58 protein-coding genes, 1 tRNA gene and 2 pseudogenes (2 of these 61 cut by a window edge) are annotated in these 54776 nt (G+C 64.5%); 44 read left to right on the top strand and 17 right to left on the bottom strand.

All coding sequences use genetic code 11. From position 1 onward, the window contains the following. Both ACFW0H_RS01090 and ACFW0H_RS01085 read right to left on the bottom strand, forming a co-directional pair. Positions 1-377, bottom strand: the 5' end (the start) of a protein-coding gene (locus tag ACFW0H_RS01090; RefSeq protein ID WP_422912058.1) for a LysM peptidoglycan-binding domain-containing protein. The gene continues 1684 nt to the left of window position 1, outside the view; the window shows 377 of its 2061 coding nt (coding positions 1-377); its start codon is at positions 375-377; the stop codon falls past the left edge of the window. A gap of 209 nt (positions 378-586) precedes the next feature. Beyond that, a pseudogene (locus tag ACFW0H_RS01085) lies at positions 587-688 on the bottom strand (nucleoid-associated protein YejK); the annotation flags it as partial. 293 nt (positions 689-981) lie between these two features. Between ACFW0H_RS01085 and ACFW0H_RS01080 the strand changes: the two are divergent. Next, positions 982-1188: a BPSL0761 family protein gene (locus ACFW0H_RS01080; protein ID WP_422912057.1), complete on the top strand. Its 207-nt coding sequence runs from the start codon at positions 982-984 to the stop codon at positions 1186-1188. A 356-nt stretch (positions 1189-1544) separates the two neighbouring features. On the opposite strand, the gene ACFW0H_RS01075 is transcribed toward ACFW0H_RS01080, so the two are convergent. Continuing rightward, entirely contained in the window at positions 1545-1976 is a 432-nt protein-coding gene (locus tag ACFW0H_RS01075) for a hypothetical protein (protein WP_422912056.1), read from the bottom strand. A gap of 964 nt (positions 1977-2940) precedes the next feature. Between ACFW0H_RS01075 and ACFW0H_RS01070 the strand changes: the two genes are divergently transcribed. Next, positions 2941-3363 (top strand): hypothetical protein, encoded by a 423-nt coding sequence (locus ACFW0H_RS01070; protein WP_422912055.1) that lies wholly within the window; start codon positions 2941-2943, stop codon positions 3361-3363. A gap of 326 nt (positions 3364-3689) precedes the next feature. On the opposite strand, the gene ACFW0H_RS01065 is transcribed toward ACFW0H_RS01070, so the two are convergent. Together ACFW0H_RS01065 and ACFW0H_RS01060 are read right to left on the bottom strand one after the other, a co-directional pair. Further along, positions 3690-3899: a cold-shock protein gene (locus tag ACFW0H_RS01065; RefSeq protein WP_422912054.1), complete on the bottom strand. Its 210-nt coding sequence runs from the start codon at positions 3897-3899 to the stop codon at positions 3690-3692. 362 nt (positions 3900-4261) lie between these two features. Then, positions 4262-4924 (bottom strand): hypothetical protein, encoded by a 663-nt coding sequence (locus tag ACFW0H_RS01060; RefSeq protein WP_422912053.1) that lies wholly within the window; start codon positions 4922-4924, stop codon positions 4262-4264. A 395-nt stretch (positions 4925-5319) separates the two neighbouring features. Here ACFW0H_RS01060 and ACFW0H_RS01055 point away from each other — a divergent pair, with 395 nt between their 5' ends. Next, positions 5320-5511 (top strand): BPSL0761 family protein, encoded by a 192-nt coding sequence (locus ACFW0H_RS01055; protein ID WP_422912052.1) that lies wholly within the window; start codon positions 5320-5322, stop codon positions 5509-5511. Between the two features lie 36 nt (positions 5512-5547). Here the strand turns inward: ACFW0H_RS01055 and ACFW0H_RS01050 are convergent, their stop codons facing one another. Continuing rightward, positions 5548-5904 carry a hypothetical protein gene (locus tag ACFW0H_RS01050; protein ID WP_422912051.1) on the bottom strand — a complete coding sequence of 119 codons (357 nt, stop codon included), beginning with the start codon at positions 5902-5904 and terminating at the stop codon, positions 5548-5550. 398 nt (positions 5905-6302) lie between these two features. Here ACFW0H_RS01050 and ACFW0H_RS01045 point away from each other — a divergent pair, with 398 nt between their 5' ends. The 5 genes from ACFW0H_RS01045 to galU all read left to right on the top strand — a co-directional run bounded on the left by ACFW0H_RS01045 (position 6303) and on the right by galU (position 10226). Continuing rightward, positions 6303-6620 carry a hypothetical protein gene (locus ACFW0H_RS01045; RefSeq protein WP_422912050.1) on the top strand — a complete coding sequence of 106 codons (318 nt, stop codon included), beginning with the start codon at positions 6303-6305 and terminating at the stop codon, positions 6618-6620. A 208-nt stretch (positions 6621-6828) separates the two neighbouring features. After that, positions 6829-6914, top strand: a tRNA-Leu gene (locus ACFW0H_RS01040). Between the two features lie 657 nt (positions 6915-7571). Next, positions 7572-7883: a hypothetical protein gene (locus tag ACFW0H_RS01035; protein WP_422912049.1), complete on the top strand. Its 312-nt coding sequence runs from the start codon at positions 7572-7574 to the stop codon at positions 7881-7883. A gap of 94 nt (positions 7884-7977) precedes the next feature. Beyond that, positions 7978-9339 (top strand): UDP-glucose dehydrogenase family protein, encoded by a 1362-nt coding sequence (locus ACFW0H_RS01030; RefSeq protein WP_422912048.1) that lies wholly within the window; start codon positions 7978-7980, stop codon positions 9337-9339. Positions 9340-9386: 47 nt separating this feature from the next. Further along, positions 9387-10226 carry a UTP--glucose-1-phosphate uridylyltransferase GalU gene (gene galU, locus ACFW0H_RS01025; protein ID WP_422912047.1) on the top strand — a complete coding sequence of 280 codons (840 nt, stop codon included), beginning with the start codon at positions 9387-9389 and terminating at the stop codon, positions 10224-10226. 193 nt (positions 10227-10419) lie between these two features. Here galU and ACFW0H_RS01020 read toward each other — a convergent pair whose 3' ends face one another. Then, complete coding sequence (locus ACFW0H_RS01020; RefSeq protein WP_422912046.1) at positions 10420-10842, bottom strand: VOC family protein; 423 nt, start codon at positions 10840-10842, stop codon at positions 10420-10422. A 94-nt stretch (positions 10843-10936) separates the two neighbouring features. Here ACFW0H_RS01020 and gorA point away from each other — a divergent pair, with 94 nt between their 5' ends. The 7 genes from gorA to ACFW0H_RS00985 all read left to right on the top strand — a co-directional run bounded on the left by gorA (position 10937) and on the right by ACFW0H_RS00985 (position 17449). Next, positions 10937-12295: a glutathione-disulfide reductase gene (gene gorA / locus ACFW0H_RS01015; protein WP_422912045.1), complete on the top strand. Its 1359-nt coding sequence runs from the start codon at positions 10937-10939 to the stop codon at positions 12293-12295. A gap of 6 nt (positions 12296-12301) precedes the next feature. Beyond that, positions 12302-12925, top strand: a complete 624-nt coding sequence (locus tag ACFW0H_RS01010) for a trimeric intracellular cation channel family protein (protein WP_422912044.1) — start codon at positions 12302-12304, stop codon at positions 12923-12925. Between the two features lie 4 nt (positions 12926-12929). Then, the gene (locus ACFW0H_RS01005; RefSeq protein WP_422912043.1) at positions 12930-13310 is read left to right on the top strand and encodes a VOC family protein; all 381 of its coding nucleotides are present in this window, start codon (positions 12930-12932) and stop codon (positions 13308-13310) included. Between the two features lie 90 nt (positions 13311-13400). Then, positions 13401-14207: a dienelactone hydrolase family protein gene (locus ACFW0H_RS01000; RefSeq protein ID WP_422912042.1), complete on the top strand. Its 807-nt coding sequence runs from the start codon at positions 13401-13403 to the stop codon at positions 14205-14207. Positions 14208-14254: 47 nt separating this feature from the next. Then, the gene (locus ACFW0H_RS00995) at positions 14255-15646 is read left to right on the top strand and encodes an aldehyde dehydrogenase family protein (protein WP_422912041.1); all 1392 of its coding nucleotides are present in this window, start codon (positions 14255-14257) and stop codon (positions 15644-15646) included. Positions 15647-15654: 8 nt separating this feature from the next. Beyond that, positions 15655-16824, top strand: coding sequence for an iron-containing alcohol dehydrogenase (locus ACFW0H_RS00990; RefSeq protein ID WP_422912040.1), 1170 nt, complete (start codon positions 15655-15657; stop codon positions 16822-16824). A 175-nt stretch (positions 16825-16999) separates the two neighbouring features. Continuing rightward, a complete protein-coding gene (locus tag ACFW0H_RS00985; protein WP_422912039.1) occupies positions 17000-17449 on the top strand; it encodes a GFA family protein in 450 nt (149 codons plus the stop codon). Positions 17450-17526: 77 nt separating this feature from the next. On the opposite strand, the gene ACFW0H_RS00980 is transcribed toward ACFW0H_RS00985, so the two are convergent. Further along, positions 17527-18402, bottom strand: a complete 876-nt coding sequence (locus ACFW0H_RS00980) for a LysR family transcriptional regulator (RefSeq protein ID WP_422912038.1) — start codon at positions 18400-18402, stop codon at positions 17527-17529. A 94-nt stretch (positions 18403-18496) separates the two neighbouring features. Between ACFW0H_RS00980 and ACFW0H_RS00975 the strand changes: the two genes are divergently transcribed. Continuing rightward, positions 18497-19546, top strand: a complete 1050-nt coding sequence (locus tag ACFW0H_RS00975) for an NAD(P)H-dependent flavin oxidoreductase (protein WP_422912037.1) — start codon at positions 18497-18499, stop codon at positions 19544-19546. A 197-nt stretch (positions 19547-19743) separates the two neighbouring features. On the opposite strand, the gene ACFW0H_RS00970 is transcribed toward ACFW0H_RS00975, so the two are convergent. Next, on the bottom strand, positions 19744-19950 hold the full coding sequence (locus tag ACFW0H_RS00970) for a tautomerase family protein (protein ID WP_422912036.1): 207 nt from the start codon (positions 19948-19950) through the stop codon (positions 19744-19746). A gap of 13 nt (positions 19951-19963) precedes the next feature. Then, positions 19964-20701 (bottom strand): SDR family NAD(P)-dependent oxidoreductase, encoded by a 738-nt coding sequence (locus ACFW0H_RS00965; protein WP_422912035.1) that lies wholly within the window; start codon positions 20699-20701, stop codon positions 19964-19966. A 171-nt stretch (positions 20702-20872) separates the two neighbouring features. On the opposite strand from ACFW0H_RS00965, the pseudogene ACFW0H_RS00960 reads away from it, so the two are divergent. Next, positions 20873-21160: pseudogene (locus tag ACFW0H_RS00960) on the top strand (VOC family protein); the annotation flags it as partial. A 126-nt stretch (positions 21161-21286) separates the two neighbouring features. Here the strand turns inward: ACFW0H_RS00960 and acuI are convergent. The 3 genes from acuI to ACFW0H_RS00945 all read right to left on the bottom strand — a co-directional run bounded on the left by acuI (position 21287) and on the right by ACFW0H_RS00945 (position 23763). Continuing rightward, positions 21287-22270, bottom strand: coding sequence for an acrylyl-CoA reductase (NADPH) (gene acuI, locus ACFW0H_RS00955; protein WP_422912034.1), 984 nt, complete (start codon positions 22268-22270; stop codon positions 21287-21289). A 48-nt stretch (positions 22271-22318) separates the two neighbouring features. Continuing rightward, complete coding sequence (gene acuR / locus ACFW0H_RS00950; protein ID WP_422912033.1) at positions 22319-22951, bottom strand: acrylate utilization transcriptional regulator AcuR; 633 nt, start codon at positions 22949-22951, stop codon at positions 22319-22321. Between the two features lie 278 nt (positions 22952-23229). Next, positions 23230-23763 (bottom strand): RrF2 family transcriptional regulator, encoded by a 534-nt coding sequence (locus ACFW0H_RS00945; protein WP_422912032.1) that lies wholly within the window; start codon positions 23761-23763, stop codon positions 23230-23232. Between the two features lie 327 nt (positions 23764-24090). Here ACFW0H_RS00945 and ACFW0H_RS00940 point away from each other — a divergent pair, with 327 nt between their 5' ends. Next, positions 24091-25293 carry an NAD(P)/FAD-dependent oxidoreductase gene (locus ACFW0H_RS00940; RefSeq protein ID WP_422912031.1) on the top strand — a complete coding sequence of 401 codons (1203 nt, stop codon included), beginning with the start codon at positions 24091-24093 and terminating at the stop codon, positions 25291-25293. An 81-nt stretch (positions 25294-25374) separates the two neighbouring features. Continuing rightward, entirely contained in the window at positions 25375-25617 is a 243-nt protein-coding gene (locus ACFW0H_RS00935) for a hypothetical protein (RefSeq protein ID WP_422912030.1), read from the top strand. Between the two features lie 383 nt (positions 25618-26000). Here ACFW0H_RS00935 and ACFW0H_RS00930 read toward each other — a convergent pair whose 3' ends face one another. Next, positions 26001-26435: a carboxymuconolactone decarboxylase family protein gene (locus tag ACFW0H_RS00930; protein ID WP_422912029.1), complete on the bottom strand. Its 435-nt coding sequence runs from the start codon at positions 26433-26435 to the stop codon at positions 26001-26003. Positions 26436-26701: 266 nt separating this feature from the next. On the opposite strand from ACFW0H_RS00930, the gene ACFW0H_RS00925 reads away from it, so the two are divergent. After that, positions 26702-26965, top strand: coding sequence for a hypothetical protein (locus ACFW0H_RS00925; RefSeq protein WP_422912028.1), 264 nt, complete (start codon positions 26702-26704; stop codon positions 26963-26965). Positions 26966-27101: 136 nt separating this feature from the next. On the opposite strand, the gene ACFW0H_RS00920 is transcribed toward ACFW0H_RS00925, so the two are convergent. Next, positions 27102-27671 (bottom strand): MarR family winged helix-turn-helix transcriptional regulator, encoded by a 570-nt coding sequence (locus ACFW0H_RS00920; RefSeq protein ID WP_422912027.1) that lies wholly within the window; start codon positions 27669-27671, stop codon positions 27102-27104. Positions 27672-27776: 105 nt separating this feature from the next. Between ACFW0H_RS00920 and ACFW0H_RS00915 the strand changes: the two genes are divergently transcribed. From ACFW0H_RS00915 to pcaC, 24 genes are all read left to right on the top strand, one after another. After that, positions 27777-28007 (top strand): glutaredoxin domain-containing protein, encoded by a 231-nt coding sequence (locus tag ACFW0H_RS00915; RefSeq protein WP_422912026.1) that lies wholly within the window; start codon positions 27777-27779, stop codon positions 28005-28007. A gap of 10 nt (positions 28008-28017) precedes the next feature. Further along, positions 28018-28290 (top strand): Rho-binding antiterminator, encoded by a 273-nt coding sequence (locus ACFW0H_RS00910; protein ID WP_422912025.1) that lies wholly within the window; start codon positions 28018-28020, stop codon positions 28288-28290. 176 nt (positions 28291-28466) lie between these two features. Then, entirely contained in the window at positions 28467-29396 is a 930-nt protein-coding gene (pcaQ, locus tag ACFW0H_RS00905) for a pca operon transcription factor PcaQ (RefSeq protein WP_422912024.1), read from the top strand. Between the two features lie 128 nt (positions 29397-29524). After that, on the top strand, positions 29525-30244 hold the full coding sequence (gene pcaH, locus ACFW0H_RS00900) for a protocatechuate 3,4-dioxygenase subunit beta (protein ID WP_422912023.1): 720 nt from the start codon (positions 29525-29527) through the stop codon (positions 30242-30244). A gap of 12 nt (positions 30245-30256) precedes the next feature. Then, a complete protein-coding gene (gene pcaG, locus ACFW0H_RS00895) occupies positions 30257-30862 on the top strand; it encodes a protocatechuate 3,4-dioxygenase subunit alpha (protein WP_422912022.1) in 606 nt (201 codons plus the stop codon). Next, positions 30852-31949 carry a cell division protein ZapE gene (gene zapE / locus ACFW0H_RS00890; RefSeq protein WP_422912021.1) on the top strand — a complete coding sequence of 366 codons (1098 nt, stop codon included), beginning with the start codon at positions 30852-30854 and terminating at the stop codon, positions 31947-31949. Before pcaG ends, zapE begins: the two co-directional genes overlap by 11 nt. A 17-nt stretch (positions 31950-31966) precedes the next feature. Then, on the top strand, positions 31967-32896 hold the full coding sequence (locus tag ACFW0H_RS00885) for an AEC family transporter (RefSeq protein WP_422912020.1): 930 nt from the start codon (positions 31967-31969) through the stop codon (positions 32894-32896). 83 nt (positions 32897-32979) lie between these two features. Further along, entirely contained in the window at positions 32980-33612 is a 633-nt protein-coding gene (locus ACFW0H_RS00880; protein WP_422912019.1) for a malonic semialdehyde reductase, read from the top strand. A 329-nt stretch (positions 33613-33941) separates the two neighbouring features. After that, on the top strand, positions 33942-34784 hold the full coding sequence (locus ACFW0H_RS00875; protein ID WP_422912018.1) for an IclR family transcriptional regulator domain-containing protein: 843 nt from the start codon (positions 33942-33944) through the stop codon (positions 34782-34784). Between the two features lie 397 nt (positions 34785-35181). Next, positions 35182-36531 carry an MFS transporter gene (locus ACFW0H_RS00870; RefSeq protein WP_422912017.1) on the top strand — a complete coding sequence of 450 codons (1350 nt, stop codon included), beginning with the start codon at positions 35182-35184 and terminating at the stop codon, positions 36529-36531. A gap of 140 nt (positions 36532-36671) precedes the next feature. Next, the gene (locus ACFW0H_RS00865) at positions 36672-37634 is read left to right on the top strand and encodes an AraC family transcriptional regulator (protein WP_422912016.1); all 963 of its coding nucleotides are present in this window, start codon (positions 36672-36674) and stop codon (positions 37632-37634) included. 273 nt (positions 37635-37907) lie between these two features. Beyond that, positions 37908-39266, top strand: coding sequence for a benzoate 1,2-dioxygenase large subunit (benA, locus tag ACFW0H_RS00860; protein WP_422912015.1), 1359 nt, complete (start codon positions 37908-37910; stop codon positions 39264-39266). Further along, positions 39263-39751 (top strand): benzoate 1,2-dioxygenase small subunit, encoded by a 489-nt coding sequence (gene benB / locus ACFW0H_RS00855; RefSeq protein WP_422912014.1) that lies wholly within the window; start codon positions 39263-39265, stop codon positions 39749-39751. The genes benA and benB overlap by 4 nt, the downstream gene beginning before the upstream one ends. 10 nt (positions 39752-39761) lie before the next feature. Beyond that, positions 39762-40775 (top strand): benzoate 1,2-dioxygenase electron transfer component BenC, encoded by a 1014-nt coding sequence (gene benC, locus ACFW0H_RS00850; protein WP_422912013.1) that lies wholly within the window; start codon positions 39762-39764, stop codon positions 40773-40775. Between the two features lie 119 nt (positions 40776-40894). Next, positions 40895-41671 (top strand): 1,6-dihydroxycyclohexa-2,4-diene-1-carboxylate dehydrogenase, encoded by a 777-nt coding sequence (locus ACFW0H_RS00845; RefSeq protein WP_422912012.1) that lies wholly within the window; start codon positions 40895-40897, stop codon positions 41669-41671. Between the two features lie 188 nt (positions 41672-41859). Next, a complete protein-coding gene (locus tag ACFW0H_RS00840; protein ID WP_422912011.1) occupies positions 41860-43191 on the top strand; it encodes an MFS transporter in 1332 nt (443 codons plus the stop codon). A gap of 30 nt (positions 43192-43221) precedes the next feature. Further along, positions 43222-44436 carry a benzoate/H(+) symporter BenE family transporter gene (locus ACFW0H_RS00835; RefSeq protein WP_422912010.1) on the top strand — a complete coding sequence of 405 codons (1215 nt, stop codon included), beginning with the start codon at positions 43222-43224 and terminating at the stop codon, positions 44434-44436. Positions 44437-44565: 129 nt separating this feature from the next. Beyond that, the gene (locus ACFW0H_RS00830; RefSeq protein WP_422912009.1) at positions 44566-45825 is read left to right on the top strand and encodes an OprD family porin; all 1260 of its coding nucleotides are present in this window, start codon (positions 44566-44568) and stop codon (positions 45823-45825) included. A gap of 294 nt (positions 45826-46119) precedes the next feature. Continuing rightward, the gene (locus ACFW0H_RS00825; protein ID WP_422912008.1) at positions 46120-46968 is read left to right on the top strand and encodes a CoA transferase subunit A; all 849 of its coding nucleotides are present in this window, start codon (positions 46120-46122) and stop codon (positions 46966-46968) included. Then, the gene (locus ACFW0H_RS00820; RefSeq protein ID WP_422912007.1) at positions 46968-47750 is read left to right on the top strand and encodes a CoA-transferase subunit beta; all 783 of its coding nucleotides are present in this window, start codon (positions 46968-46970) and stop codon (positions 47748-47750) included. The genes ACFW0H_RS00825 and ACFW0H_RS00820 overlap by 1 nt, the downstream gene beginning before the upstream one ends. Continuing rightward, positions 47747-48952, top strand: coding sequence for a 3-oxoadipyl-CoA thiolase (gene pcaF / locus ACFW0H_RS00815; RefSeq protein ID WP_422912006.1), 1206 nt, complete (start codon positions 47747-47749; stop codon positions 48950-48952). Before ACFW0H_RS00820 ends, pcaF begins: the two co-directional genes overlap by 4 nt. Positions 48953-49112: 160 nt before the next feature. Continuing rightward, a complete protein-coding gene (locus ACFW0H_RS00810) occupies positions 49113-50474 on the top strand; it encodes a 3-carboxy-cis,cis-muconate cycloisomerase (RefSeq protein ID WP_422912005.1) in 1362 nt (453 codons plus the stop codon). A gap of 9 nt (positions 50475-50483) precedes the next feature. After that, positions 50484-51272, top strand: a complete 789-nt coding sequence (pcaD, locus tag ACFW0H_RS00805) for a 3-oxoadipate enol-lactonase (RefSeq protein ID WP_422912004.1) — start codon at positions 50484-50486, stop codon at positions 51270-51272. Between the two features lie 77 nt (positions 51273-51349). After that, positions 51350-51745 carry a 4-carboxymuconolactone decarboxylase gene (gene pcaC / locus ACFW0H_RS00800; RefSeq protein ID WP_422912003.1) on the top strand — a complete coding sequence of 132 codons (396 nt, stop codon included), beginning with the start codon at positions 51350-51352 and terminating at the stop codon, positions 51743-51745. 202 nt (positions 51746-51947) lie between these two features. On the opposite strand, the gene ACFW0H_RS00795 is transcribed toward pcaC, so the two are convergent. Both ACFW0H_RS00795 and ACFW0H_RS00790 read right to left on the bottom strand, forming a co-directional pair. Further along, positions 51948-53663: an FAD-dependent oxidoreductase gene (locus ACFW0H_RS00795; RefSeq protein WP_422912002.1), complete on the bottom strand. Its 1716-nt coding sequence runs from the start codon at positions 53661-53663 to the stop codon at positions 51948-51950. A 267-nt stretch (positions 53664-53930) separates the two neighbouring features. After that, positions 53931-54776 carry the 3' portion of an OprD family porin gene (locus ACFW0H_RS00790; protein WP_422912001.1) on the bottom strand. It continues 420 nt past the right edge of the window, so 846 of the gene's 1266 nt are visible here — the last part of the coding sequence; its start codon lies off the right edge, out of view; it ends in the stop codon at positions 53931-53933.

The following is a 54776-nucleotide window of genomic DNA, read 5'->3' as shown; positions in this document are numbered from 1 at the left end:
ACTGATCCAACTACTGTGCCGCCAATTGATCCAAGTACAGGTGTTGCCAAAAAACCTGTGTAGAAAGACACCACCACTGCAACAACCACCATCGCCACACTGGCGAGTTTGTTGCATTTCTTCTTTTTCGGTTTGGGGGGCGGGGGGGATTTCGGACTCGGCGTGGTATCGCCAATCACCGCGTCGGGGTCGTAGGGTTTGAAAGTGGTCGCGTCATTGTGGGTGCTGCTGACGACGTTGGGGATTTTCAGGCTGTCGCCCGGCGTCAATTCCTGGCTCGGATCCAGGCCGTTGGCGTCGGCGATCAGGTACCACATCTTTGCGTCGCCCCATACCGCCTGGGCGATACTGGCCAGGGTGTCGCCCTGGTTGATCACGTAGCTGGTCGGGGCTCGGCCCGGATAATCAGTTCCTTAGCGAACAGTCGCGTAGCATGCTCGATGCGCTTCACCCTGCGCCGCTGCCGGGCCTCGGCTTTGCGCTTGGCGCTTCAGCCCTGGGCTGTTTCGATCTCGGAAAGTCCAGGCAAACGCCGTAGCCTTGCGGTTGATGCTGCTTCCACGCCTCCAAAATGTTGGCAGGGATGCGCAGGCGCTTCGCCCAATTCGCTATCCCGGGCATGCAGCACGGCGGCACTGCCGTCGGGCTTCTTGTCGATGAGGTGGGCGATGCTGTGGCGTATCGGCATGGGATTCTCCGGGTCGAGCGATGTCGTGCCGCTGGTGCTGTCCCAGCGGCATGTCTGTGAAGGGTGGGGGCGCTTGTCAGATCATTGGACGATCCATTTCAGACGCTGACTATCGCGATCGAGCTGCACGGGATCCCAACGCATAGTCGATCCACGACAAGAACTTGGTGGTAATCGCTACAGCAGGTTCCTGAAAACGGCGATGTTTGGGGTTGACCAGGTTCAGTAAAGTTACCTGTTGGGGAAGCCTTCCAAGGGTGTGAAGCATTCAATCGAATGCTAGGAGGCGCTGTATGAATCTCCCGGATGAGCGAACCAAATCGATCTACCAGATGTGGTCTCACCTTGTTGAGCTAGCCCATGACCCCGATCTACCAAAGGATGTCCGGGAAGACGCTAATTGGTTGCTGAGGCACTATCCGTACTCCCTCTCTTACAAGGTCGATCCATACTTGCCGGTCTCGCCTTACTCAAGGGACGGCGGGACGGCGGAGCAGTGACTGGTCGTCCCATGCAATGACGCTTGCACAGTTGCCAGTCGGTCGCAGGCACTGGTAAGCCGCACTGCCTGACCAGGTCGAGCTTCAGAATGAGTGTGAAATGGGCATTTGTTCCAGCTGCGAGGCGATGGTTTCTGAACCGGATCCCACCCGTCGGCATGGAGATGGAATACTGGTGGCGGTCTGCGTTGAGAGAGCGCCAATTGGCAGCCGCTGCATCCGCATGCGCTGCTTGGAGTGCGGAAAGGAGTGGCTGAAGATTGAGCCGATTGAGGGATGCTGGGCCGTGTCGTGGGTGGAGGGATAGCCCAAGAACAAGAAAGCCCGCACACGGCGGGCTTGTGGAATGAAGTGCCTCAAGGATTGAGCACCGCGGGTTGGTTCAGATTTTTGTTCGAGAATCGGCATTCAATCGAATTGCAGAGGACTTGCTGCACCGTTATCCCAACGATTGCCTGTCCCGGTTTGAATGTGACTCCAGCGCTCGGGATGAGAAGGGCATAGGGTGATGGCGTTGTAGGGTCGGAGCATGGGAAGTTATCGGTGCCCGGGGCGAAGGCTACGTTCACGATCTTGCCATTCTTGGTGAGCTGCACCACTGCCGGAAAAATGGTGGAGTTTGTAAAGGTTGTGTCGGGTGACACATCGCAGGTGACGGTTCCGGTGACCAGTACCTGGGCGCCATCCAGCACCAAAGTGGCCTTCCTATCGATTTGAATATCCAGAACATCTGCGTACGCAATGGTTGGCACAGTCGCGAGGCTAATCGCGAGGAAGAGAACGTTCATGCCTGAGCCCTCGATCATCCAGATGTCGCGTTAGCGGTCTGCTGTCGTCGAATGACGTGATCGCTAGCAATCTGAGCCAGGGTCAGAGAACCAGGGCGCTGGCTCAACAATTCAGGATAGGGCGCGGCTCTAAGAATCTCAGACCCTTTGTGAATAGTTTCAATTCTGGCTGCTGATTTCGGCCGTGAGACGCGGAAACGAAATGCCCGCTCGGGCTGGCGCGTCAGCTGGGTTCGCAGTTGTTCGTTGGAACTTTCCTTTGGACGGGCAACGATAAAGCTGGAGGGCAGAGAGACGCGCGTCGGCTTGACGGGTTGGTGGGCGTACCTTCATTTGTTCAATACGTCCCGCCTGCCCACGCTCTGGGCCTGGTGAGGGCCCTTCATGAAGTGGGGTAGAACCTTTTTGGCGACGGCGCGTTCGGTATCCCCGTAGACCCCTGTCGCAATCTCATTCCTACAGACCCCTGCTGCCTCGACTTCGCCGAGAATGTCCGCTTGCCGGTGGCGCTGGGCGTGTTCCGGCCGGGCAATGCGTCACCCATCGATCCCTGCCGCGAATATCTGCAGATTCGTCTGAGCGGTGAACCCGGGAGCGTCCCGGTGATTCATTACGATCCAGCGGCCGCCCCGGAAGCCTTCGTGCCTCAACTGGTGGCGACTGATCTTTCCGCGGCCCGGCCCAATACCACCCAACGCCCGGCGCCGAACCCCGCGCCTTGAGCTGCCAGGGCCTACCGAGACTGCCATGATGTGTCTCGCCGAGATCTCCCTGACGACCAGCCGGTCGCGAAAACACAAAGCCCCGCACGGGGAGGCGGGGCTTCATGTACATCGTCGGATGGGCGCTGGTCCTTCAGCTGAGATTCACTGTGCTCCTGGGCAGGTGAAAATCTCGTGAAGCCCCCTGCTGATCCTTACGGGGTTTCGAGGTCAGGGTTAGGTTCCTCAGCATCGGATAGCTCATGCGCTGGCTGCTGGGATTTGAATCAGTTGGGGCCCCTGATTTCGACCAGTGCTCGACGACAGCATGTGAGTCGGGTCAAGAAGCGATTTCAGTTTTAGGGGCTAAGATGAACCGGAGCTTTTATTTGGCAAGGGATGGCGCAATGAACAAAGCCCAGAAGTTGTTTGTTGAATGGTCGCTATGGATTTCTTTATGGCTGGCCAGTGGCGCGTGGGTTGTCGTGTTGATCTGGGGGATAGAGTCTCCGTACCTGGCCGACGACCATCCGCTGTACGGAATCACCAAGGACGTTCTTGCTCTTGAGGGCACCGTTCTCGTGGAGACTGCGAAAGTCATGGGCGTGCTCCTCTGGGTCTGGCTCTGCGTATTTGTCCGGGTGGGTCGAAAGAAGGAGCCGGTGCCGCTGCCGCCTTTGGGGTAGTCGTTGGTCATGGCGCCTCTCCGTTTGTTGAGAGCGCATGCGCGATTGCGGGGCGCGCACCAGTAAGCGGTCAGCGGCCCCTTGCGGCGGCGCCAGGCTGGGCTCTGGCATAGAGGATGAAGTGCTCCGCACGCAGGTAGATCGATTACCCAGGCAAGAATGATCGCCTTGCCGACCATGCAGCAGTGTCTAGGCGGGCTTATTCAGTCCTTCCCACGTCTGTGTAGCATCGGGAGAGTGCCATTTCTCCGGCTGAGCGCTGCAGTCAGAGACAACGGCAGAAACAAAAAAGCCCCGCATGAGCGGGGCTTTCAGTGCGGGGGCTGTTACAGGGGGCGAACCTGTTCAGCCTGGGGGCCTTTCGCCCCGGCGGTGACGAGGAAGCTGACGCGCTGGCCCTCGTCCAGGGATTTGTAGCCAGTGCTTTCGATCTGACGGAAGTGAACGAACACATCCGGACCTTGCTCAGGGGTGATGAAGCCGAAGCCCTTCTCGGCGTTGAACCACTTGACGGTACCGTTTTGGCGAGCAGACATGATGTTATCTCCAAGGTGTAGGAATACGGGTCAGGCAAGGGCCTGGCCATGACTGAATGCGAAGTGAGAGGTGCCGAGGAGATGGAAAATCGAAAAGACAGAACATCAAAACGGTGCCGCAAGACTGAGCAGGCAGTGGCGGCAGGATACAGTGTTTGCCTGGATTGGATAGTCTTTTCTGCTGCCATGGCCATTTCTGGATTGATTCTGGACGGCCGGTCCAGTTTCCCGGCCGGCACAAGAGCAGGCCTTTATAGTCCAGGGCGAGTCGCGCGCAATAACGGCTCATCACTCATAGGTGAGCTACTTGTCCGATGTACCGGCAAGCCGAGTGCAATCCGTGATGCAAGAACTCACCGTGGTCACTGCCCCACAATCTCCCGATACCGCCGCTGGTACTCCTCGTAGCTCAGGCCCTCGCGGTTGAGCTGCTCGAGTTGCTGCTCTTTCGTGGGGGCGGGGTCAGTCGTGCGGGCAGCCGAGATGCCGGGTGCGGTCTGGCGGGGTTCGGAAGTGGTATTGGCGGACCGAATTTCGTTGACGATACCCTTGGCAAATGCCTGGATCTGTACATCGGTCCTCTCTGAAGAGATTCCTTCCCAGGCCGAGGAGCTGGAACTGTAGGTGCGCTCACCGTATTCCTTGGCGGTCTGCGCATCCAGGTAGATAACCCTTGCGTCAATCGAGGCGTCGTCGGCGCCTTCGGACTCGGTGACATAGCGGAAGTCGTTCACCTTGATTACCAGGAGCAAGCCCGGGGCGGACGCGGTGGTAATCGGGCCGACCTGCTCGGTTACGGAATACCCGTAGGTCGAAGCTTCACTCTGGATGGCCGCGCGCCAAGAGGACTTGAACTGATCCCAATGGGCGTTCCTGAAGACTTCGTTGCCCGCTTTGAAATTGACGATCAACTGTGTCCTGGAATCGGAGGGGACCGCCAGGGGCGACGCCGGCAGCTCCTGGGTCGAATCGGCTGCGCATCCAGTCAGAAGCATGACGGCGAGTAGCGGCAGGGGAGTGCGCACGCGACCTCCTTGTCGGGATGTGGGGCACCATCATATCCAGTGGAGGTTACCGCTGACTATTGGTCGCTGGTTGAGCGGCCAGGCGCTTTAAAGCTTCACTTTCGCTCCTTTTTGCCACCCCGATCATCCCGCAGTTCCCATCGATGGGGCATGCGGTAGGCAGTATTCAGGGGCTTCCGGTAGAGCTGGCCGGCATCTCAGGAGATTGAGCGCGTCTCATCCGTAACCGATCCACTACAGGAAATTGGTCGTAACCGCCACACCAGGTTCCTGCGAACGACGATATCGGGGGTTGCCCAGATTCAATACATTGACCTTCCTGCGGCTCTCGTCCCTCGCAAGGCCAAAACGCCGTAGAGGCGTGAATCATCCAATCGAACTTCAGGGGGTACGGTATGAATCTCCCGGATAGGCGCACTCAATCGGTTTTTCAGACCTGGGACTTCCTGATTGGGCTAACCCGTGACACCGATCTGCCGGAAGAAGTCCGCCAGGAGGTGAACTGGTTGCTGAGGCACTACCCGTATGCCCTGCATGGCGACGTAAGCCTGCGCGGCAAACCTGACGCGAGGGAGCCGGTGCAATAGCTGCGCGTATGGAGCTGCGAACGGTCAAGCAATTGATCAGCGGAGAATCCAGACCTGGTACGCCTGGAAGAGGATCACTCCAGCGATCGCCCATAGCATCAGCACCCGGATCACCTTGAGCGTAAACGCCCAGTAGACCGCGCCGGCCACCAGGGCACCCAGTATCAGGTTGTGCGTCGGGGCCCACTGCTTGTCGAAATTCGTCGCCAGGTATCCCGCGGCGAGGGCCGCGAATACCTGCAGGACTGTCAGAAGCGGAAATCCAACGCCAACCGGCTTCGACGGGTTCACATACACCCGGCCCTGGCCTCGACAGTGGCGGCACTCGATCGTGTGCCCGCCTTTGAGAATGGTGCTGTTGCCATGACACGCCGAACATTGTTGCCAAGCCATAACTTCGCCTTGCCACTTGCCGAGGATTGCTACTCCGTAACGGTAGATTGACCGAGCCCCCTCGGCATTACCGTTGATTTAGATAAGGCGGCCGCTGGGCTGTGTGGCGGGCTCTGGCGGATGCCGCAAGAGGATCGGGTCGTTGGCTGAGGTTGCCCGGCTGTGTTCGCGTCGTCTTCGAAGAGGTGATCTTCCGACCGCACCGCTTGTAACTCGCGAACGGGAACGCTGGAGCGCTGACGTCACCATCCGCCATGGCCAGAGGCGGAGAGCGCCAATTTCACGCAATGAACGTATCTGCCGCTCACAGCACACCCGCCAGCTTCCTGGCGTTGTTGAGATCTTTGCGCTATTGCTAATCAGGTGCATCTGAAAATGTGATGCACCAGGAGTGATTCGTGACCGAACCGACGCATTGGGCAAAGCTGCGTCAGCTCTCGCTCGACGTAGCTGCTTCGCACGCCGCAATGGTGGCCTTCCTGGAAGAAGGGATAGTCCCCTGGTCGGATGACCAGATGGCCAGGTTCGAGCAGCTCGTTCTCGCTGAGCGCGTGGCGCTGAGTGCCTACGCCGCTTTGGCCGCCGACGCAGGTGGCTACCCCGTCGCGTCCGAAACCCGGCCGGTCAACAAGGCGGATAGGCCGCTGGCCGTACCCGCAACCATCGCGTTCATGGATCGTTCACCTCACCGATCGCGGTCATCATTCCGGCGTTGACGCAGTAGCTGCCATGATGCTCGTTCTGGTTTCGGCAGGGCGCCGTCCAATGCGCCCCACCAACATGCACAGACAAAACCAAATCGCTTGGTTCGCGGGATATTTGCGGCCAGACCAGTGGACGCACATTGCCAGCCTTGCGTGCGTAAGTGATTGATTCGGAATTTTATTTGGGCTTAAATCAGCGCCCTGCCTCAGTACCCCTCCAGCCCGGATGGCGAAATCGGTATACGCAGAGCACTTAAAATGCTTCGCCCTTTGGGCTTGCGGGTTCGAGTCCCGCTCCGGGCACCATTCAAAATCAACGTGTTGCGCAACTTTCCTCGAGTCGATTAAGAAGAGTCGCAATCACCCGAACGGCCAGCCCGTGGGCGTTGAAACGCTGTGCTGTTAACGTGAGGCTCCCGACGCCGAGCACCGGCCTTCTTTCTGCCAGGGAAGCGGTTGAATTCGCTTTTCGCGTTCTGTTTCAGCTTGCGGCGTGGCCGGAAGAAAATGGTCTAAAAACGCGCTGCCAGGAGCAGAGGGCTTTGCTAGCCTGAATATCAGTAGGTGGATACGCAGACTGATGCGCAAGCGGATAGTGAGGAAACGTGGGGCGCGTTCCGAAGGGTACACGGTTAGAAAGATCTCCTCGATGAGATCCAGCCCTTACGCCGTGTGAAGCAGAAGAGATGACATGCTTCTGCGAGAAGCCTGATAAACCTCGCAAGCCGGAAACCAGCACCGGCCACCTACTAAGAATTCCAGGCCCGCCTCGTGCGGGCCTGTTCGTTTCTGGTGATTTCTGTACGGCAGTCCTTCCTATATCATCGCCGGACGCTCGGTTTTTATGGGACGCGTCCGATGCCGGCGTCGAACCTTTCGCCAGCGCGAATGGACTAAGTCCGAATTGGTGGTGCGCCCTTGGCGTGCCTGGTGTGCAATTCGACTGGCTTTAGGGGAGCCTGAATGACTCAGGTGAAAGAGGGAAATCGAATGGAATCGAAAGAGCAGCAACTGGTGCGTTTGCTCAGCCTGACCACACGCAGCCTCACGCACCTTACGGCGGCGATGAGTGAAATGTCCTTCGAGATGATGCGCAGCGAGGACCCCGCAGTGAAAATTGCAGGGGGGCGCATGATCGAGCATCTTGCCGCCATCGGGGCGGGGCTGGACCAGAACTGGGAAGCCTTGGCCAGCTACAGTGGAATGCCCATTCCCTACGAAATCACCGAAGCCCTGGTGGAAATGGAGCTCAATGAGCTCCCAATGGAATCCTGACCACGACACCCCGTCGCCGTACTGTCATGGCGCCGTCACGCGGCTGCCATCAGCCTTGGATGGAATCCGCCTATCACTGGTGGAGGCTCTATCCATGCGGCTATGCGTGATCGGTGCGGGTTATGTGGGTTTGGTTACAGCGACCTGTTTTGCTGAAATGGGCAACCAGGTCACGTGCGTTGAGCGTGATCCATTTCGCCTGGCGCGCCTTTCCCGCGGCCAGGTGCCCATCTATGAGCCCGGCCTGGAACCCATGCTCCAGGCCCATCTCGCCAGTGGCCAGCTGAACTTCACGGCGCGAATCGACGACGGCATCGAGCAGGCCGACATCGTCTTCATCGCCGTCGGCACGCCCAGCGGAGAGGACGGATCGGCAGACCTTTCCCACGTCCTGGCGGTGGCCGAAGAACTGGGAAGCAGCCTCAGGCACAGTTGCCTGGTGGTGGACAAGTCCACTGTCCCGGTGGGCACTGCGGAGCGGGTCGCCCAGCGTATCAATGCCGGCATCGCGGCGCGCGGACTGGCGTTCAGGGTGGAGGTGGCGAGCAACCCGGAGTTTCTCAAGGAGGGTTCGGCCATCGACGACTTCATGCGCCCGGATCGGGTCATCATCGGTTGCGACGAGTCGGAGGCGACTGAACAACTGCGCCGCCTCTACGCGCCATTCCTGCGCAATCACGAGCGGGTGCTGGCCATGGGGGTGCGCGCGGCGGAGTTCACCAAGTACGCCTCGAACGCCTTCCTCGCGACCAAGATTTCCTTCATGAACGAAATGGCCGGCATTTGTGCGCGACTGGGCGTGGACATCGAGGATGTGCGTCGCGGCGTCGGCAGCGACAAGCGCATCGGCACTCATTTCATCTATGCCGGCTGCGGTTATGGCGGCTCTTGCTTCCCCAAGGATGTGAGGGCGCTCATTCGCACGGCGGAGCAGGAGGGCATGGAACCCGGCATCCTGCGTGCCGTGGAAGCGCGCAACGCACTGCAGAAGACCCTGCTGTTCCAGGCCTTGCGCGAACATTTCAATGGATCCCTGCAGGGCAGGGTGGTGGCGCTCTGGGGGTTGGCGTTCAAGCCGGGTACCGATGACCTGCGCGAAGCCCCGAGCCTGGTGCTGCTGGATGCACTGTTGCAGGCGGGGGTGCGGGTCCAGGCTCACGATCCGGCGGCCAATGCCGGGGTTGCCGCACGCTACCCCAAGGCCGTGGAGTCGGGTCAGCTGCACCTGCTGGATTCGCCCTACGCCGCCAGCGAGGGGGCGGATGCCCTGGTGCTGGTGACCGAGTGGAAACAGTTTCGCCAGCCGAACTTCGAGCGGATTCGTGGTCTTATGCGCGTGCCCGTGCTCTTCGATGGACGCAACCTCTACGCGCCGGAGCAGTTGGCCGAAGCGGGGTTTCTGTACCGTGGCATAGGAAGGCCGGCAAGCGGCCATTGTAAGGCGAGTGCCGCCTGATTAGACTGCGCGGCGATCCGCCCAAAACCCACCTCTCAAGGTTCGAAATGATCAAGAAATGCCTGTTCCCCGCCGCCGGTTATGGTACCCGCTTCCTGCCGGCCACCAAGGCGATGCCAAAGGAAATGCTGCCTGTGGTGAACAAGCCGCTCATCCAGTACGGTGTTGAAGAGGCCCTGGATGCCGGCCTCAGCGAAATCTCCATCGTGACCGGTCGTGGCAAGCGCGCCCTCGAAGACCACTTCGACATCAGTTACGAGCTGGAACACCAGATCAAGGGTACCGACAAGGAGAAATACCTGGTCGGCATCCGTCGCCTGATCGATGAGTGCAGCTTCTCCTACACCCGCCAGGTTGAGATGAAGGGCCTGGGCCACGCCATTCTCAGCGGCCGCCCGCTGATCGGCGACGAACCCTTCGCCGTTGTCCTGGCCGACGACCTTTGCTTGAACCTGGAAGGCGACGGTGTACTGACCCAGATGGTCAAGCTGTACAACCAGTTCCGCTGCTCCATCGTCGCCATTCAGGAAGTGCCGCGCGAGGAAACCTCGAAGTACGGCGTGATCTCTGGCGAGATGATCCGCGATGACATTTTCCGCGTGAACAGCATGGTGGAAAAACCCAAGCCGGAAGATGCCCCGTCCAACCTGGCGATCATCGGCCGCTACATCCTGACCCCGGACATCTTCGACCTCATCGAGCAGACCGAGCCGGGCAAGGGGGGTGAAATCCAGATCACCGACGCCCTGATGAAGCAGGCCCAGGACGGTTGCGTGCTGGCATACAAATTCAAGGGCAAGCGCTTCGACTGCGGTGGTGCGGAAGGCTACATCGAAGCCACCAACTACTGCTTCGAGAACCTGTACAAGACTGGCAAGGCCTTCTGATAGACCGCGTCAGGGAAGAGGCCGCCTTCGGGCGGCCTTTTTCATTGCCGGGGATTGCCCTTGTGGGAGCTTCCATCTCAATCGGCGCGTAGGGTGAAAATCCCTTGGGGATTTCCACCATCGATGTCTTGCACGGCCTCGATGGTGGATGGAAAAGCGTTATCCACCCTACACGGGTCAAACCACGGGAAGGTCAGGGAATCGGCAATGCCTCCGAGCCCGGCCCCAGCGGCTGGCCGTAGCTGAACTCCACATAGTTGCCCGCGGGGTCGCGCAGGCCGCAGTAATAGCCCACCGGATAGGGTTCGTCCCGAGGCGCCCAGATCAGGCAGCCAGCGGCTTCGGCGCGGGCGGCGATGGCATCGACCCGCTCGCGGCTGTCGACCGCGAAGCCCAAGTGGCTGTAGTCATCGGCGGCGAGATGGCGGTCCTGGCCGCCGGGCATGATGACGAAGATGAACTGATGCTCCTTGCCTGGCTCGGCCATCCAGACGATCTTCGAGCCCTTGCCGACGCGTTCGTGGATCACCCGCATGCCGCAGAAGTCCTCGTAGAAGCGGATGCAGGGCTCCAGTTCCGGCACATGCAAGGCGACGTGGGTGAGGGTAGGAAGCATGGCAATCTCCTTGTCGATGCCTCAAGGATAGGCCCGGCAACTGGTCAGATACAGATCTTCGGGTATGCTGGCGGCTTGTTTGCGGAGACTATCCATGGCTTACGACTTCGACCTCTTCGTCATAGGTGCCGGTTCCGGCGGTGTGCGCGCGGCGCGCTTCGCGGCTGGCTTCGGGGCCCGTGTGGCCATCGCCGAGAGCCGCTACCTGGGCGGTACCTGCGTCAACGTCGGCTGCGTGCCGAAAAAGCTGCTGGTCTACGGCGCCCACTTTGCGGATGACTTCGAGCAGGCCCAAGGCTTCGGCTGGTCCCTTGGCGACGCTGGCTTCGACTGGGCGACCCTGATCGCCAACAAGAACCGCGAGATCCACCGCCTCAACGGTATCTACCGGAATCTGCTGGTGAACAGCGGTGTCACCCTGCTAGAAGGCCACGCCAGACTGATCGACCCCCACACCGTGGAAGTGGCCGGCCAGCGTTGCACTGCCGAGCACATCCTGATCGCCACCGGCGGCTGGCCGCAGATTCCGGACATCCCTGGCCGCGAGCTGGCCATCAGCTCCAACGAGGCCTTCTTCCTCGAGCAACTGCCCAAGCGCGTGCTGGTAGTGGGCGGTGGCTACATCGCCGTCGAGTTCGCGTCGATCTTCCACGGCCTGGGTGCGCAGACCACGCTGCTCTACCGCCGCGAGCTGTTCCTGCGCGGCTTCGATGACGCCGTGCGCCATCACCTGCGCGACGAACTGGGCCGGAAGGGCATGAACCTGCAGTTCAACGCCGACATCGCACGCATCGAGAAGCAGGCCGACGGCAGCCTGCTGGCCACGCTGCAGGATGGCCGTCACCTGGAAACCGACTGCGTCTTCTACGCCACTGGCCGCCGGCCGATGCTCGACAACCTCGGCCTGGAGAACACCGGCGTCGAACTGGACGCGCGCGGCTTCATCAAGGTTGACGACCAGTACCAGACCGCCGAGCCGTCCATCCTCGCCCTGGGCGATGTGATCGGCCGCGTGCAGCTGACCCCGGTGGCCCTGGCCGAAGGCATGGCCGTCGCCCGCCGCTTGTTCAGGCCCGAGGAGTACCGGCCGGTGGATTACGAGCACATTCCCACCGCCGTCTTCAGCCTGCCCAACATCGGCACCGTCGGCCTGACCGAGCAACAGGCGCGGGCCAAGGGCTACAAGGTGAAACTGTTCGAAAGCCGTTTCCGGCCGATGAAGCTGACCCTCACCGAGAACCAGGAACGCACGCTGATGAAGCTGGTGGTGGATGCTGAATCCGACCGCGTCCTCGGCTGCCACATGGTCGGCCCTGATGCTGGCGAGATCGTCCAGGGCCTGGCCGTGGCGATCAAGGCCGGCGCCACCAAGCGCATCTTCGACGAAACCATCGGCGTGCATCCGACCGCCGCCGAAGAGTTCGTCACCATGCGAACCCCGGTAGGCGCCTGACCCTGAATGGAGCAGCTCTTCTACCTGTCGGACCTGTTCGGCGTGGCGGTGTTCGCCATCACCGGTGCGCTCATGGCGGGGCGCAAGTCCATGGACCTGTTCGGCGTGCTGGTCATCGCCATCATCACGGCCCTGGGGGGCGGCACCCTGCGTGACGTCATCCTCGGCAATCATCCGGTGAGCTGGATCAGGGACGATACCTATATCCTGATCGCCTCCCTGGCAGCGGTGGGCACCGTGCTCTGGGTGCGCCTGACCCGGCCCATCAACGAAACCGGCCTGCTCCTGGCGGACGCCTTCGGCCTCGCGGTGTTCACCGTCTATGGCACGCAAGTCGCCCTGCAGAACGGCCTGGAGCCGGGCACGGCGGTGATCATGGGCGTGATTACCGCCGTCGGCGGCGGCGTGCTGCGGGACATCATCTGCAACGAGGTGCCGCTGATATTCCAGAAGGAGATCTACGCCATCGCCTGCATCGCCGGTTCCCTGGCCTTCATCGGACTAGGCCAGGTCGCGATGCCGGGCTGGCTGGTCACCACGGTATCCATGCTGGTGGTGCTGCTGATCCGCCTGGCGGCGATCCACTGGCGATTGTCGCTGCCGCGCTTCCACCTGCTCGACCGGGACTGACGCCATGATCGAACGCCTCGACCATCTGGTCCTCACCGTTGCCGATATTCCCGGCACCCTCGACTTCTACCAGCGGGTGTTGGGCCTGCGACACCAGACCTTCGGCAATGGCCGCCACGCCCTGGCGTTCGGCCAGCAGAAGTTCAACCTGCACCAGGCGGGCCAGGAGTTCGAACCCAAGGCCGCCCACCCGCTGCCTGGCGCCATCGACCTCTGCCTGATTACCCGCTGGCCGCTGGACCGGGTGCTGGAGCGCCTGGCCGAGCAGGGCGTCGAAGTGGAGGAGGGGCCAGTGATGCGCACTGGCGCCCTCGGCCCCATCGAATCGGTCTACTTCCGCGATCCGGACGGTAACCTCATCGAAGTCAGCCGTTATCCCGAGTAAGCCTTTTCATTTTCCTCGTTGGCGAATTCCGCCAAACCCGCAACACTGGATGCTGCCGTTCTTCCCCTCAACAGGTTGGAGGAAAGCTCCATGTCCAGATTCGTCCTGTTCTTCGCGCTGCTCCTCGGCACCGGCCTCGCTCAGGCCGAGATCAAGACCAGCGAGATCCCCTACAAGGGCCCCGACGGTACCGCCCTGATCGGTTACTACGCCTACGACGATGCCATCGCCGGCAAGCGTCCCGGTGTGGTCGTGGTCCACGAGTGGTGGGGGCTCGACAACTACATCAAGCGCCGCGCCCGGGACCTTGCCGCGCTCGGCTACAGCGCCCTGGCCATCGATATGTACGGCGAAGGCAGGAACACCGAGCACCCGGCCGAAGCCCAGACCTTCATGAAGGCCGCCATGGCCAGCGCGCCGGCGGCCAAGGCGCGCTTCCTCGCTGGCCTCGACCTGCTCAAGCAGCAGCCCCAGACCGACAGCGCCAGGCTGGCCGCGATCGGCTACTGCCTGGGCGGCAAGATCGTGCTGGACATGGCCCGCCAGGGCGTGCCGCTGGCAGCCGTGGTCAGCTTCCACGGGCCGTTGGCCACCGCCACGCCGGCCACACCCGGTAGCGTCAAGGCCAAGGTCCTGGTGGAGCACGGCGGCAAGGACAGCCTGGTGCCCATGGCCGCCGTCAATGCCTTCAAGGAAGAGTTCGACAAGGCCGGCGCCAACTATCGCGTGGTCATCCAGCCCAAGGCCAAGCACAGCTTCAGCAACCCGGATGCCGACCGCCTGAGCCACGCCGGCCATGGCAGCGAGAAGGGACCGGACCTGGGCTACAACAAGGTGGCGGACGAGAACTCCTGGGCCGACATGCAGGCGCTGTTCAAGGAGGCGCTCGGACAGTAGCGCCTTTGGCTAGGCTGAAGTTGGCAGGCAACCCGGAGAGCTATGGCATGAGCAAGCTGTTGCAGACCATCTCGCCCATCGATGGCTCGGTCTACGTCGAGCGACCCTGGGCCGCGGCGGCAGACGTCTCCGTGGCGCTGGAGCGGGCCGAGGCCGTGCGCCTGGCTTGGAAGGGCACGCCGGTGGCCGAGCGTGTCGCCATCACCCGGCGCGCCGTTGCTGCCTTCGCCGCGCGCGAGGCACAGCTGGCCGAGGAGCTCTGCTGGATGATGGGGCGGCCGATCCGCTACGCCCCCGGAGAGATTCGCGGTTTCGTCGAGCGCGCCAGCTACATGGCCGATATCGCCGAAGAGGCCCTGGCCGATATCCAGCTGCCGGGCAGACCCGGCTTCACCCGCCTGATCCGCCGCGAGCCGCTGGGCCTCGCCCTGGTCATCGCCCCCTGGAACTACCCTTACCTGACCGCGGTGAATGCCGTGGTGCCGGCGCTGCTGGCGGGCAACTGCGTGCTGCTCAAACACTCCGCGCAGACGCCACTGTGTGCCGAGCGCATGGTGGAAGCTTTCACCGAGGCCGGACTGCCGGCGGGCGTGCTGCAGTACCTGCACCTGACCCACGCCGACACGGAACGGCTGATCCAGGCCGAGCCGGTCAAGCACGTGGCCTTCACCGGCTCCGTGGCCGGTGGCGCCATGGTGGAGCGTGCTGTCGCCGGGCGCTTCATCAGCTCGGGGCTGGAGCTGGGCGGCAAGGACCCGGCTTATGTGCGGGCCGATGCCGATCTCGCCCATGCCGTGGAAACCGCCATCGACGGCGCCTTTTTCAACTCCGGCCAGTCCTGCTGCGGCATCGAGCGCATCTACGTGCATGCGGACCTCTTTGATGCCTTCGTCGAACAGGCGGTGGCCCTGGTCGGGCAGTACCGCCTGGGTCGCTCCGACGATCCGGAAACCACCTTGGGGCCCCTGGTGCGTGCCGAGGCGGCGGAATTCGTCCGTGGGCAGATACGCGAAGCCGTGGGGCAGGGCGCCAGGCCTCACCTGGATGTCGCCGCCTTTCCGTTGGATCACACGGGCAGCGCCTACCTCGCGCCCCAGGTGCTCACCGAGGTCCACCACGGCATGCGGGTCATGACCGAGGAATCCTTCGGTCCCGTGGTGGGCATCCAGAAGGTTCGCGACGATGAGGAGGCGCTGGCGCTGATGAACGACAGCGCCTACGGCCTGACCGCCGCCATCTTCAGCCAGGACGAGCAAGGCGCACTGGCGCTCGCGGACCGGGTGGATGCCGGTACGGTCTTTCTCAATCGCTGCGATTACCTGGACCCGGCGCTGGCCTGGACCGGCGTCAAGCAGTCCGGGCGTGGCTGCACCCTGTCGCGGGTGGGCTACGAGCACCTGACCCGGCCCAAGTCCTTCCACTTCAAGACCCGCCTGTGAGGCACGTCATGGACCCGAGCCACTTCCGCATGAACTGGAACTACCCCACCTCGGTACGCGTCGGTGTCGGCCGGATCGCCGAGTTGGCGGCAGCCTGTCGCGAACTGGGCATGCAGGCCCCGCTGCTGGTCACCGACCCCGGCCTGGCGTCGCTGCCGATGATCGACGCCGCACTGGGTCAGTGTCGCGACAGCGGGCTGAATGCCGGGCTTTTCCACGGGATCAAGGGCAACCCGACCGGACCCAACGTCACCGATGGCGTGGCCGCCTTCAAGGCAGGAGGCCATGACGGGGTGATCGCCTTCGGCGGTGGCTCGGCCCTGGACGCCGGCAAGGCCATCGCCCTGATGGTGGGGCAGGATCGTCCGCTCTGGGACTTCGAGGATGTCGGCGACAACGCTTCGCGGGTCAATGTCACCAGCATGGCGCCGGTGGTCGCGGTGCCCACCACCGCCGGCACCGGTTCGGAAGTGGGGCGTGCGGCGGTCATCACCGATGACCAGGCGCATATCAAGCGCATCATCTTCCACGCGCGGATGCTGCCGGCCATCGTCATCCTCGACCCCGAACTGACCCTCGGCCTGCCGCCGAAGATCACTGCCGCCACCGGCATGGATGCCCTGTCCCACAGCCTCGAAGCCTATTGTTCGCCGCTCTACCACCCGATGGCCGGCGGCATCGCCCTGGAGGGCATGCGCCTGGTCAAGGACTACCTGCCACGCGCCACCACCAGGGGCAACGATGTCGAGGCCCGGCTGCAGATGCTGGTGGCCTCCAGCATGGGCGCCACCGCCTTCCAGCGCGGCCTGGGCGCCATGCATGCACTGGCCCATCCGCTCGGCGCCCTGTACGACGCCCACCACGGCCTGCTCAACGCAGTGCTCATGCCCTACGTCCTGCAGGCCAACCGCGCGCATATCGAAGGGCCGATGGCGCGCCTGGCCCGCTACCTCGGGCTGCCCAGGGCGGGCGTCGCCGGCGTTCTCGACTGGGTGGTGAGCCTTCGCAGCGAACTGGACATTCCCCACAGCCTGGCTGATATCGGAATCGATGACGCCCGCATCGAACAGGTGGGGCGCATGGCCGAAGTGGACCCTTCCGCCGCGACCAACCCGGTCCGCTACGACGCCCAGGCCTACAGCCGGCTCTTCGAGAAAGCGCTGCATGGCCGCCTCTGAACTAATCTGATCAATGCAGCGGTGAGGTTCACCTGATCCGTGGCCACGCGGGCCTTGGCCCGCTCCGGGGGTGATGCCCCGGCGTTCTTCCAACACCCACGAAACAGACCCTCGCCGGTGCCCGCCGGCGCAACCCGTCGTCGGTCCCGGATTCAACCTCGATGGGAGAGTGGAAATGACTGAGTCATTCAGGGCGGTCGGGGGTTGCCGCTGCGAGCAGAACCCTGTGCGCTACGAGTACACGGCCCGGCCGGCGGAAGTGCACTACTGCCTGTGCACCGATTGCACCGACATCTGCGGCGGTGCTCTGGCGATCATCGCGGTGGTGGACAGGAGTGCCTTCCGGATCACTGCCAACGCCGACAAGCTCAAGTGCTACCACTCCAAGGCCACCTGCCATCGCTACTTCTGTTCCGAGTGCGGCTGCCACATGTACCTGCACGTGGACGGCTTCCCCGATTTCGAACTCGTGCATGTCCCCACCCTGGACCGTGAGTCCGACCCCGGCGGCAAGCCGGACCGCTATGTGTTCGTGCGCTCGAAGCATCCGCTCCTGACCCTGCCGGACGATGGCCTGCCGCGTCACCAGGGCTGGGCCAACAGCGGAGACCCGGTGGCCGCCTGACCGGCATCGACCTGGCAAGGTGACCTGCAGGGAACGGTTGCCGGGAAATGTGCTGTGTTCGTGGCCAGCGTCGCCCGTCAGGCGGTGCTTGTCAGGGTTTCGCGGAAGGCCTCGAAGGCCGCTGTGGAGTACCCCTGGCGCCAGATCAGCAGGGTTTCCACCTGCATCAGTGCAAGTGTGCGGAGTTGCGGGGGATTGCGCTGCAGTTCCAGGACCGAGCGCGGCAGGATGCCGACGCAGGAGCCGGCCGCAACGCAGGCGAGAATGGCGTGGTAGGAGCCCACTTGCTGTATCTTCGGCATGGGGCGGCCGTCGGCGGACAGCCAGTTCTCGGCGATCTGCCGGTAGGTGCAGCCCTCGGCGAACCCGGCCAGGCCGCGTGTCTGCACGTCCGCCGGACGGCTCACCGGCGGGTGGCTGGCCGAGAGCACCAGTAGCAGTTCTTCATCAAATACCGGCAAGGCCTCCAGCCCCATCGAGGCGACTTCCTCGTGCCAGGATTGCTTGCCTTGGGGCCAGGCCACCAGCGCGCAGTCCAGCCTCCGTGTGAGCACGCCCTCCACCAGGGCCTGGCTGGTGCCGGTACTCACTTCCAGCTCCACCTCCGGGCAACGCCCATGGAAGCGAGCCAGCGGATCGGGCAGGCGGCTGGCGGCGGTGCTTTCCATGCTGCCCAGGCGCAGGCGGCCACCTGGTCTTTGCGGGTGCATGGCCTGGCGCGCTTCGTCCGCCAGGGCCAGCAGCTGTTCGCTGTAATCGAGGAAGGCCTGGCCGCGGTCGGTGAGGGTCATGCGTTTGCCGTCGCGGAGAAAGAGGGCGGCGCCCAGCTCTTCCTCCAGCTGGCGAATCCGGGTGGTGACGTTCGACTGTGCACGCTGCAGGCGTTGCGCCGCACGGGTCACACTGTTTTCCAGGGCCACGGCGCGAAAAATCTCCAGGCTGGATAGATCCATGAATTTGAATCTCTAGTAGAGAATGAATGCTTAAAATTATTCTCGATCTACGATAGATTGGCCAGGTTTTCACACCCCAGGGAGTCGCTGCCTCATGTCCATCACCCAGCTGCTCGGCATCGAGCATCCCATCATCCAGGCCCCCATGGTGGGCGTGTCCACACCGGCCCTGGCGGCAGCCGTGTCCAATGTCGGTGCCCTGGGCTCCATCGGCATCGGTGCCAGCACCCCGGCCCAGGCCCGCGCCATGCTGGCGGAAACCCGCGCGCTCACCGATCGCCCGTTCAACGTCAACCTGTTCTGCCATCGCCCAGCCAAGGCCGATCCACAGCGCGAGGCCGCCTGGCTCGAGCACCTGCGCCCACTTTTTGCCGAATTCGGTGCCGAGCCACCGGCGGTAATCCGGGAAATCTACAAGAGCTTTCTCGATGATCCGGACATGCTGCAGATGCTGCTGGAGGAGCGTCCTGCGGTGGTCAGCTTCCACTTCGGCTTGCCGCCACGGGACTGGGTCCGGGCGCTGAAGGCGGCCGGTATCCGCCTGCTGGCCAGCGCCACCAGCCTTGAGGAGGCCAGGCTGGTCGAAGCGGCAGGGGTGGATGCGATAGTCGCCCAGGGCGTGGAAGCCGGCGGCCACCGGGGCGTTTTCGAGCCCGAGAAAGGTGACGCGGGCATCGGTACCCTGGCGCTGGTGCGGCTGATCGCGCGCCATTGCAGCCTGCCGGTGATCGCCGCCGGCGGCATCATGGACGGGCAGGGCATTGCCGCCGCCCAGGCCCTGGGCGCACAGGGTGCCCAATTGGGGACGGCCTTCGTGTCGTGCCCCGAGTCCGCCGCCAACGCCGCCTACCGTGCCGCGTTGAGGAGCGAGCGAGCCCATGGCACCCGCATCACCGCTGCCATCTCCGGCCGCCCGGCACGGGGCATGGTCAATCGCCTCTGGACCGATCTCGACACCCCGGCTGCGCCAGCGCTGCCGGACTATCCCACCACCTATGACGCCGCCAAGGCATTGCATGCCGCCGCCAGCGCCAAGGGCTGCAACGACTTCGCCGTGCAATGGGCCGGTCAGGGCGCGCCGCTGGCGCGGGAGCTGCCGGCGGCGGAGCTGGTGAAGGTGCTGGTGGAGGAGATGAAAGGTTAGTCCGGATGGCAGGCCTGCTGCCTGCTTGGCGAATGAATTCGCCCCTACAGAAGAACCTTGAACCTGGTACGGACTGCTCCCTCTCCCTTCAGGGCGAGGGCCGGGGAGAGGGGCGCACCCCGGTATACATAAAAAAGCCCGAATGACCTCTGGGCCATTCGGGCAGTGGGGCCTTGGGCCCCGGCGGATCTTTTCGCTCAGCCAGGCGGCTGCTTGCGGTACTCGGTGGTGGTCATCCCGGCGTAGCCCCAGTTATCGGTATCGACTTCCTCGATCACGATGTGGGTCAGGTCCGGGCGCTTGCCCAGTACCCGTTGCAGGGTTTCTGTGATCTCGGCGATGACCTGGGCTTTCTGCTCTCGGGTCACGCCGTCGCGGGTGATACGTACACTGACGAAGGGCATGGTGTTCTCCTCTTTACCAGGTGCCGGTGCTCATGCCGCCGTCCACGGCCAGCACGATACCGGTGGTGAAGCTGGCGTCGGTGAGATAGAGCACCGCGTCGGCGATGTCCTGCACCTGGCCGATGTGGCCTACCGGCTGCAGGCCGTTGAGGAACTCGCGGATGGACGGGTCGTGCATCGGCGTCTCGATGATCCCCGGGGCCACGGCATTGACCTTGATGTTGTGAGTCGACAGCTCCAGGGCCAGGGCACGGGTGAACTGGTTGAGCCCGCCCTTGATCAGGGTCGGCAGCGCAGCCGGCACATCGCGGTTGGGCTGGATTCCAACGGACGCGGTGATGGTGACGATATGGCCCTGGCGACGCGGAATCATGTGCCGTGCGGCCTCCTGGGAGGCGTAGACCACGCCCTTGAGGTTGGTGGCGAGCATGGATTCCAGATCGTCCTCGCTGTACTCGGTAAAGGGACTGGGTACGAATATCCCGGCGTTGTTCACCAGCACATCCACCTGGCCGAAGCGCTCGATGGCGCGCTCGAACAGGTGCCTGGAGGTTTCCGGCCTGGCGATGTCGCCCGCCACGCCGATGAAGTTCTTCGGGTTACCCAATTGCTCTGCGGCGGTGGCCAGGCGCTCCTCGCTGCGGGCCGAGCCGACGACGTTGAAGCCGCGTTCCAGATAGGCCTTTGCCAGGCCGAGACCGATGCCGCTGGAGGCGCCCGTGATCACTGCGGTTCTGTTGGTGCCTTGCATGTCGATAGTCCTCGAATGAAGTGGGGCTCGTAATTCGCAGAGGGCGCCTCTCTGTTGGCACGGACTATATTTGTGCCGAAATTGCCAATAAATAAGCACTCAGGTACTTCAGTTGATACATGGAGTAATGAATGGTGGAGCACCAGTACAACCGCCACTGTCGATCCGCCTGGCGGGCCGATCTTCAGGTTCACGGAGGCCGTGTCCTTCCAGGTCGACTGCGAGACCCAGGACGAAGTGGACTACTACTGGGACCGGCTCTCGGCTGGCGGCGACGAGAACGCCCAGCAGTGCGGCTGGCTCAAGGACAGGCATGGGTTGTCCTGGCAGGTGGTGCCTACCGTACTGATGGACATGCTGATGGACCCCGACACCACCAGCGCCCAGCGCGTCTTCACCGCCATGCTGCAAATGAAGAAGCTGGATATCGCCGTGCTGAAGAAGGCTTTCGACGGCTGAGTCCGGTTTTCTGTGGGGGCGAATTCATTCGCCAAGCGGGCCATAGGTCCGCCCTGGCGTTCCCGGGGCTGCTGCGCAGCCCTTCGCGAATGAATTCGCTCCCACAAGGAGAGGCGCTGCGAGCCGTCAGGCGTCGACGTTCACCACCACCCGACCACGCACCTTGCCCGCCAGCAGGTCGCCGGCCACGGCGATGGCTTCGCTCAGGCCGATCTCGCGGGTGATGGCTTCCAGTTGAGTGATGTCCAGGTCCCGCGCCAGGCGGTCCCAGGCTTCCATGCGTTCGCCACGCGGACGGGTGACGCTGTTGATGCCCAGCAGGCTCACGCCGCGCAAGATGAAGGGGGCGACACTGGCCGGGAAGTCCATGCCCTGGGCCAGGCCACAGGCGGCGACGGCGCCATCGGCGCGCAGGCCGGCACAGACATTGGCCAGGGTATGGCTGCCCACCGAATCGATGGCGGCGACCCAGCGCTCCTTGCCCAGCGGACGACCCGGCTCGGAGAGTTCGCTGCGGTCGATGATCTCGGCTGCACCCAGGCCCTTCAGGTATTCCACCTCGCTGGTGCGGCCGGTGGCGGCCACCACCCGGTAGCCCAGGCGGGCGAGCAGGGCGATGGCGAAGCTGCCCACGCCACCGTTGGCGCCGGTTACCAGCACGTCGCCCTGGCCAGGCTGCAGGCCATGACGCTCGAGGGCCAGCAGACAGAGCATGGCGGTGTAGCCCGCGGTGCCGATGGCCATGGCCTGACGCGGGCTGAAGGCCGACGGCAGGGGAATCAGCCAGTCGCCATTGAGTCGCGCCTTCTGCGCCAGACCACCCCAATGGGTCTCGCCGACGCCCCAGCCGTTGAGCAGCACCGAGTCGCCCACCTTGTAGTCCGGATGGTTGCTGGCTTCCACCGTGCCGGCCAGGTCGATACCCGGGACCATGGGAAACTGCCGTACCACCGGGCTCTTGCCGGTAATCGCCAGGCCGTCCTTGTAGTTCAGGGTGCTGTAGGCCACCCGCACGGTCACGTCGCCCTCAGGCAGCCGGGCTTCATCCAGCTGGGTTTGGTGGGCGCGGTAACCCGCCTCGTCCTTCTCGATCAGGATTGCGTCGAACATGTTCATGCCTCCATTTAGACCAGTCGTCTACAAATGGGCGCGGAAAACCTAGCGTGGCAATCCGGCCATAAAACCGTTGAAGAAAACATCCAGCGGGACGTTGTCCCGCGTCAGCCGGGCGCGTTGCACGGCGCCTTCCCAGCCAATCCAGAAAAATGCCGAAAGCGCCTCGCAATCCGCCTCCGCCGCAAGCTCGCCGGCGCTCTGGGCATCGCGCAGGCACCTGGCCAGGCGCTCCTGCCAGCTGCACAGGGTGGCTTCCAGTTGCAGGCGGAAGCTTTCCGGGAGGATGGCTACCTCCTGGCCCAGGTTGCCCACCAGGCAGCCTCGGCAGAACTGGTGGCGGGCCATGCCGCACTTGGCGTCTTCGACGAAGTTCCGCAGGCGCTGGAGTGGCGGTACCTCTATCTGCAGGAGCCAGCGGTCCAGCTTGCGTGCGAAGTAGCCGGCATAGCTGTCCAGCACTGCCTGACCGAAGTCTTCCTTGCTGTCGAAGTAGTGATAGAAGGACCCCTTGGGCACGCCCACACGCTTGAGCACCCTGTCGATGCCGGTGGACATGAAGCCCTGTTCGGTGAGGATTTCCATGCCGCAGCGGATCAGCGCGGCACGGGTATCGGCGAAATCGCGGTCGACCTTGGGTGGCCTGCCGCGACGGGGTCTGGATTGGGTCTCGGTCATGGGAAGGGGATTTTAGACCGATCGTCTAGAAGATCAAGTGGACCAAGGTCTGACGGCGGGGCGCCGCGTCATTGTGGGGGCAATTCATTTGACCGTGGTCATGAGTCACCGGCTCTGCCTGTGGCGATTGCCGCACTGGAAGGCGAGCGACGAGGAGGTCGGACCGACGGCTTTTCGTAGGCTGGCGTTGAGCTTGCGAAACCCAGCGATGCGCACTGTTGGGCCTTGCTGCGCCCGGCACCAACCTAACGAGCGGGGATTGGCGGGCGACCTGACATTCAGAGTGGGCCGACGTCCGCCTTGCCGTCGTGGCGTTCGTTCATCCAGCGCAGGACCTGCTCGCCATATTCGGGCGGGGTCTTGCGGGCGACGCGGCGGACGAGGTCGAGCACGGTCTGCTGGGCCAGGGCTTCCTCCATACGCTGTTGTGCCTGGAGCATCACGGCATGGATGGAGCAGGGGCCGACAGCGGCCCAGTCCGGCGCCGGGCAGCCGGCTTCGAACAGGGCGCAGCGCTCGCGCACGTCACGGCACTCGAAAATCTGCTTGTCGCCATCGATGGCCCGGACGATATCCAGCACCGTGATCTCGTCGGCCGGCCGCGCCAGGCGGAACCCGCCGCGCACGCCTTCGGTGGCCGCCACCAGGCCGGCCTTGGCCAGGCGGGTGAATACCTTGGCCAGCAGTTCCGGCGGCACGCCCTGAAGTTCGGCCAGGGTGCGCACGCTTGCCTCGCGGCCATCTCCTTTCTCGTCCGCCAGATAGAGCAGGCAGTGGATCCCGTATTCCACTCCTGAGCTGTACAGCGCCATCTTTAACTCCGAATCATGTATTCGCCGTTTGTGGCGACTGTTTCCAGGCCATAAGCCCGCGTCGACGGTCGCTATCGCGGCCGTATGCGTCCACTGCGCGGCTCAATCCTAGGCTAAAACGTATAGAAGGCGAAGGATGTTGCCAATTCAGGAAGGATGATGGCGACGAGTGGCGTAGCGAGCAAGGAAAAAAGCTTGCCGAAATTAACTACGACAAATACAGTCGCCGTTATCCGGTGCGGTCAGAAGCGACAACCTCACAGCCTGGCATGCAGATGTCGGGTGTGTCCGCCCGGAGAAACTCAACTTCGCCTTGTGGAGATACACATGAAACAACGCATCCTGATCGTCGGCGCCGGCTTCGGTGGTATGTGGAGCGCCCTGAGCGCAACTCGCCTGCTCGACCAGCATGGTCGCGACGATGTCGAGGTGGTGGTGCTCGCGCCCCAGGCCGAACTGCGTGTACGCCCGCGCTTCTACGAGCCGGAGGTACACAAGATGGTGGCGCCGCTGGGTGAGCTGTTCGACGCCGTGGGTGTCACCTTCGTGCAGGGATTCGCCGAGCGCGTCGACGTCGAAGGCAAGCGTGTGGGCTATCGCACTGCCGACGGCCAGTTCGCCGAACAGGGTTATGACCGTCTGGTGCTGGCCACCGGGAGCCATGTGGTGCGCCCGGCGCTCGTGGGCGTCGAGCATGCATTCGACGTGGACCAGCTTGAAGAAGCGGTACGTCTGGAGCGCCATATCCAGTCCCTGTCGGAGCGCCCCGTCTCGACCAGCCGCAATACCGTGGTCGTGGCCGGCGGCGGCTTCACCGGCATCGAGACCGCAGCGGAAATGCCGGCGCGCCTGCGCGCAGCGCTCGGGGAGGACGCCGAGGTGCGGGTGATCATCGTCGACCGTGGCAGCGAGATCGGCGCAGCCCTCGGCGAGGGGCCGCGCGGCGCCATTGTCGAGGCGAGCGAGGAACTGGGCCTGGAATGGCGCATCAACAGTGCGGTGGCCGCGGTGGACGCTGGTGGTGTGACGTTGGCCAGCGGCGAGCGTATCGACGCGGACACCGTGGTGTGGACGGTAGGGGTGCGGGCCAACTCGCTGACCGAGCAGGTTCCCGCCGAACGTGATGGCCAGGGTCGCCTGCATGTGGATGCCAACCTGCAGGTGCCGGGCCTGGCCGAACTGTTCGCCACCGGTGATGTGGCCCGGGCCGCGTGTGATGACCAGGGGAATCACGCGCTGATGTCCTGCCAGCACGCCATTGCCCTGGGGCGCTCGGCCGGCAATAACGCGGCGGCAAGCCTGCTGGGCGTGGCACCTATCCCCTACAGCCAGCCCAAGTACGTCACTTGCCTGGACCTCGGGGCCTGGGGGGCGGTGTTCACTGAGGGTTGGGACCGCGAGATCCGGTTCGAGCGGCAGGAAGGCAAGTCCATCAAGCAGCAGATCAATGGTGTGTGGATCTATCCGCCGGCGGCCGACCGTGCCACCGCCCTGGCTGCGGCTGACCCGATGATTCCGGTCGTGGCCTGACCCGCACCTGCCAACCGCCCGCCATCACGCCGTACCCACTGCGTGGCGGCGGGCCCGCAAGCTGATATCCCGGAGGCCATCATGGGCCCGACCATCCTGATTTCCACCAGGCCGCTGGCGGCCCGGTCCATCGAGCAGTTGATCTCGCGCTGGCTGCCGCAGGACTGCTGGAGCCTGCAGGCGCATTCGGCGGAGGGTAACCGCTGGCGCTTGCAGTTGGCCGTGGAGCCCTGCAGCGAGCCGGTTGCGCGGATGCTGGAAGCCGTGGTGATGAGCCGATGGGTGAAGGGACTCGAGTTCGAAGCAAGGGATAGCGAGGCCTGACTGACAATGCCAGTCGGGCCCCGCACTTCTCTCGCGGCATCCATTCTCGTCGCCCCATCGCATCGACTCCCCTTGGCTTTGCGAAAGGGTGGGGTTGCCGCTTCATCAGCTCTGCGAGCTTGTGGACCATGAGTTCGCTGCGCAATGGCTTTTCCCATTCCGCGCGCTCCAATGGAGCGAAGCTGCTCGCTTTCGGAAGCAGTGCTTCCGGTGCCGATAACCGCCTGAATCACCCCAACTCGCTGGACCAGGGCCCATTATCCAAAGCATTCAAGTCGTAACAGGCGGGCCGGTTGCATATGGCCTGTCCTGGCGACCTGGTTTCCCACGTACAAAAGCAAAGGGCCGCATGGAGCGGCCCTTTGCATTCTGCAGGGACGAAGTCAGGGAATCATCGCGAAGCCCACGCCGAATCGGTTCCAGGCATTGATGGTGGCGACGGCCAGGGTCAGGTTAACGATTTCAGTCTCGCTGAAGTGTTCGCGCAGGGCATCGAACTGATGCTGCGGGGCATGGCGCTCGGGCAGCAGGGTCAGGCTTTCGACCCAGGCCAGGGCGGCGCGCTCACGTTCGGTGAAGAAGCGGGTCTCCTCCCACACACTGAGGGTTTGCAGGCGGGCCTCGGTTTCACCGGCCTTGCGTGCATCGTTGGCGTGCATGTTGACGCAGTAGGCGCAGCCATTGATCTGCGAAGCGCGCAGGCGGATCAGTTCCAGCAGCGAGCTTTCCAGGCCGGACTTGGCCAGGGCCTGCTCCAGGCCGACCATGGCTTTATAGGCTTCGGGAACTTGTTTGGCCCATTCGATTCTTGTGCTCATTTCACTCTCTCCAGGTTGCTCCCGCCGGTTGCGGCGGATTGGCCTACGTTAGCCATGCGCTGGCGCCTGCCGAATAGCCAATTCGCCGGAAAGCCAGCAGGCCAATGGCGACCCTTGGTCAGGTGAAACGATCCGGACGGTGTCGTGTGCTATATCCCGAAGGGAGCAAGGCAAGGCATGCGCCGACCTTCAGTTGAGCTTCCAAGCCACGCCCGCCGGGCCGGCCGACCCCGTGGCCCCGGGCCTTCAACAAAGAGGTAGACCCCATGAGCACCCTGCAATGCGTTCACCGTAACCACACCATCGTCGCCGACGTCTTCGAGCATCCTGGCATTCCCACGCCCTATGCCGGCGGTTGCCGGATCACCGCCCCCGACGGCCAGACCACCCGCCGCATCGGGCTGCCCATGCAGCAGGCCTTCCTCGCCGACCTGGAGAAAGCACAGCACGCCTCGCTCGCCCATGGCAAATGGCTCGTGGACCAGTGCCTGGATGCGGGGCGTGAGCTCTTCCTGCGCAAGAGCGCCTGAAACCGCGGGGGCAGGGAGGCCCCTTGTCCCGCTGCATTTCGCCTCATCCGGGTGAGGCGCAGGTTCTGCGCGAACGACTTGCAAGGCGCGACCCATGAGCGATTCGAAGTCCGACCTTGCCAGCCGGGAAGCCTGATCAGGCCGCCTCGTCGCGAGGTTGGTGCTCGCGGCAGATCAGTTCGATGGAAGGGCGGCCCAGGGGCTCCTGGGTGAGCCCGCAGAAGGCCTCGCCATCCCTGTGCTGGTGGAAGCGGCAGGTCTTGCACTGGCCGAAGCCGGGCACGTCCACCTGGCGCTGCACGGTCCGCAGCAACTCGCCCAGCAAGCGCTCCAGCTCCACGGCATCCGGGCCCATCTCGGCGGCGGCCATGGCCAGGAAGTCCGGCGGTGTCACCGCGGCCAGCAACTCCCGCGCCGCGGGCGTCAGCGCGAGGTGCACGCTGCGCTTGTCGTGAAGGTCCTGGCGCTTCTCGATCAGGCCCCTGGCTTCCAGGACCTTCAGCGATTGCGACACCGTTCCCTTGGTCAGCCCCAGATACTCGGTGACCGCCAGCGGCGTGTCCGAGTAATGGTTGCAGCGCGCCAGGTATTCCAGCGCGCTGAGTTGCACAGGCTGCAGGTCGGCCAGCAGCGGGTGCTCCCGGTGCCAGATGCGCATCAGGCTGGTAAGCCGCTCGAACAGGTCGAATAGAGTGGTCATCGTCACCTCCGTCAATGAATAGTATCGATTAAAAACTATGTTGACAAAGGAGTTGCTCGGGGTAATCTGATTACGGTATCGAATCGATACCAAATAATCAGGAGATTGAAAATGACTACGGCTCGCTACTACCACGCCGGGTGCCCGGTTTGCGTTTGTGCTGAACAGACCCTGCTCAACCTGCTGGCTCCCGAGGTGAAGGTGGAAGTGGTGCACCTGGGCGAAACCCCGGCCCGTGTCGCCGAGGCCGAAGCCGCCGGTGTGCAGTCGGTCCCCGCCCTGGTGGTGGGCGGCCAGGTGCTGCATATCAATTTTGGCGCCGCCATCGCCGACCTGAAGTAAGGAGCGGGACATGTACCAGCCCCTGGACTGCGACCTGCACGACCTGCTGGAAATCGCCTGTCTCTACCGCTACCTCGTGAGGGTGGAACTGGTGGGCGGTGGCGGCTTCGAAGCCCGGGCGCTGACCACCCATACCAGCGCGGAGAAGGAAGAATTCTTCGTGTTGGAGGTGGAGGATGGTCCCTGTTCCGTGCGCCTCGACCGGCTGCTGGCGATCACGCCGCTGGAGTCGGGCGCGCGCTTCGGCCGGGTGGAGCTGGCGGGGAAGGTCTGCGCCCTCTGAGTGGAGAGGTTCAAGGGTGGAAATCGCTTTTCATTTCCACCAGCGAACAGCTCGGCACCGTTGGTGGACAGAAGAGCGCTGTCCACCCTACAAGAGCATGAATTCGCGCCCATGGAATGGCCCAGGCACCGGTCCTTGGGCTAGCCTTCGCAGGCCAGCCGTCACAGGACCCGCCGTTGAACATCGATACCCGCATCAAATTCCGCCACCTGCTGTGCTTTCTCGAAGTCGCGCGCCAGGGCACCCTGGCCCGCGCCGCGGACCAGCTGGCGGTGAGCCAGCCGGCGATTTCCAAGACCCTCAAGGAACTGGAGGAAATCCTCGACGCCAGCCTGTTCGACCGCAGCAAGAGCGGTGTCAGCCTGACCGAGGCGGGGCTGGCCTTCATGCGCTACGCCGGCCCCTGTGTGCAGGCCCTGCGCGACGGCGTGAACAGCCTGCGCGAAGGCGAGTACGCCGCCGGCACCCTGCGTCTTGGCGTGCTCTCCACCGTGGAAGGCTTGCTGGTGCCGGAAGTGGTGCGGCGCTTGCACCAGCGTCATCCCGCGCTGGTGGTCAGTGTGCTCACTGGGCCGGGAGCCTATCTGCTGGCGCAACTGCGGGTGGGTGAGCTGGACCTGGTGGTCGGCCGTGTGACCGACAGCCCGGACATCCAGGGTCTGACCTTCGAGCACCTGTACAGCGAATCCATGACCCTGGTGGTCCGCTCCGGCCACCCGTTGCTGGAGGAGGGCGCCGACCGCCGCTCCCTGGACGGCTACCCCCTGGTGCTGCCGCTGGCCGGCACCACCATCCGCAAGCACGCCGACGGCTTTTTCGTGCAGAGCGGCATCAGCCCGCCGCGCCAGCGCCTGGAAACCCTTTCCCTGGCCCTCAGCCGGCGCTATGTGCTGAACGGCGATGCGGTGTGGATCGCGCCGCTGGATGCCGTGCGCCTGGATCTGGGCAAGGGTGAGCTGGTGGAACTGGACCTGGGCTTCAAGGAGCCTGGCGGCTCGGTGGGCATCTGCAGCAATGCCTCGTTGCCGTTGTCACTGGCGGCGCAATGGGCAGTGGAAAGCTTGCGGGAAGTGGCCCTGGACTATCGCGAGGGCCGTCTGACATAACCAAGTGGTTATGGATGGCGGGCAGGATTTCAATTTTCCGCCGGCCTCTGCTGGATGACACTGCGACCCACGGCCCGCTGCCCCGGTATCGATGGGCCGCCCGACAAATCCAAGAAGAGGAAACCGTGATGTCCAATGCGGAAAACAGCCGCTTCGTCATTCGTGACCGAAACTGGCACCCGAAAGCCTTCACCCCCGACTACAAGACGTCCATTGCCCGCTCGCCGCGCCAGGCGCTGGTGAGCATCCCGCAGTCCGTTTCCGAGACCAGCGGCCCGGATTTCTCCCACCTGAAGATGGGCCAGCACGACAACGACCTGCTGCTCAACTTCAACAACGGTGGGCTGCCCATCGGCGAGCGCATCATCGTTTCCGGCCGGGTCGTCGACCAGTATGGCAAACCGGTGCCGCACACCCTGGTGGAGATGTGGCAGGCCAACGCCGGCGGCCGCTACCGCCACAAGAATGACCGCTACCTGGCCCCGCTGGACCCGAACTTCGGCGGCGTCGGCCGCGCCCTCACCGACAGCGATGGCCGCTACATCTTCCGTACCATCAAGCCGGGCCCCTATCCCTGGCGCAATGGCCCCAACGACTGGCGCCCGGCGCATATCCACTTTTCCATCAGCGGGCCGTCCATCTCCACCCGTCTGATCACCCAGCTGTATTTCGAAGGCGACCCGCTGATCCCGATGTGCCCCATCGTCAAAAGCATCGCCAACCCCGACGCGGTGGAAACGCTGATCGCCAAGCTCGACATGAGCAACGCCAATCCCATGGATTGCCTGGCGTACCGCTTCGACATCGTCCTGCGCGGCCAGCGCCAGACCCACTTCGAGAACCGCTGAGGAGATACCCGCATGTCTATCGAACTGCTGCCGGAAACTCCCTCGCAGACCGCCGGCCCCTACGTCCATATCGGCCTGGCCCTGGCGGCCGCCGGCAACCCGACCCGTGACCAGGAAATCTGGAGCCAGATGGCCAAGGCCGACGCCCCCGGCCAGCACATCGTGCTGCTGGGCAACGTCTACGATGGCAACGGCCACCTGGTGCGCGATTCCTTCCTGGAGTTCTGGCAGGCCAACCACGAAGGCGTCTACGACAGCGCCTTCGATCTGGAGAAGCCCTTCAACTGCTTCGGCCGTACCGCCACCACCTTCGATGCCGGCGAATGGACCCTCAGCACGGTCAAGCCGGGCGTGGTGAAGAACGCCGCCGGCGTGCCCATGGCGCCGCATATCAACGTGTCGCTGTTCGCCCGTGGCATCAACATCCACCTGCAGACCCGCATCTATTTCGATGACGAGGGCGCGGCCAACGCCGTCGATCCGGTGCTCAACCTGATCGAGCAGCCGCAACGCCGGGAAACCCTGGTGGCGCGCCGCTGCGAGGTGGACGGCCAACTGGCCTACCGCTTCGATATCCGCATCCAGGGAGAAGGGGAAACGGTGTTCTTTGACTTCTAAGGAAAGGGAACCCGCATTCGATGCGCTGGCCGAAGCCGTTGGCCAGCGCATCGAAAGGCACTTCGACGCGCTGCTGGAGGCTCGGGGCTACCGGGCCGACGCGGCGCAACGCACAGCCATTGCCCGCCTCGGGCAATGGCTGGAGTCGTTTCTGGCCGGCAGGAAAGCCTGGCTGCGCCGCACACCCGCCGGACTCTATCTCTGGGGCGGGGTAGGGCGCGGCAAGAGCTTCGTCATGGACGCCTTCTTCGCCGCCGCGCCGTTGTCCGCCAAGCGTCGCGTGCACTTCCACGCCTTCCTCCAGGAATTGCAGGTACGCATGCAGGCCTTGGCCGGCCAGCCGGACCCGCTGGCCCTGGCCGCCAGGGCACTGGCAGGAGAGACGCGGCTGCTCTGCTTCGATGAATTCCACGTCCACGATATCGGCGACGCCGTTCTGCTCGGTCGCCTGCTCAAGGTGTTGGTAGAGGAGGGCGTAGGCCTGGTCTGCACCTCCAATTACGCCCCTGAAGCCCTTTGCCCGAACCCGCTCTACCGCGAACGCTTCAAGCCCGCCATCGCGCTCATCGACAAGCGCTTCGAGGTGCTGAACCTGGACGGCGGCGAGGACTACCGCCAGCGTCGCGGCGAGCTGGAAGCCTGGGGTCGCTACTGCTGGCCGCAGTCGGGCTTCGCTGCGGGCTGGATCGAACGCCAGCTGGGCCTCACCGCCGCCGCCGACCGGGATGTGGAGGTGGCGGTCAACCACCATCCCCTGAACCTGCGGGCTATGGAGGGGGAGTGCGTCTGGCTGGACTTCGACGAGTTGTGCCGACGGCCGCATTCCAGTGCCGACTTCCTCTGGCTCTGCCAGCGCTTCCGCCGGTTGGCCATCAGCGGCGTGCCTTGCCTGGGAGAAGAAGCCGTCGACGTGCAACAACGCTTCGTCAACCTGATCGACATCGCCTACGACGCCGGGACCCGCCTGCTGCTGGCCAGCGAGGCCAGCCTGGACGACCTGTGCCGGGGCAAACCCCATATGGACTTCTCCCGTACGCGCAGTCGGTTGCAGCAGTTGCAGCCGGTGCAGCCGGGCGATGGCGACTGATCACTGAAGAGCCCCGAATGCTCCAGATACTTGGTATTACCGCGCCGATCTTCGTCCTGATCGGCATTGGCTTCCTGTCCGCGCGCGGGCGGTTGGTGAACCCGGAACAGGTCCTCGGCCTCGGCAAGTTCGTCATCACCTTCGCCCTGCCGGCACTGGTGATCCGTGCGTTGCTGGAAAAGCCCCTCGACGAGGTGTTCGACGCCACCTACCTGCTGGCCTACGGCATCGGTTCCCAGGTGGTGTTCTGGGGCGGTTTCCTGTTCTCCCGCCTGGTACGCAAGGACAGCCTCAGTGGCAGCGCCCTGAGCGGCCTGGGCATGTCGGTCTCCAACAGCGGCTTCATCGGCTACCCGATAGTGGCCATGGTGCTGGGCTCCCCGGCGGCGGTGGCCCTGGCCCTCGGGATGTTGGTGGAGAACCTGCTGATGATTCCCCTGGCCCTGGCCCTCGCCGAACTGGGCCGGCAGAACGGAGGAAGCCTGCGCGCGGCCTTGCTGGACACCTTCATGCGCCTGTTGCGCAACCCGGTGATCATCGCCATCAGCATAGGCCTCGCACTGGCCCTGCTTGAGGTTCGCCTGCCGGCGGTGCCGGCCAGGGTAGTGGAGATGCTGGCCTCGGCTTCGGCACCGGTGGCGCTCTTCGTCATAGGCGCCAGCCTTTATGGCCTCAAGGCCGGCGGGCTGGTGAAGGACGTCGCGCAGCTCAGTATCGGCAAGCTGTTGCTGCATCCATTGGCGGTATGGCTGAGCTTTCAATTGCTGCCACCGGTGGACCCGGTCCTGCGGGTGGCCGGCGTGCTCTTCGCCTGCGCGCCGATGATGAGCATCTACCCCATCCTCGGCCAGCGCTACGGGCTCGAAGGCCGCTGTGCCGCGGCACTGGTGGTCTGCACCGTACTGGCCTTCGTCACCATCAGCGGCTTTCTCGGATTGCTGGTCTAGCGCCCGGCGCAGTTGTCGCGCTGGCTATCCTCTAAGGGACATCCGCACGACCGTGCGACCCACCCTGGCAGGAGGAGGCGATGATGAGCAAACGATTGAGCGAGGAAGGCATGGACCTGCTGTTCCGTCAGGCACGTACCTACAGTGCCTGGCTGGAAAAACCGGTCAGCGACGATACCCTGCGCCAGCTCTACGACCTGATGAAGTGGGGCCCCACCAGCGCCAACTGCTGCCCGGCGCGCATCCTCTTCCTGCGTACGGAGGAGGCCAAGCGCCGGCTCCTGCCTGCGCTGGCGCCCGGCAACGTGGACAAGACCATGGCGGCGCCGGTCACGGCCATCATCGCCTACGACGTGAAGTTCTACGATCAATTGCCCAAGCTCTACCCGCATACCGATGCCCGCGCCTGGTTCGCCGATACCCCGGAGCTGGCGAGCATCACGGCGCGACGCAACAGCTCGCTGCAGGGCGCCTATTTCATGATCGCGGCACGGGCGCTCGGACTGGACTGCGGGCCCATGTCCGGCTTCGACAACGCGCTGGTCGACCATGAGTTCTTCCCGGCCGACGGCCAGGGCGATGCCTTCCAGCTGGAGCACTTCCCGGACAGCCATGTGAAGACCAACTTCATCTGCAACCTGGGCTATGGCGACCCATCCAGGCTGCATCCGCGTTCTCCGCGGCTGGAGTTCGACGAGGTCTGCAAGCTGCTGTAGGGCTTGGGAGTTGTGGGGGCGATTTCAATCGCTAAGCAGACCGCAGGCCTGCCCTTCGGATTTGCAGGGGCAGCTGCGCTGCCCTTGGCGAATGAATTCGCCCCCACATGGCGCGCCGGGGTGGTGGCTTCTGCCGGGGGGGCGGGGAGATCGGCTGCGCCTCTTGAGCGAAGCCGTTGCCGGGCGCCGAGGTACCTGATCAAACCGGGGCGCCGGTTGGCGAGGGCAAAAGTACGAGCCGGGGACGGCAGGGTCAATTGCGATTATCGAACTTTGGTTCGATAATCGGCCGAGCTTGCCCTGACCGCGATCCACCAAGGACAACAAGAATGACCGAAGAACTGCGTGCCCCCCTGCCGCCCCTGGCGCCGCCGATCATCGCCTCGCCGGCCAAGCGCATCGAAGCCTTTACCGGTGATCCCAACTTCATGACGTCCCTGGCCCGGGGCCTGGCGGTGATCCATGCGTTCCAGGAGCGCAAGCGCCACCTCACCATCGCCCAGATCAGCCACCGCACCGAAATTCCCCGCGCCGCCGTGCGCCGCTGCCTGCATACCCTGATGAAACTGGGCTATGTCACCACCGACGGCCGCACCTACTCGCTGCTGCCCAAGGTGCTGACCTTGGGTCATGCCTACCTGTCCTCGACGCCGCTGGCGGTCACCGCCCAGCCGATCCTCGACCGCTTGAGTGACCAGCTCCACGAAGCCTGCTCCATGGCCACGCTGGAGGGCGACGAGATCCTCTACATCGCCCGTTCGGCCACGCCCAACCGCCTGATTTCGGTAGACCTCAGCGTCGGCAGCCGGCTGCCGGCCTATTGCACCTCCATGGGGCGCATCCTCCTGGCGGCCCTGGATGATGCCGCCCTGGACGACTACCTGGAGCATGCCGACCTGCAAGTGAAGACCAGCCGCACCGTGCACACCCCCGACGGCCTGCGCGCCAGCATCGACGAGATCCGTCGCCAGGGCTGGGTGATCATCGACCAGGAACTGGAGATGGGCCTGCGCTCGGTGGCCGTGCCGGTGCGCGACTCCGCCGGCCAGGTGCTGGCCGCGCTGAACGTCGGCACCCACGTCGGCCGGGTCAGCCGCCAGGAGCTGGAAACCCGCTTCCTGCCGGCGTTGCTGGAGGCAAGCAAGGACCTGAGCACGCGGTTGTTTCACTAACCATGGTCGTGGAGGTGAATCTCTCTGTAGGGGCGAATTCATTCGCCAAGGACAGCGCAGCTGTCCCCCGGTCGGCCACAGGGCAGCCCTTCGGCCTGCTTGGCGAATGAATTCGCCCCTACAAGAACCCAGCCCCGGGTAGAGCACCGCACGTCCAAACATTGTTCGACTATCGAACGCTTTGCCGATTATCGAATTGAACTACCTGTCGCCCCTTCGTAAGGTCTGCACAGCCGCGCCACCAGCCAGCGCGGCCAATAACAACAATGAGAGCCCGAGCCGGTTGCTGCCTGCAGTGCCGGACACGCCCTCATTCCTGTCCAGTCCGAGTCTTCCCCGTCAGAGGCCGCAGAGAACGGCCCACATGCGGAGGAGGGCCCTTAGCAGGAATTCTTGCATGACCAGCCCAGCCCACGTGCCGTCCGCCGGCACACTCGACGTTCAATCCTTTATCAACACGCAGCGACTATCGGCCTATCAATGGCGCATCGTGCTGCTGTGTTTTCTCATCGTCTTCCTCGACGGCCTGGATACCGCTGCCATGGGCTTCATCGCCCCGGCGCTGACCCAGGACTGGGGCATCGACCGCGCCAGCCTCGGCCCGGTGATGAGTGCCGCGCTGATCGGCATGGTCTTCGGCGCCCTGGGCTCCGGCCCGATGGCCGACCGTTTCGGCCGCAAGGTCGTACTGGTGACCGCTGTGTTCCTGTTCGGGCTGTTCAGCCTGATATCGGCGTTCAGCGCCAATCTCGAACAACTGCTGGTGCTGCGCTTCCTGACCGGCCTCGGCTTGGGCGCCGCCATGCCCAATGCCACCACTCTGCTTTCCGAGTACACCCCGGAACGCCTCAAGTCGCTGCTGGTGACCAGCATGTTCTGCGGCTTCAACCTCGGCATGGCCTCCGGCGGTTTCGTTTCAGCAAAGATGATCCCGGCTTACGGCTGGCACAGCCTGCTGCTGCTCGGTGGCCTGTTGCCCCTGGCGTTGGCCGTGGTGCTGCTGCTCTGGCTGCCGGAGTCGGCGCGCTTCCTGGTGGTGCGCAACAAGGGGGCGGACAAGGTGCGCAAGGTGCTCGCGCCCATCGCCCCCGGCGAGGTGGCCGTGGCCAGCGGCTTCAGCGTGCCGGAGCAGAAAACCGTGCAGAGCCGCAACGTGTTCCAGGTGATCTTCTCCGGGACCTACAGCGCCGGCACCCTGCTGCTCTGGCTGACCTATTTCATGGGCCTGGTGATCGTCTACCTGCTCACCAGCTGGCTGCCCACGCTGATGCGCGACAGCGGCGCGAGCATGGAGCAGGCCGCCTTCATCGGCGCGCTGTTCCAGTTCGGTGGCGTGCTCAGCGCTGTGGGCGTGGGCTGGGCCATGGATCGCTTCAACCCGCACAAGGTGATCGGCGTCTTCTACCTGCTGGCCGGCGTCTTTGCCTACTGCGTGGGCCAGAGCCTGGGCGAGACGACCCTGTTGGCTACGCTGGTGCTGGCCGCTGGTATGTGCGTCAACGGCGCGCAATCGGCCATGCCGTCCCTGGCGGCGCGTTTCTACCCGACCCAGGGCCGCGCCACCGGCGTGTCCTGGATGCTCGGCATCGGCCGTTTCGGCGCCATCCTCGGTGCCTGGATCGGTGCGACCCTGCTGGGCCTGGGCTGGAATTTCGAACAAGTGCTGACGGCGCTGGTGGTGCCTGCCGCCATCGCCACCACGGCGGTGATCATCAAGGGGCTGGTCAGTCACGCCGACGCGACATGACGCCGGGTGAATGATTCGTAACCGTTTATCTCCACCCGAGGCACCGAGGAATAGGCTCACATAGAATCCCGTGAATGAAGATCGCGGGCGCTTGCCAACCGGCCTGACGCCCGCGGCATACAACAACTAGAGAGTGCCTGTTGATGGATAGTCGCCTGCTGAGTGAGCGCAGTAGGGTGTTCGAGCGTGCGGACCCCTACGCCGTGTCCGGATATGTGAACCAGCATGTCGGGTCGCACTGCATCCGTCTGCCTGCCGCCGGCCGCCCCGAGGCCAGCCTGAACCATCGCAAGTTCGCCAATCTCGACCTCTGCCGCATCAGCTATGGCGGCGCCGTCCGGGTCACCTCGCCGGCACTGGAAACCATCTACCACCTGCAGATACTCCTCAGCGGCCATTGCCTGTGGCGCGGCCACAAGCAGGAGCACTACCTGGCGCCAGGCGAACTGCTGCTGATCAACCCCGACGACCCGGTGGACCTGACCTACTCGGACGACTGCGAGAAGTTCATCCTGAAAATGCCCACCACGCTGCTCGACTCCATCTGCGACGAGCAGCGCTGGCACCGTCCGGGCGCTGGTGTGCGTTTCCTGCAGAACAACTACCAGCTCGCCGAGCTGGAGGGCTTCGTCAACCTGCTGGCCATGGTCTGCCAGGAGGCCGAGGCCAGCGATCCGCTGCTGCGGGTGCAGGAGCACTACGCGCAGATCGTCGCGAGCAAGATGCTCACCCTCATGAAGACCAATGTCAGCCGTGAGAGCCTGGGCTGTCAGGAGGCATCCTTCGACCGGATCCTCGCCTACATCGAGCACAACCTGAAGCAGGACATCAGCAGCGAATTCCTGGCTCGCCAGGCCAGCATGAGCCTGCGTTCCCTCTATGCACTGTTCGAGCGCCACCTGGGCACCACGCCCAAGCACTACATCCGCCAGAAGAAGCTGGAGCGCATCCGCGCCTGCCTGGCCGACCCCAGCTGCAACGTGCGCAACGTCACCGAGCTGGCCCTGGACTATGGCTTCCTCCACCTGGGGCGCTTCTCCGAGAGCTACAAGGCCCAGTTCGGCGAACTGCCATCGGATACCTTGAAGCGGCGGGGGCTCTGATCGGGTCATCCCTCCCCGGGGTGAATGCCTTTCTGTAGGGGCGAATTCATTCGCCAAGCAGACCGCAGGTCTGCCCTGGGAGATTGCAGGGGGCAGCTGCGCCGCCCCTGGCGAATGAATTCGCCCCTACAAGTGTTCTCCGCTTCCAGTGATTTGTTACAGCTTTCACCACCCTGCACAAAACGGATAGCGATCTGCAAAAAGCGGATATTGCCGTTCCCGCCGCATCCCTAACCTGACCTGGCCTGAACAATAACAACGGAGGCCCTGGCCATGTCCCTGGGATTCGACTTTCTGAATTCGCTGCTTGATGAAGACAAGGAGAAGGGCATCTACCGCTGCAAGCGGGAGATGTTCACCGACCCGCGTCTGTTCGAACTGGAGATGAAGCACATCTTCGAAGGCAACTGGATCTATCTCGCCCACGAGAGCCAGATTCCCGAGAAGAACGACTACCTCACCCTCAACATGGGGCGCCAGCCGGTCTTCATCGCGCGCAACAAGGACGGTGTGCTCAATGCCTTCCTCAATGCCTGCAGCCACCGTGGCGCGCAGCTGTGCCGTCACAAGAGCGGCAACCGTTCCTCCTATACCTGCCCCTTCCACGGCTGGACCTTCAACAACTCCGGCAAGCTGCTGAAGGTCAAGGACCCGGCCGAGGCCGGCTACCCGTCCAGCTTCAATTGCGAAGGTTCCCACGACCTGACCAAGGTCGCCCGTTTCGAGTCCTATCGCGGCTTCCTCTTCGGCAGCCTGAACCCCGACGTGAAGCCCCTGGTCGAGCACCTGGGCGAGTCCGCGAAGATCATCGACATGATCGTCGACCAGTCCCCCGAGGGCCTGGAAGTGCTGCGCGGTTCCTCCAGCTACATCTACGAAGGCAACTGGAAGTTGACCGCCGAGAACGGCGCCGACGGCTACCACGTGAGCTCCGTGCACTGGAACTATGCCGCCACCCAGAACCAGCGCAAGCAGCGCGAGGCGGGTGAAGAGATCAAGACCATGAGCGCTGGCGCCTGGGCCAAGAACGGCGGTGGTTTCTACTCCTTCGACCACGGCCACCTGCTGCTCTGGACCCGTTGGGCCAACCCGGAAGATCGTCCGCTCTACGAGCGCCGTGACGAACTGGCCCAGGACTTCGGCCAGGCCCGCGCCGACTGGATGATCGAGAACTCGCGCAACCTCTGCCTGTACCCGAACGTCTACCTGATGGACCAGTTCAGCTCGCAGATCCGCATCGCCCGGCCGATCTCGGTCAACCAGACCGAAATCACCATCTACTGCATCGCGCCCAAGGGCGAGAGCGCCGATGCCCGCGCCAAGCGCATCCGCCAGTACGAGGACTTCTTCAACGTCAGCGGCATGGCTACCCCGGACGACCTGGAGGAGTTCCGCTCCTGCCAGTTGGGCTACCAGGGCAGCCGTGGCTGGAACGACATGTCCCGCGGTGCCGAGCACTGGGTCGAAGGCGCCGACGACGCCGCCCGGGAGATCGACCTGCACCCGCTGCTCTCCGGTGTGCGCACCGAAGACGAAGGCCTGTTCGTGCTGCAGCACAAGTACTGGCAGGAAACCATGCTCAAGGCCGCTGCGGCCGAGCAGCAACTGATCCCCGTGGAGGCCGTGCAATGAGCATCACTTTTGAGGCCGTGCGCGATTTCCTCTACCGCGAAGCGCGCTACCTGGATGACAAGGACTGGGACAGCTGGCTGGAGCTCTATGCCTCAGACGCCAGTTTCTGGATGCCGTCCTGGGACGACCGCGACGAGCTGACCGAAGATCCGCAGACCGAAATCTCGCTGATCTGGTACGGCAACCGTGGCGGCCTGGAAGACCGCGTATTCCGCATCAAGACCGACCGCTCCAGCGCGACCATGCCGGACACCCGCACCTCCCACAACATCAGCAACATCGAGCTCCTCGAAGTGGCGGATGGACAGTGCAAGGTGCGCTTCAACTGGCACACCCTGAGCTTCCGCTACAAGACGGTGGACAGCTACTTCGGCACCAGCTTCTACACCCTCGACGTGCGCGGCGAGAGCCCGCTGATCAAGGCGAAGAAGGTGGTCCTGAAAAATGACTACGTGCGTCAAGTCATCGACATCTACCACATCTAGGGTGAGCGCCATGTCCCACAAGATCGCACTGACTTTCGAAGACGGCGTCACCCGTTTCATCGACGCCAACCCCAGCGAAACCGTGGCCGATGCGGCCTATCGCCAGGGCATCAACATCCCGCTGGACTGCCGCGACGGCGCCTGTGGCACCTGCAAGTGCTTCGCCGAGGCCGGCCGCTACGACATGGGCCAGGACTACATCGAGGATGCGCTGAGCGAGGAAGAGGCCGTCCAGGGCTATGTGCTCACCTGCCAGATGCGCGCCGAGAGCGACTGCGTGGTGCGGGTGCCGGCATCCTCCGACGTCTGCAAGACCCAGCAGGCCAGCTACGAAGCTGCCATCAGCGAAGTCCGCCAGCTGTCCGACAGCACCATCTCGCTGTCGATCAAGGGCGAGTCGCTTTCCAAGCTGGCCTTCCTGCCGGGCCAGTACGTCAACCTCAAGGTGCCGGGCAGCGAGCAGACCCGCGCCTACTCCTTCAGCTCCCTGCAGAAGGACGGCGAAGTCAGCTTCCTGATCCGCAACGTGCCGGGCGGCCTGATGAGCAGCTTCCTCACCGGTCTGGCCAAGGCCGGCGACAGCATGAGCCTGGCCGGCCCATTGGGCAGCTTCTACCTGCGCGATATCCGTCGCCCCTTGCTGCTGCTGGCCGGCGGCACGGGCCTGGCGCCCTTCACCGCGATGCTGGAGAAGATTGCGCAAGAGGGCAGCGAGCACCCGCTGCACCTGATCTACGGCGTGACCCACGACCATGACCTGGTGGAGATGGACAAGCTGGAGGCCTTCGTCGCGCGTATCCCCAACTTCACCTACAGCGCTTGCGTGTCCAGCCCTGAGAGCAGCTACCCGCAGAAGGGCTACGTGACCCACCACATCGAGCCGAAGCACCTCAACGAAGGTGACGTGGATGTCTACCTGTGCGGCCCGCCGCCCATGGTGGAGTCGGTGAACCAGTTCATCCGTGACCAGGGCATCGCGCCGGCGAACTTCTACTACGAGAAGTTCGCCGCCAGCGCGGCCTGAGCGACATGTCGATGTAGGTTGGCGCTGAGCGCAGCGAAGCCCAACGACTCACGAGTTGCGTTGGGCCTCGCGTAGCTCGGCCCAACCTACGGATTGCAGAGCCATTTCAAGGGGCTGCCATGAACAAGAGATTCCAGGACAAGGTCGCGCTGGTCACCGGCGCGGCCCAGGGTATCGGCCGCCGGGTGGTCGAGCGTCTGGCGGAGGAGGGGGCGCGGGTGGTTGCCGTCGACCGCTCAGAGCTGGTCTTCGAACTTCAGGATGAGCTGGGCGCCGGCGTTGAATTGCTGGCACTGACCGCCGACCTCGAAAGCTTCGCCGAGTGCCACCGCGTAGCCGCCGCCGCGGTGGAACGCTTCGGCCGGCTGGACATCCTGATCAACAACGTGGGCGGGACCATCTGGGCCAAGCCCTACGAGCATTACCAGGAGCATGAGATCGAGGCCGAAGTGCGTCGCTCGCTGTTCCCCACCCTCTGGTGCTGCCATGCCGCGCTGCCCTACATGCTGGAGCAGGGCGCAGGCGCCATCGTCAACGTCTCGTCCATCGCCACCCGTGGGGTGAACCGCGTGCCCTACGGCGCCGCCAAGGGTGGGGTGAATGCCCTGACCGCCTGCCTGGCCTTCGAGAACGCCGAGCGCGGGATCCGCGTCAACGCCACCGCGCCGGGCGGCACCGAGGCGCCGCCACGACGCATCCCGCGCAACACGGCGCAGCAGAGCGAACAGGAAAAAGTCTGGTACCAGCAGATCGTTGACCAGACGGTCGACAGCAGCCTGATGAAGCGCTACGGCACCATCGACGAACAGGCCGGCGCCATCCTCTTCCTGGCTTCCGACGAAGCCTCCTACATCACCGGCGTGACCCTGCCGGTGGGCGGAGGTGACCTCGGTTGACCAGCAAAAACGGTCCGTAGGATGGGTGGAGCGGAGCGATACCCATCAAGTCCGCGGCGATGGGTATCGCCGGGCTCCACCCATCCTACTGGAACTACGAAGTTACGGCGGCAAATGATCCAACGGCCGGGCACCGTCACGCGCCCGTCCCAGCGGTTTCTACACAACAAAAACAAGAGACTGATGCCATGCGAAAACTCGACGTACACGAGATCATCGACAATGCGCGCTTCACCCCCTTCCACTGGATGGTGATGTGCTGGTGCGCGCTCCTGCTCATCTTCGACGGCTACGACCTGTTCATCTACGGCGTGGTCCTGCCCGTGCTGATGAAAGAGTGGGGCCTGACTCCTCTGGAAGCCGGCGCCCTGGGCAGCTACGCGCTGTTCGGCATGATGTTCGGCGCGCTGACCTTCGGCTCCCTCGCCGACAAGATCGGTCGCAAGAAGGGCATCGCCACCTGCTTCGTGCTCTTCTCCGGTTTCACCGTCCTCAATGGCTTCGCCAGTTCACCCACCGAGTTCGGTATCTGTCGCTTCATGGCCGGTCTCGGCATCGGCGGCCTGATGCCGAACGTGGTAGCGCTGATGAACGAATACGCGCCGAAGAAACTGCGTAGCACCCTGGTCGCCATCATGTTCAGCGGCTATTCCCTGGGCGGCATGCTCTCGGCCGGCGTCGGCATCTACATGCTGCCGCGTTTCGGCTGGGAAGCCATGTTCTTCGCCGCGCTGCTGCCGCTCCTGCTGCTGCCGCTGATCCTCTGGCACCTGCCGGAATCTGTCGGTTTCCTGCTGCGCCAGGGCCGTACCGAGCAGGCCCGCGCCATCCTCAAGCGCGTCGACCCGCAAGCCACCATCGGCGACAAGGACGAGCTGGTGCTGAACGAGGTGAAGGTGCAGGGCGCCCCAGTGCTGGAACTGTTCCGCGAAGGCCGCGGCCTGCGCACCGTGATGATCTGGGTGGCCTTCTTCTGCTGCCTGCTAATGGTCTATGCGCTGAGTTCCTGGCTGCCGAAGCTGATGGCCAACGCCGGCTACAGCCTGGGCTCCAGTCTGTCCTTCCTGCTGGCCCTGAACTTCGGCGGCATGTTCGGCGCCATCGCCGGTGGCTGGCTGGGCGACCGCTTCAACCTGCCCAGGGTGGTGGTGGCCTTTTTCATCGTCGCCGCGCTGTCCATCAGCCTGCTCGGCTTCAAGAGCCCGACCCCGGTGCTCTACCTGCTGATCGCCATCGCCGGCGCCACCACCATCGGCACGCAGATCCTGCTCTATGCTACCGCCGCGCAGTTGTATGGCCTGGCGTTCCGTTCCACGGGCCTGGGCTGGGCGTCGGGCATCGGCCGCAACGGTGCTATCGTCGGCCCGCTGCTGGGCGGCGCACTGCTGGGCATCAACCTGCCGCTGCAGCTGAACTTCATGGCCTTCGCCATCCCGGGCGCCATCGCCGCCCTGGCCATGTGCTTCGTTCACCAGCGGCAGCCCAAGGCTGCGCCGCTGGCGACTGCCGAACAGGGCTGATCCCGATCGCGACACTGGCCTGGAGGCAGCATGCGCACCTTGTTCAAGGACTGTTCATTGTCCGCCGTGGTGGCGGGCTTCATCGCCACCATGATTTCCTACGCCGGCCCCCTGGTGATCGTGTTCCAGGCGGCGGAGAGCGGCGGCATGCCGGCCGAGCTGCTGTCCTCCTGGGTCTGGGCGATCTCCATCGGCAGTGGCGTGCTAGGGATCGTCCTCAGCCTGCGCTACCGGGTTCCGGTGATCATCGCCTGGTCGGCGCCGGGCTCGGCACTGCTGGTGTCCATGCTGCCGGGCATCAGCGCCGGCGAGGCGGTGGGGGCCTACGTGATGGCTAACACCATCATCCTGCTGGTTGGCCTGTCCGGCGCCTTCGACCGCATCGTCGGCAAGCTGCCGGCGGCGATCTCGGCGGCCATGCTGGCGGGCATCCTGTTCAGCTTCGGCACCCGGCTGTTCACCTCCCTCAAGGACCAGCCGGTGATGGTGATGGCCATGTTCATCACCTACCTGCTGGTGCGGCGCCTGGCGCCGCGCTACGCGGTGATGGCCGTGTTGCTGGTGGGCTGCGCCATCGCAGCCGGTAGCGGGCAGCTCAACGCCTCGGCCCTGGTGATCGGCTTCGCCACCCCAGAATGGGTGACGCCGTCGTTCACCTGGCATGGCCTGTTCAACATCGCCCTGCCGTTGGTGATGGTCGCCCTGACCGGGCAGTTCGTACCCGGCGTGGCAGTGCTGCGCAATGCCGGCTACCCGACGCCGGCAAGCCCGATCATCTCCGCCAGCGGCCTGGGCAGCCTGCTGCTGGCGCCCTTCGGTTGCCATGGCCTGACCCTGGCGGCCATCACTGCGGCCATCTGCACCGGCCGCGAGGCCCATGAGGACCCGGCCAAGCGCTACGTCTCCGGCGTGGTGGGCGGGGTGTTCTACCTGCTGCTGGGTATCTTCGGCGCCACCCTGGTGTCGATCTTCACCGCGTTGCCCAAGGAGTTGATCGCCGCGCTGGCGGGGCTGGCGCTGTTCGGCGCCATCGCCGGTGCCCTGGCCGGTTCCATGGCGGTGCCCGAGGACCGGGAGGCGGCGCTGATCACCTTCCTGGTCACCGCGTCGGGCATGTCCTTCCTCGGGCTCTCGGCGGCGTTCTGGGGGCTGATCTTCGGCATCGTCGCCCATCTGCTGCTGACCGCGCGCCGTGCGCCCAAGGCAACTTCGGAACAGGAGGAAGTGCTGGAACCCAATCCCTGACTGAACCCGGCGCCGGGCCAGCCGCGAGAGCTGTTCGCGGCCGGCGCCATCCTTTCTCCCGCTTGCGTGCCGAGCCCCGTCAGAGGGCCCGCGGGGGAGTCTTGTCCCAATAAAAACAAGAGTGACGTCATGACCAACAATACGAGCAAGCTGTGTGTACTGCTTTCCGCCGGCGTGGGCGCCGGCCTGGCCCAGGCCGCCGAGTCGGGCTTCATCGCCGACTCCACCGCCACCCTGCAGGCGCGCAATTACTACTTCAGCCGCGACTTCTCCGGTATCGTCGGCCCGAACAAGCAGTCCAAGGCCGAAGAGTGGGCCCAGGGCTTCATCCTCAACTTCAAGTCCGGCTACACGCCAGGCCCGGTGGGCTTCGGCCTGGACGCCATCGGTACCCTGGGCATCAAGCTGGACAGCAGCCCCGACCGGGTCAACACCGGCCTGCTTCCGGTGCAGGAGGATGGCCGGGCGGCGGATGACTACAGCCGCCTCGGGGTGGCCGGGAAGATGCGGCTGTCGAAGACCGAGCTGAAAGTGGGCGAGCTTCAGCCCAACCTGCCGGTGCTGGTGTTCAGCGATATCCGCCTGCTGCCGCCCAGCTACCAGGGCGCCAGCCTCACCTCCAGCGAAATCGCCGGCCTTACGCTGCAGGCCGGTCACCTGAACAGCACCAGCCTGCGCAACGAGGCCGGCGACGACAGGATCCAGGCCATGCTCGGCCACCTGCCGCAGCGCCAGGCCTCCAGCGATGCCTTCAACTACGCCGGCGGCGACTATGCCTTCAACGCCAACCGCACCACCCTGAGCGCCTGGTACGCCCAACTGGAGGACATCTACGACCAGCGCTTCTTCGGCCTCAAGCACAGCGAACCGGTGGGCAACTGGGTGCTGGGCGCCACTATCGGCTACTTCGACTCCAGCGAGGACGGCAAGAAGCTGATCGGCGCGATCGACAACCAGGCCTTCTACTCGCTGCTCTCGGCCAAACGCGGCGGCCATACCTTCTTTGTCGGTTACCAGGCCCTCTACGGCGACAGCTCCTTCCCGCGGGTGTTCGCCAACGTCAGCCCGCTGGGCAACGAGGTACCCACCTACGAGTTCGCCTTCGCCGACGAGCGTTCCTGGCAGCTGCGCTACGACTACGACTTCGCCGCCCTGGGCGTCCCCGGCCTGGTGGCCGGCACCCGCTACATCACCGGCGACAACGTGGATACCGGCCAGGGCTTCGAGGGCAAGGACTGGGAGCGCGACCTGGATGTCAGCTACGCCGTCCAGAGCGGCGCCTTGAAGGGCCTCGGCGTGCGCGTGCGCAACGTCACCGCGCGCTCCAACTACCGCACCGACATCGACGAGAACCGCTTGATCCTGTCCTACACCTGGACGCTGTTCTGATTTCGAGCGCCGTTGCCCGGCATGGGCACGGCCTGCTTTACCTGTAGGGGCGATTTCAATCGCCAAGCAGGCCGCAGGTCTGCCCTGTTCAGGCCAGAGGGGGCAGCTGCGCCGCCCTTGGCGAATGAATTCGCCCCTACAGCCGAAGCACCTCAGGTGCAGTCGTTAGCTTCGTACGCATGTGTTCGATAACCGCACGAATAGTCGATTATCGGATTGTTTCGAGGGTGGGGCAGGGGTACTTTTTCCTCACCCGGCGCTCCCAACGCCCTGGATAACAACACGAGATCGACCATGGCTGAAATCATTTCCCTCCGCGAAGCCGTCGAACGTTTCATCAACGACGGCGACAAAGTAGCCCTCGAGGGCTTCACCCACCTGATTCCCACTGCCGCGTCCCACGAGATCATCCGCCAGGGCAAGAAAGACCTGCACCTGGTGCGCATGACCCCCGATCTGGTCTACGACCTGCTGATCGGTGCCGGCTGCGCGCGCAAGCTGACTTTCTCCTGGGGTGGCAACCCCGGCGTGGGCTCGCTGCACCGCCTGCGTGACGCGGTGGAGAAGCAGTGGCCGAACGCCCTGGAAATCGACGAGCACAGCCATGCCGACCTGGCCAACTCCTACGTCGCCGGCGCCTCCGGCCTGCCGTTCGCCGTGCTGCGCGCCTATGCCGGCTCCGACCTGCCGAAGGTCAACCCGAACATCAAGTTCATCCAGTGCCCCTTCACCGGCGAGCAACTGGCGGCGGTGCCCTCGGTGCGCCCGGACGTCACCGTGATCCACGCACAGAAGGCCGACCGCAAGGGCAACGTGCTGCTTTGGGGCATCCTCGGCGTGCAGAAGGAAGCGGCCCTGGCGGCCAAGCGCTGCATCGTCACCGTGGAAGAGATCGTCGACGACCTGAACGCGCCGATGAACGCCTGCGTCCTGCCCACCTGGGCCCTGACCGCCGTCTGCCACGTGCCCGGTGGCGCCCATCCGTCCTACGCCCACGGCTACTACGAGCGCGACAACCGCTTCTACCAGGCCTGGGACCCGATCGCCCGCGACCGCGAAACCTTCACTGCCTGGATCGACGAGTACATCCGTGGCACCAAGGATTTTGCAGAGTTCAAAGCCAAGATTGCGGAGGCCAAGTGATGAGCGCCTACACCACAAATGAAATGATGACCGTGGCGGCTGCCCGCCGCCTGAAGAACGGCGCCGTCTGCTTCGTCGGCATCGGCCTGCCGTCCAAGGCCGCCAACCTGGCGCGCCTGACCTCGTCCCCGGACGTGGTGCTGATTTATGAATCCGGCCCCATCGGCGCCAAGCCCAGCGTGCTGCCGCTGTCCATCGGCGACGGCGAACTGGCGGAAACCGCCGACACCGTGGTGCCCACCGGCGAGATCTTCCGCTACTGGCTGCAGGGCGGGCGCATTGACGTCGGCTTCCTCGGCGCCGCCCAGGTGGACCGCTTCGGCAACATCAATACCACTGTGATCGGTGACTACAACAGCCCGAAAGTGCGCCTGCCGGGTGCTGGCGGTGCCCCGGAAATCGCAGGTTCCGCCAAGGAAGTGCTGATCATCCTCAAGCAGTCCCACCGCACCTTCGTCGACAAGCTGGCCTTCATCACTTCGGTGGGCCATGGCGAGGGCGGCGACCACCGCCAGCAGCTTGGCCTGCCCGGCAAGGGGCCGGTCGGCATCATCACCGACCTCTGCATCATGGAGCCGGAAGCCGGCACCAACGAATTCATCGTCACCTCGCTGCACCCGGGCGTGACTCGCGAGCAGGTGGTGGCCGCCACCGGCTGGCCGATCCGCTTCGCCGCCGAGCTCAAGGAAACCGTGGCGCCGAACGACGAGGAGCTGACCGCGTTGCGCGCCCTGGAAGCCCGCACCGCCGCCGCCCACGGCCAGCAAGGGGGTGAGGAATGAGCCGCGAGGTCTATATCTGCGACGCCATCCGTACGCCCATCGGCCGCTTCGGCGGCGGCCTGGCGCCGGTGCGCGCCGACGATCTGGCCGCCATCCCGATCAAGGCTCTGGTGGAGCGCAATCCCCAGGTCAAATGGGACGAGCTGGATGAGGTCTTCCTCGGCTGCGCCAACCAGGCCGGTGAGGACAACCGCAACGTGGCGCGCATGGCGCTGCTGCTGGCCGGCCTGCCCGACAGCATCCCCGGTGTGACCCTGAACCGCCTCTGCGCCTCCGGCATGGACGCGGTGGGCAGCGCCTTCCGCGCCATCGCCTCGGGTGAGATGGAGCTGGCCGTCGCCGGCGGTGTGGAGTCCATGTCCCGCGCGCCCTATGTGATGGGCAAGGCGGACAGCGCTTTTGGCCGCAGCCAGAAGATCGAAGACACCACCATCGGCTGGCGTTTCATCAACCCGCTGATGAAGGCCCAGTACGGCGTCGACGCCATGCCGCAAACCGCGGACAACGTCGCCGACGACTACCAGGTTTCCCGCGCGGACCAGGACCTGTTCGCCCTGCGCAGTCAGCAGCGCGCCGGCCGCGCCCAGGCTGAAGGTTTCTTCGCCGAGGAAATCGTCCCGGTGGTGATCAAGGGCAAGAAGAGCGAGACCGTGGTGGACCAGGACGAGCACCTGCGCCCTGACACCACCCTCGAAGCCCTGGCCAAGCTCAAGCCGGTCAACGGTGAAGGCAAGACCGTCACCGCTGGCAACGCCTCGGGCGTCAATGACGGCGCGGTGGCGCTGATCCTGGCCTCCGCCGACGCGGTGAAGAAGCACGGCCTGACCCCGCGTGCGAAAGTGCTCGGCATGGCCAGCGCCGGCGTCGCCCCGCGCGTCATGGGCATCGGTCCGGTGCCGGCGGTACGCAAGCTGATGGAGCGCCTGAACCTGGCCATCGGCGACTTCGACGTCATCGAACTGAACGAAGCCTTCGCCGCCCAGGGCCTGGCCGTGATGCGCGAGCTCGGCATCGCCGACGACAGCGACAAGGTCAATCCCAACGGCGGCGCCATCGCCCTCGGCCACCCGCTGGGTGCCAGCGGCGCGCGCCTGGTCCAGACCGCACTGCACCAGCTGGAGAAATCCGGCGGCAAGCTGGGCCTGGCGACCATGTGCGTGGGCGTGGGCCAAGGTCTTGCCCTGGCCATCGAGAAGGTCTGATCGAAGACTCGTCCCGTAGGGTGGGCTTCAGCCCACGCGGTTGTTCCGTGTGGTGGGCTGAAGCCCACCCTACGCATAAGTCGTTCCGCTGCTGTAAGGCTGGCCCCGAACGGCCAGCTGCTATACAACGAAACACCATCCCGAATTCCGGAGCACTGGCTTGAACAGCCCGAGCAACCAACTCTTCGATGCCTACTTCACGGCGCCCGCCATGCGCGCGGTCTTCTCCGACCAGGGCCGTGTGCAGGGCATGCTGGACTTCGAGGCCGCCCTGGCGCGCGCCGAGGCGAGCGTGGGGCTGATCCCCGCTGAAGCCGTGGCCCCCATCGAGGCCGCCTGCAAGGCCGATCTCTACGACTATTCCGCGCTGGCCCTGGCCATCACCACGGCCGGCAACTCCGCCATTCCGTTGGTGAAGGCCCTGGGCAAGCGTATCGCTGCCCAAAGTCCGGAAGCCGAGCGCTACGTGCACCTGGGCGCTACCAGCCAGGACGCCATGGACAGCGGCCTGGTGCTGCAACTGCGCAACGCCAGCACGCTGCTGGAGCGCGACCTCGCGACCCTGGCTGATGCCCTCGCTGTACAGGCCGAACGTCATGCCGACACGCCGCTGGCCGGGCGCACCTGGCTGCAGCAGGCCACGCCGGTCACCCTCGGCATGAAGCTGGCCGGGGTACTGGGCGCCGTCACCCGTCATCGCCAGCGCCTGGCCGAGCTGAAGCCGCGCCTGTTCTGCCTGCAGTTCGGCGGCGCCTCTGGCAGCCTGGCTGCTCTCGGTAGCCAGGCCTGGCCGGTGGCCGAAGCCCTGGCCCGCGAACTGGACCTGGACCTGCCCGACCAGCCCTGGCACACCCAGCGCGACCGTCTGGTGGAATTCGCCAGCCTGCTGGGCTTGATCGCCGGCAGCCTGGGCAAGCTCGGCCGTGACCTGAGCCTGCTGATGCAGACCGAGGCCGGCGAAGTCTTCGAACCCTCCGCGCCGGGCAAGGGCGGTTCCTCCACCATGCCGCACAAGCGCAACCCGGTAAGTGCCGCGGTGCTGATCGGCGCCGCCACCCGCGCGCCGGGTCTGGTTTCCACCATGTTCGCCGCCATGCCCCAGGAGCACGAGCGCAGCCTCGGCCTGTGGCACGCCGAATGGGAGACCCTGCCGGAGCTCTGCTGCCTCGTCTCCGGCGCCCTGCAACAGGCGCTGTTGCTGGTGCCGGGCCTGGAAGTGGACGCCGCGCGCATGCGCCGCAACCTCGACTTGACTCAGGGCCTGGTGCTGGCCGAGGCGGTGAGTATCGCCCTGGCCCAGCGCATCGGTCGCGACGCCGCCCACCACCTGGTGGAGCAATGCTGCCGTCAGGCGGTGAAGGAGGGCGCCCATCTGCGCACGGTGCTCGGCGGCCATGCCGAAGTCACCGCGCAACTTTCCGCCGCCGAGCTGGATCGCCTGCTCGACCCGGCCCATTACCTTGGCCAGGCGCGCCGCTGGGTAGAGCGCGCCATTGCCGACCACAAGCATTTCTCGCGCTAGGAGTTTTCCATGCCTGCCGTACGTCTCGCCGATGGCGACCTGAACTACCTCCTCGAAGGCCCGGCCGATGCGCCGGTGCTGGTGCTGTCCAACTCCCTGGGCACCGACCTGCACATGTGGGATGCGCAGATCCCGGCCTTCACCCGGCACTTCCAGGTGCTGCGCTACGACACCCGCGGCCACGGCCAGTCCCTGGTCAGCGAAGGCCCCTACAGCATCGAGCAACTGGGTCGCGATGTGCTGGCCCTGCTGGATGCCCTGGATATCCGGAAGGCGAGCTTCTGCGGCCTGTCCATGGGTGGCCTGATCGGCCAGTGGCTGGCGATCAACGCTCCCGAGCGCATCGAGCGCCTGGTGCTGTGCAATACCGCCGCCAAGATCGGCAGCCCGGAGGTCTGGAATCCGCGTATCGACACCGTGCTGTCCGGCGGTGCCCAGGCCATGCGCGACCTGCGCGATGCCTCCATTTCCCGCTGGTTCACCCCGGATTTCGCCGAGGCCCAGCCGGCCCAGGTCGAGCCCATCGTCGGCATGCTGGCGCAGACCTCGCCCGAGGGTTACGCGGCCAACTGCGCCGCCGTGCGTGACGCCGACTACCGCGAGCAGTTGGGCGCCGTTCGTGCGCCCACACTGATCGTCTGCGGCAGCGGCGACCCGGTGACCACCCCCTCGCACGGCCGCTTCATGCAGGAGCGCATCGCTGGCGCCGAGCTGGTGGAGTTCCACGCCGCGCACCTGTCCAACGTGCAGGCCGGTGATGCCTTCAGCCGCCGCGTGCTGGATTTCCTGACCCAGTAAACCCGCTGGTGCGCACGGCGCACCCTACCGCGATGTAGGGTGCGCCGTGCGCACCGAGTCTCGACCCGGAGTCTGAGATGGACGAGAAAGAACGTTACCAAGCCGGCATGCAGGTGCGCCGTGCTGTGCTGGGCGATGCCCATGTGGACCGCAGCCTGCAGAACCTGACGCCGTTCAATGAAGAGTTCCAGGAAATGATCACCCGCCATGCCTGGGGTGACATCTGGACCCGCCCGGGCCTGCCGCGCCACACCCGCAGCCTGATCACCATCGCCATGCTCATCGGCATGAACCGCGAGGGCGAGCTGAAGCTGCACCTGCGCGCCGCGAAGAACAACGGCGTGAGTCGCGACGAGATCAAGGAAGTGATCATGCAGAGCGCGATCTACTGCGGCATCCCGGCGGCCAACGCCACATTCCACCTGGCCGAGGCCGTGTGGGACGAGCTTGGGGTGGAATCGCTGCAAGGCTGATCCACCGCAAGACAGAACGCCGCCCGGACCACGCATCCGGGCGGCGTTTTTTATGGGTTGAAATTGTTGGGTGGCTTCGGGGGAACACCATCCTGTGGGGGCGAATTCATTCGCGATTGACCGCGAAGCGGCCCCATCGGCAGATAGGGCAGACTTTCGGCCTGCTTTCGCGATTGAAATCGCTCCTACAAAAGGCGGCTCATCACAGGTCACGTTCCGCCGCATGCTTGCCGGCGATGTAGCCGAAGGTCATCGCCGGACCGAGGTTGATACCGCCGGACGGGTAGTGCCCACCCAATACGCTGGCCATATCGGTGCCTGCCGCATAGAGCCCGGGAATCGGCTGGCCCTGGCCATCCAGCACCCGGGCGTTGCCATCGGTGCGCAGGCCGGCGAAGGTGCCGAAGCAGCCCGGCTGTACTTTGACGGCGTAGAAGGGGCCATGCTCGATGGGCGCGACGCAGGGGTTGGGACCGCTGTGCAGCGCGTCGCCGCTGCGGCGGTTGAAGGGCGTGCTGCCGCGGCCGAACGCCGGGTCCTCGCCGTGTCGGGCATGGTGATTGAATTCCTCCACCGTGGTGGTGAGGCCCGCCGGGTCGATGCCGCAGGCTTCGGCCAGTTCCGCCAGGCTATTGCCCCGCTTCAGGTAGCCATTGCGCAGGTGCGGCCAGAGGGGGATCGGGGACGGACGGGCAAAACCCAGGCCATAGCGGCGCTGAAAACGATGGTCACAGACCAGCCAGGAGCAGGCTTCCTCGGCTTCGGGTACGGCCTTGAGCATGGCGTCGACATAGTCGTAGTAGCCGCCGGCCTCGTTGACGAAGCGCCGTCCGTTCTTCAGTACGCCGATGATGCCGGGCTTGCCGCGGTCGATGATGTGCGGGAAGTGCCCGAAGCTGCCGTCGGGGTAGGGCACCCTGGACACCGGCGCCCAGGCCACTGGCGAGCGCAGGTCGTCGGCCACCGCACCGCCGGCGGACTCGCCCAGGCGCAGGCCGTCACCGGAGCAGGCATGCGGGGGCAGGGCGAGGTTGTCGTAGCCGCTGGCATCGCGGGGGAACATCGCCTTGCGCCGTGCCGGGTCGTTGGGAAAGCCGCCGGCGGCCAGCACCACCGCCTTGGCGTGGATCTCCAGTTCCTGGCCATCACGCACCACCACCGCCCCGCGCACGGCGCCGTCTTCGCGGAGCAGGCGGCGGGCCGGCGTGGACTCCATCAGCGTCACCCCGAGGTCGGTGGCGGACCTGGCGAGCCGCGCCACCAGCGCTACGCCGTTTACCAGGTGCATGGCGCGGCCATAGCGGGCCAGGTGGTAAAGGTGACTGGTGAAGCGCCGGGTGACATGGACAAAGGCGCGCGGGGAGCGGGTCATGGCGAGGAAGGCGGCGAGATCCGCCCCGGCCATGATCGGCATGCCCAAGAAGGAAGTCTCGCGCATGGTCTTGCGCAGGCGCGGCAGCAGGTCCAGCACCTCGCGGCCGTCGTAGGGTGCGGCGATCACCTGGTGGCCGCCGGTGGCGGCGCCAGGTGTGTCGCCGTGCATGTCGGGAATTCCATTGCCGTCGACGAACTGCAGCGCGGTGTGCCGCTCGAAGAAGTCGACCATGTCCGGGCAAGCCTGAAGGAAGGCGTCCACCAGTTCGGGGCGGAAGTGCTCGCCGAGTTCGTTGCGCAGGTAGGTGCGCGGCTGCTCGATGTCCTCATGGATGCCGGCGCGACGGGCCAGCGGGTTGCGCGGCACCCACATCCAGCCGCCGGACCAGGCGGTGGCGCCGCCGAACACCGGCGCCTTTTCCACCAGCACCACCTTCTGGCCGTGGTGAGCGGCGGTCACCGCGGCGGCCAGGCCGGCGGCGCCCGAACCTACGACCAGCAGGTCGCAATCGAGGCTGTGTTGGGTGGTGCTTTCGGCAGGCATTGGGCAATTCCTTAATTAGTGGAACGTAGTTCCATATTCTATGGCTGGCCTTGGCCGCGACCAAGGCCGCCAACGGGCAAGTGGCCGATCAGCGAACACAAAGGCCGGATTCCCGTCGATATCGGTAGGGTGCGCCGTGCGCACCAGCCAGTCCGTGCAGGAACATCGGTGCGCGCAGCGCACCCTACGTGGAGCCGGCTGGCAGGGCCCATAAAAAAGCCCGCCAGAAGGCGGGCCGAGGGACTTTAAGCACGCTTGCCAAAGGATTCAGAGCAACGAGAGCGGGTAGCTGATGATCAGGCGGTTTTCGTCGAAGCTGGTGTTGCTGCCCCAGTCGCGGCGCATGGTGGAGTTGCGCCACTTCACGCTCAGGGCCTTGAAGGCGCCGGATTGCACGACGTAAGCCAGCTCGCTTTCCCGGCCCCATTCCTCGCCATCGTGCACCGCGCCGACATGCACATGGTCGCCACTGAGGTAGCGGTTCATCAAGGTCAGGCCGGGAACGCCGAGGGCGGCGAAGTTGTAGTCGTGGCGGACCTGCCAGGAGCGCTCGCCGGCGTTGTCGTAGCTGGAGTTGTAGCTGTCGTTGGCCAGGGTCCCGCCGCTGGTGCCATTGACGCGCATCCAAGCATCGTCACCACTGACCTTCTGCAGGCCGACAAAGAAGGTGTTGGCGCCGTACTTGGCGGAGAACAGGCCGGACCAGGTGCGGTTGTCCAGGTCGCCGGCCAGGGCGCTGCCGTCTTCCTTGCCGGTGAAGTAACCGAGGTTGGCGCCCAGGGTCCAGTCGCCGATGGGCTGGCTGTGCACCAGTTGGGCGAACTGCTGCTGGTAGATGTCCTTCAGCTCGGCATTCCACAGGCCCACCAGGGTGCGACCGTCGTTGAAGGCGTACTCGCCACCGACGAAATTGAAACGGTCGGAGGTGAAGGCGGGCCTGCCGTTCATGGACATGTCTTCCATGCTGGCGTCGTTGCGTGGGCTGTTGCCGCGGAACTGGCCGCCGTAGACGGTCAGGCCGTCGATTTCCTTGGAGGTCACCTGGCCGCCCTGGAAGGTCTGCGGCAGGGAACGGCCATCGTCGGCGCGCAGGATCGGCAGTACCGGCATCCA

Origin of the sequence: Metapseudomonas cellulosilytica, assembly GCF_049334135.1 — a bacterium.
Classification (GTDB): domain Bacteria; phylum Pseudomonadota; class Gammaproteobacteria; order Pseudomonadales; family Pseudomonadaceae; genus Metapseudomonas.
The sequence above is the reverse complement of the archived record's forward strand: the minus strand, read 5'-3'. Positions and strand labels throughout refer to the sequence as shown.

What these genes read in the sequence shown, in the direction of transcription:
- ACFW0H_RS01080 (WP_422912057.1), top strand. Translation starts at nt 982, where the DNA reads ATGAATCTCCCGGATGAGCGAACCAAATCGATCTACCAGATGTGGTCT.
- ACFW0H_RS01075 (WP_422912056.1), bottom strand. Translation starts at nt 1,976, where the DNA reads ATGAACGTTCTCTTCCTCGCGATTAGCCTCGCGACTGTGCCAACCATT.
- ACFW0H_RS01070 (WP_422912055.1), top strand. Translation starts at nt 2,941, where the DNA reads ATGCGCTGGCTGCTGGGATTTGAATCAGTTGGGGCCCCTGATTTCGAC.
- ACFW0H_RS01065 (WP_422912054.1), bottom strand. Translation starts at nt 3,899, where the DNA reads ATGTCTGCTCGCCAAAACGGTACCGTCAAGTGGTTCAACGCCGAGAAG.
- ACFW0H_RS01055 (WP_422912052.1), top strand. Translation starts at nt 5,320, where the DNA reads ATGAATCTCCCGGATAGGCGCACTCAATCGGTTTTTCAGACCTGGGAC.
- ACFW0H_RS01050 (WP_422912051.1), bottom strand. Translation starts at nt 5,904, where the DNA reads ATGGCTTGGCAACAATGTTCGGCGTGTCATGGCAACAGCACCATTCTC.
- ACFW0H_RS01035 (WP_422912049.1), top strand. Translation starts at nt 7,572, where the DNA reads ATGACTCAGGTGAAAGAGGGAAATCGAATGGAATCGAAAGAGCAGCAA.
- ACFW0H_RS01030 (WP_422912048.1), top strand. Translation starts at nt 7,978, where the DNA reads ATGCGGCTATGCGTGATCGGTGCGGGTTATGTGGGTTTGGTTACAGCG.
- galU (WP_422912047.1), top strand. Translation starts at nt 9,387, where the DNA reads ATGATCAAGAAATGCCTGTTCCCCGCCGCCGGTTATGGTACCCGCTTC.
- ACFW0H_RS01020 (WP_422912046.1), bottom strand. Translation starts at nt 10,842, where the DNA reads ATGCTTCCTACCCTCACCCACGTCGCCTTGCATGTGCCGGAACTGGAG.
- gorA (WP_422912045.1), top strand. Translation starts at nt 10,937, where the DNA reads ATGGCTTACGACTTCGACCTCTTCGTCATAGGTGCCGGTTCCGGCGGT.
- ACFW0H_RS01010 (WP_422912044.1), top strand. Translation starts at nt 12,302, where the DNA reads ATGGAGCAGCTCTTCTACCTGTCGGACCTGTTCGGCGTGGCGGTGTTC.
- ACFW0H_RS01005 (WP_422912043.1), top strand. Translation starts at nt 12,930, where the DNA reads ATGATCGAACGCCTCGACCATCTGGTCCTCACCGTTGCCGATATTCCC.
- ACFW0H_RS01000 (WP_422912042.1), top strand. Translation starts at nt 13,401, where the DNA reads ATGTCCAGATTCGTCCTGTTCTTCGCGCTGCTCCTCGGCACCGGCCTC.
- ACFW0H_RS00995 (WP_422912041.1), top strand. Translation starts at nt 14,255, where the DNA reads ATGAGCAAGCTGTTGCAGACCATCTCGCCCATCGATGGCTCGGTCTAC.
- ACFW0H_RS00990 (WP_422912040.1), top strand. Translation starts at nt 15,655, where the DNA reads ATGGACCCGAGCCACTTCCGCATGAACTGGAACTACCCCACCTCGGTA.
- ACFW0H_RS00985 (WP_422912039.1), top strand. Translation starts at nt 17,000, where the DNA reads ATGACTGAGTCATTCAGGGCGGTCGGGGGTTGCCGCTGCGAGCAGAAC.
- ACFW0H_RS00980 (WP_422912038.1), bottom strand. Translation starts at nt 18,402, where the DNA reads ATGGATCTATCCAGCCTGGAGATTTTTCGCGCCGTGGCCCTGGAAAAC.
- ACFW0H_RS00975 (WP_422912037.1), top strand. Translation starts at nt 18,497, where the DNA reads ATGTCCATCACCCAGCTGCTCGGCATCGAGCATCCCATCATCCAGGCC.
- ACFW0H_RS00970 (WP_422912036.1), bottom strand. Translation starts at nt 19,950, where the DNA reads ATGCCCTTCGTCAGTGTACGTATCACCCGCGACGGCGTGACCCGAGAG.
- ACFW0H_RS00965 (WP_422912035.1), bottom strand. Translation starts at nt 20,701, where the DNA reads ATGCAAGGCACCAACAGAACCGCAGTGATCACGGGCGCCTCCAGCGGC.
- acuI (WP_422912034.1), bottom strand. Translation starts at nt 22,270, where the DNA reads ATGTTCGACGCAATCCTGATCGAGAAGGACGAGGCGGGTTACCGCGCC.
- acuR (WP_422912033.1), bottom strand. Translation starts at nt 22,951, where the DNA reads ATGACCGAGACCCAATCCAGACCCCGTCGCGGCAGGCCACCCAAGGTC.
- ACFW0H_RS00945 (WP_422912032.1), bottom strand. Translation starts at nt 23,763, where the DNA reads ATGGCGCTGTACAGCTCAGGAGTGGAATACGGGATCCACTGCCTGCTC.
- ACFW0H_RS00940 (WP_422912031.1), top strand. Translation starts at nt 24,091, where the DNA reads ATGAAACAACGCATCCTGATCGTCGGCGCCGGCTTCGGTGGTATGTGG.
- ACFW0H_RS00935 (WP_422912030.1), top strand. Translation starts at nt 25,375, where the DNA reads ATGGGCCCGACCATCCTGATTTCCACCAGGCCGCTGGCGGCCCGGTCC.
- ACFW0H_RS00930 (WP_422912029.1), bottom strand. Translation starts at nt 26,435, where the DNA reads ATGAGCACAAGAATCGAATGGGCCAAACAAGTTCCCGAAGCCTATAAA.
- ACFW0H_RS00925 (WP_422912028.1), top strand. Translation starts at nt 26,702, where the DNA reads ATGAGCACCCTGCAATGCGTTCACCGTAACCACACCATCGTCGCCGAC.
- ACFW0H_RS00915 (WP_422912026.1), top strand. Translation starts at nt 27,777, where the DNA reads ATGACTACGGCTCGCTACTACCACGCCGGGTGCCCGGTTTGCGTTTGT.
- ACFW0H_RS00910 (WP_422912025.1), top strand. Translation starts at nt 28,018, where the DNA reads ATGTACCAGCCCCTGGACTGCGACCTGCACGACCTGCTGGAAATCGCC.
- pcaH (WP_422912023.1), top strand. Translation starts at nt 29,525, where the DNA reads ATGTCCAATGCGGAAAACAGCCGCTTCGTCATTCGTGACCGAAACTGG.
- pcaG (WP_422912022.1), top strand. Translation starts at nt 30,257, where the DNA reads ATGTCTATCGAACTGCTGCCGGAAACTCCCTCGCAGACCGCCGGCCCC.
- ACFW0H_RS00885 (WP_422912020.1), top strand. Translation starts at nt 31,967, where the DNA reads ATGCTCCAGATACTTGGTATTACCGCGCCGATCTTCGTCCTGATCGGC.
- ACFW0H_RS00880 (WP_422912019.1), top strand. Translation starts at nt 32,980, where the DNA reads ATGAGCAAACGATTGAGCGAGGAAGGCATGGACCTGCTGTTCCGTCAG.
- ACFW0H_RS00875 (WP_422912018.1), top strand. Translation starts at nt 33,942, where the DNA reads ATGACCGAAGAACTGCGTGCCCCCCTGCCGCCCCTGGCGCCGCCGATC.
- ACFW0H_RS00870 (WP_422912017.1), top strand. Translation starts at nt 35,182, where the DNA reads ATGACCAGCCCAGCCCACGTGCCGTCCGCCGGCACACTCGACGTTCAA.
- benA (WP_422912015.1), top strand. Translation starts at nt 37,908, where the DNA reads ATGTCCCTGGGATTCGACTTTCTGAATTCGCTGCTTGATGAAGACAAG.
- benB (WP_422912014.1), top strand. Translation starts at nt 39,263, where the DNA reads ATGAGCATCACTTTTGAGGCCGTGCGCGATTTCCTCTACCGCGAAGCG.
- benC (WP_422912013.1), top strand. Translation starts at nt 39,762, where the DNA reads ATGTCCCACAAGATCGCACTGACTTTCGAAGACGGCGTCACCCGTTTC.
- ACFW0H_RS00845 (WP_422912012.1), top strand. Translation starts at nt 40,895, where the DNA reads ATGAACAAGAGATTCCAGGACAAGGTCGCGCTGGTCACCGGCGCGGCC.
- ACFW0H_RS00840 (WP_422912011.1), top strand. Translation starts at nt 41,860, where the DNA reads ATGCGAAAACTCGACGTACACGAGATCATCGACAATGCGCGCTTCACC.
- ACFW0H_RS00835 (WP_422912010.1), top strand. Translation starts at nt 43,222, where the DNA reads ATGCGCACCTTGTTCAAGGACTGTTCATTGTCCGCCGTGGTGGCGGGC.
- ACFW0H_RS00830 (WP_422912009.1), top strand. Translation starts at nt 44,566, where the DNA reads ATGACCAACAATACGAGCAAGCTGTGTGTACTGCTTTCCGCCGGCGTG.
- ACFW0H_RS00825 (WP_422912008.1), top strand. Translation starts at nt 46,120, where the DNA reads ATGGCTGAAATCATTTCCCTCCGCGAAGCCGTCGAACGTTTCATCAAC.
- ACFW0H_RS00820 (WP_422912007.1), top strand. Translation starts at nt 46,968, where the DNA reads ATGAGCGCCTACACCACAAATGAAATGATGACCGTGGCGGCTGCCCGC.
- pcaF (WP_422912006.1), top strand. Translation starts at nt 47,747, where the DNA reads ATGAGCCGCGAGGTCTATATCTGCGACGCCATCCGTACGCCCATCGGC.
- pcaD (WP_422912004.1), top strand. Translation starts at nt 50,484, where the DNA reads ATGCCTGCCGTACGTCTCGCCGATGGCGACCTGAACTACCTCCTCGAA.
- pcaC (WP_422912003.1), top strand. Translation starts at nt 51,350, where the DNA reads ATGGACGAGAAAGAACGTTACCAAGCCGGCATGCAGGTGCGCCGTGCT.
- ACFW0H_RS00795 (WP_422912002.1), bottom strand. Translation starts at nt 53,663, where the DNA reads ATGCCTGCCGAAAGCACCACCCAACACAGCCTCGATTGCGACCTGCTG.